Source organism: Actinoplanes sp. CA-142083, from assembly GCF_050942195.1.
Classification (GTDB): domain Bacteria; phylum Actinomycetota; class Actinomycetes; order Mycobacteriales; family Micromonosporaceae; genus Actinoplanes.
This window is the reverse complement of record NZ_CP192076.1, coordinates 506,018-563,218: the sequence shown is the minus strand read 5'-3', so window position 1 is coordinate 563,218 and position 57,201 is coordinate 506,018. Positions and strand designations below refer to the sequence as shown.

At 70.7% G+C, this 57,201-nt stretch carries 50 protein-coding genes, 1 pseudogene and 1 riboswitch (2 of these 52 only partly in view); of the genes and pseudogenes, 19 read left to right on the top strand and 32 right to left on the bottom strand.

The window, feature by feature from the left end; all coding sequences use genetic code 11:
- Positions 1-930 carry the 5' portion of a sugar ABC transporter substrate-binding protein gene (locus ACQPZX_RS02645; protein WP_433373818.1) on the bottom strand. 105 nt of this gene lie to the left of the window's left edge, so the window shows 930 of its 1,035 coding nt (coding positions 1-930); it begins with the start codon at positions 928-930; the stop codon falls past the left edge of the window.
- 167 nt (positions 931-1,097) lie between these two features.
- Here ACQPZX_RS02645 and ACQPZX_RS02640 point away from each other — a divergent pair, with 167 nt between their 5' ends.
- On the top strand, positions 1,098-2,054 hold the full coding sequence (locus ACQPZX_RS02640; protein ID WP_433373815.1) for a LacI family DNA-binding transcriptional regulator: 957 nt from the start codon (positions 1,098-1,100) through the stop codon (positions 2,052-2,054).
- Here ACQPZX_RS02640 and ACQPZX_RS02635 read toward each other — a convergent pair.
- From ACQPZX_RS02635 to ACQPZX_RS02615, 5 genes are all read right to left on the bottom strand, one after another.
- Positions 2,051-4,261, bottom strand: a complete 2,211-nt coding sequence (locus ACQPZX_RS02635; protein WP_433373812.1) for a galactose-binding domain-containing protein — start codon at positions 4,259-4,261, stop codon at positions 2,051-2,053. The two genes, ACQPZX_RS02640 and ACQPZX_RS02635, sit on opposite strands and share 4 nt — an antisense overlap.
- Positions 4,262-4,649: 388 nt before the next feature.
- A complete protein-coding gene (locus tag ACQPZX_RS02630; RefSeq protein WP_433373809.1) occupies positions 4,650-4,934 on the bottom strand; it encodes a hypothetical protein in 285 nt (94 codons plus the stop codon).
- Positions 4,935-5,429: 495 nt separating this feature from the next.
- Positions 5,430-6,500 carry an IS110 family transposase gene (locus ACQPZX_RS02625; RefSeq protein ID WP_433384968.1) on the bottom strand — a complete coding sequence of 357 codons (1,071 nt, stop codon included), beginning with the start codon at positions 6,498-6,500 and terminating at the stop codon, positions 5,430-5,432.
- Positions 6,501-6,988: 488 nt separating this feature from the next.
- The gene (locus ACQPZX_RS02620; protein ID WP_433373806.1) at positions 6,989-8,413 is read right to left on the bottom strand and encodes a glycine hydroxymethyltransferase; all 1,425 of its coding nucleotides are present in this window, start codon (positions 8,411-8,413) and stop codon (positions 6,989-6,991) included.
- A gap of 19 nt (positions 8,414-8,432) precedes the next feature.
- A riboswitch (ZMP/ZTP riboswitch) is annotated at positions 8,433-8,523 on the bottom strand.
- Between the two features lie 98 nt (positions 8,524-8,621).
- Positions 8,622-10,499, bottom strand: a complete 1,878-nt coding sequence (locus ACQPZX_RS02615) for a hypothetical protein (RefSeq protein ID WP_433373804.1) — start codon at positions 10,497-10,499, stop codon at positions 8,622-8,624.
- A 112-nt stretch (positions 10,500-10,611) separates the two neighbouring features.
- Here ACQPZX_RS02615 and ACQPZX_RS02610 point away from each other — a divergent pair, with 112 nt between their 5' ends.
- The 4 genes from ACQPZX_RS02610 to ACQPZX_RS02595 all read left to right on the top strand — a co-directional run bounded on the left by ACQPZX_RS02610 (position 10,612) and on the right by ACQPZX_RS02595 (position 14,927).
- A complete protein-coding gene (locus ACQPZX_RS02610) occupies positions 10,612-12,192 on the top strand; it encodes a cation:proton antiporter (RefSeq protein WP_433373801.1) in 1,581 nt (526 codons plus the stop codon).
- A gap of 100 nt (positions 12,193-12,292) precedes the next feature.
- Positions 12,293-13,114: a helix-turn-helix transcriptional regulator gene (locus ACQPZX_RS02605; RefSeq protein ID WP_433373798.1), complete on the top strand. Its 822-nt coding sequence runs from the start codon at positions 12,293-12,295 to the stop codon at positions 13,112-13,114.
- Positions 13,115-13,149: 35 nt separating this feature from the next.
- Positions 13,150-13,875, top strand: coding sequence for an SDR family NAD(P)-dependent oxidoreductase (locus ACQPZX_RS02600; protein ID WP_433373795.1), 726 nt, complete (start codon positions 13,150-13,152; stop codon positions 13,873-13,875).
- 77 nt (positions 13,876-13,952) lie between these two features.
- Complete coding sequence (locus ACQPZX_RS02595; RefSeq protein ID WP_433373792.1) at positions 13,953-14,927, top strand: NAD(P)H-binding protein; 975 nt, start codon at positions 13,953-13,955, stop codon at positions 14,925-14,927.
- A gap of 133 nt (positions 14,928-15,060) precedes the next feature.
- Here ACQPZX_RS02595 and ACQPZX_RS02590 read toward each other — a convergent pair whose 3' ends face one another.
- From ACQPZX_RS02590 to ACQPZX_RS02580, 3 genes are read right to left on the bottom strand one after another with little or no spacing between them, the layout of a single operon-like run.
- Positions 15,061-16,344 carry an SLC13 family permease gene (locus ACQPZX_RS02590; protein ID WP_433373790.1) on the bottom strand — a complete coding sequence of 428 codons (1,284 nt, stop codon included), beginning with the start codon at positions 16,342-16,344 and terminating at the stop codon, positions 15,061-15,063.
- Complete coding sequence (locus ACQPZX_RS02585; protein ID WP_433373787.1) at positions 16,345-16,656, bottom strand: STAS domain-containing protein; 312 nt, start codon at positions 16,654-16,656, stop codon at positions 16,345-16,347. It abuts the gene before it with no gap.
- 28 nt (positions 16,657-16,684) lie between these two features.
- Positions 16,685-17,095 carry an ATP-binding protein gene (locus ACQPZX_RS02580; RefSeq protein WP_433373784.1) on the bottom strand — a complete coding sequence of 137 codons (411 nt, stop codon included), beginning with the start codon at positions 17,093-17,095 and terminating at the stop codon, positions 16,685-16,687.
- A 282-nt stretch (positions 17,096-17,377) separates the two neighbouring features.
- On the opposite strand from ACQPZX_RS02580, the gene ACQPZX_RS02575 reads away from it, so the two are divergent.
- The gene (locus ACQPZX_RS02575; RefSeq protein ID WP_433373782.1) at positions 17,378-18,187 is read left to right on the top strand and encodes an RNA polymerase sigma factor SigF; all 810 of its coding nucleotides are present in this window, start codon (positions 17,378-17,380) and stop codon (positions 18,185-18,187) included.
- 59 nt (positions 18,188-18,246) lie between these two features.
- Here ACQPZX_RS02575 and ACQPZX_RS02570 read toward each other — a convergent pair whose 3' ends face one another.
- A complete protein-coding gene (locus ACQPZX_RS02570) occupies positions 18,247-19,839 on the bottom strand; it encodes a glycoside hydrolase domain-containing protein (protein ID WP_433373779.1) in 1,593 nt (530 codons plus the stop codon).
- A gap of 100 nt (positions 19,840-19,939) precedes the next feature.
- A complete protein-coding gene (locus ACQPZX_RS02565) occupies positions 19,940-21,124 on the bottom strand; it encodes an MFS transporter (RefSeq protein ID WP_433373776.1) in 1,185 nt (394 codons plus the stop codon).
- Positions 21,125-21,332: 208 nt separating this feature from the next.
- Between ACQPZX_RS02565 and ACQPZX_RS02560 the strand changes: the two genes are divergently transcribed.
- The 3 genes from ACQPZX_RS02560 to ACQPZX_RS02550 all read left to right on the top strand — a co-directional run bounded on the left by ACQPZX_RS02560 (position 21,333) and on the right by ACQPZX_RS02550 (position 23,504).
- Positions 21,333-21,998, top strand: coding sequence for a DedA family protein (locus ACQPZX_RS02560; RefSeq protein WP_433373773.1), 666 nt, complete (start codon positions 21,333-21,335; stop codon positions 21,996-21,998).
- A 45-nt stretch (positions 21,999-22,043) separates the two neighbouring features.
- Positions 22,044-22,787, top strand: a complete 744-nt coding sequence (locus ACQPZX_RS02555; RefSeq protein ID WP_433373770.1) for a hypothetical protein — start codon at positions 22,044-22,046, stop codon at positions 22,785-22,787.
- An 84-nt stretch (positions 22,788-22,871) separates the two neighbouring features.
- Positions 22,872-23,504 carry an HAD-IA family hydrolase gene (locus tag ACQPZX_RS02550; RefSeq protein WP_433373767.1) on the top strand — a complete coding sequence of 211 codons (633 nt, stop codon included), beginning with the start codon at positions 22,872-22,874 and terminating at the stop codon, positions 23,502-23,504.
- On the opposite strand, the gene ACQPZX_RS02545 is transcribed toward ACQPZX_RS02550, so the two are convergent.
- On the bottom strand, positions 23,470-24,414 hold the full coding sequence (locus tag ACQPZX_RS02545) for a Dyp-type peroxidase (RefSeq protein WP_433373763.1): 945 nt from the start codon (positions 24,412-24,414) through the stop codon (positions 23,470-23,472). The genes ACQPZX_RS02550 and ACQPZX_RS02545 overlap by 35 nt on opposite strands.
- A gap of 39 nt (positions 24,415-24,453) precedes the next feature.
- On the opposite strand from ACQPZX_RS02545, the gene ACQPZX_RS02540 reads away from it, so the two are divergent.
- Positions 24,454-25,890 (top strand): flavin-containing monooxygenase, encoded by a 1,437-nt coding sequence (locus tag ACQPZX_RS02540; protein ID WP_433373760.1) that lies wholly within the window; start codon positions 24,454-24,456, stop codon positions 25,888-25,890.
- Position 25,891: 1 nt separating this feature from the next.
- Positions 25,892-26,722 carry an SDR family NAD(P)-dependent oxidoreductase gene (locus ACQPZX_RS02535; RefSeq protein WP_433373758.1) on the top strand — a complete coding sequence of 277 codons (831 nt, stop codon included), beginning with the start codon at positions 25,892-25,894 and terminating at the stop codon, positions 26,720-26,722.
- Here the strand turns inward: ACQPZX_RS02535 and ACQPZX_RS02530 are convergent.
- Positions 26,719-27,846 (bottom strand): hypothetical protein, encoded by a 1,128-nt coding sequence (locus tag ACQPZX_RS02530; RefSeq protein WP_433373755.1) that lies wholly within the window; start codon positions 27,844-27,846, stop codon positions 26,719-26,721. The two genes, ACQPZX_RS02535 and ACQPZX_RS02530, sit on opposite strands and share 4 nt — an antisense overlap.
- Positions 27,847-27,852: 6 nt before the next feature.
- Entirely contained in the window at positions 27,853-29,862 is a 2,010-nt protein-coding gene (locus ACQPZX_RS02525; RefSeq protein WP_433373752.1) for an alkaline phosphatase family protein, read from the bottom strand.
- Between the two features lie 165 nt (positions 29,863-30,027).
- Here ACQPZX_RS02525 and ACQPZX_RS02520 point away from each other — a divergent pair.
- Positions 30,028-31,158: pseudogene (locus ACQPZX_RS02520) on the top strand (glycoside hydrolase family 18 protein); the annotation flags it as partial.
- A gap of 48 nt (positions 31,159-31,206) precedes the next feature.
- The gene (locus ACQPZX_RS02515; RefSeq protein ID WP_433373749.1) at positions 31,207-31,878 is read left to right on the top strand and encodes a type 1 glutamine amidotransferase domain-containing protein; all 672 of its coding nucleotides are present in this window, start codon (positions 31,207-31,209) and stop codon (positions 31,876-31,878) included.
- 485 nt (positions 31,879-32,363) lie between these two features.
- Here the strand turns inward: ACQPZX_RS02515 and ACQPZX_RS02510 are convergent, their stop codons facing one another.
- From ACQPZX_RS02510 to ACQPZX_RS02500, 3 genes are all read right to left on the bottom strand, one after another.
- Positions 32,364-33,065 carry a LamG-like jellyroll fold domain-containing protein gene (locus ACQPZX_RS02510; protein WP_433373747.1) on the bottom strand — a complete coding sequence of 234 codons (702 nt, stop codon included), beginning with the start codon at positions 33,063-33,065 and terminating at the stop codon, positions 32,364-32,366.
- An 80-nt stretch (positions 33,066-33,145) separates the two neighbouring features.
- Positions 33,146-34,558 carry an MFS transporter gene (locus ACQPZX_RS02505; RefSeq protein ID WP_433384980.1) on the bottom strand — a complete coding sequence of 471 codons (1,413 nt, stop codon included), beginning with the start codon at positions 34,556-34,558 and terminating at the stop codon, positions 33,146-33,148.
- A 379-nt stretch (positions 34,559-34,937) separates the two neighbouring features.
- Positions 34,938-36,242, bottom strand: a complete 1,305-nt coding sequence (locus ACQPZX_RS02500) for an NAD(P)/FAD-dependent oxidoreductase (protein WP_433373744.1) — start codon at positions 36,240-36,242, stop codon at positions 34,938-34,940.
- 261 nt (positions 36,243-36,503) lie between these two features.
- On the opposite strand from ACQPZX_RS02500, the gene ACQPZX_RS02495 reads away from it, so the two are divergent.
- Together ACQPZX_RS02495 and ACQPZX_RS02490 are read left to right on the top strand one after the other, a co-directional pair.
- Entirely contained in the window at positions 36,504-37,019 is a 516-nt protein-coding gene (locus tag ACQPZX_RS02495; protein ID WP_433384977.1) for a SigE family RNA polymerase sigma factor, read from the top strand.
- A 34-nt stretch (positions 37,020-37,053) separates the two neighbouring features.
- Complete coding sequence (locus ACQPZX_RS02490; RefSeq protein WP_433373741.1) at positions 37,054-38,238, top strand: TolB family protein; 1,185 nt, start codon at positions 37,054-37,056, stop codon at positions 38,236-38,238.
- Here ACQPZX_RS02490 and ACQPZX_RS02485 read toward each other — a convergent pair.
- From ACQPZX_RS02485 to ACQPZX_RS02460, 6 genes are all read right to left on the bottom strand, one after another.
- A complete protein-coding gene (locus ACQPZX_RS02485; protein WP_433373738.1) occupies positions 38,235-38,903 on the bottom strand; it encodes a tetratricopeptide repeat protein in 669 nt (222 codons plus the stop codon). The two genes, ACQPZX_RS02490 and ACQPZX_RS02485, sit on opposite strands and share 4 nt — an antisense overlap.
- Positions 38,904-38,962: 59 nt before the next feature.
- Entirely contained in the window at positions 38,963-40,222 is a 1,260-nt protein-coding gene (locus tag ACQPZX_RS02480; RefSeq protein ID WP_433373735.1) for a tetratricopeptide repeat protein, read from the bottom strand.
- Positions 40,219-41,235: a cyclase family protein gene (locus tag ACQPZX_RS02475; RefSeq protein ID WP_433373732.1), complete on the bottom strand. Its 1,017-nt coding sequence runs from the start codon at positions 41,233-41,235 to the stop codon at positions 40,219-40,221. The genes ACQPZX_RS02480 and ACQPZX_RS02475 overlap by 4 nt, the downstream gene beginning before the upstream one ends.
- A gap of 9 nt (positions 41,236-41,244) precedes the next feature.
- Positions 41,245-41,832 (bottom strand): TMEM165/GDT1 family protein, encoded by a 588-nt coding sequence (locus ACQPZX_RS02470; RefSeq protein ID WP_433373729.1) that lies wholly within the window; start codon positions 41,830-41,832, stop codon positions 41,245-41,247.
- 230 nt (positions 41,833-42,062) lie between these two features.
- Complete coding sequence (locus ACQPZX_RS02465; RefSeq protein ID WP_433373726.1) at positions 42,063-43,628, bottom strand: alpha/beta fold hydrolase; 1,566 nt, start codon at positions 43,626-43,628, stop codon at positions 42,063-42,065.
- Positions 43,629-43,728: 100 nt separating this feature from the next.
- The gene (locus ACQPZX_RS02460) at positions 43,729-44,943 is read right to left on the bottom strand and encodes an MFS transporter (protein WP_433373723.1); all 1,215 of its coding nucleotides are present in this window, start codon (positions 44,941-44,943) and stop codon (positions 43,729-43,731) included.
- Positions 44,944-45,028: 85 nt separating this feature from the next.
- Between ACQPZX_RS02460 and ACQPZX_RS02455 the strand changes: the two genes are divergently transcribed.
- On the top strand, positions 45,029-45,670 hold the full coding sequence (locus ACQPZX_RS02455) for a TetR/AcrR family transcriptional regulator (protein ID WP_433373721.1): 642 nt from the start codon (positions 45,029-45,031) through the stop codon (positions 45,668-45,670).
- A 12-nt stretch (positions 45,671-45,682) separates the two neighbouring features.
- On the opposite strand, the gene ACQPZX_RS02450 is transcribed toward ACQPZX_RS02455, so the two are convergent.
- Positions 45,683-47,458, bottom strand: coding sequence for an MFS transporter (locus ACQPZX_RS02450; RefSeq protein WP_433373719.1), 1,776 nt, complete (start codon positions 47,456-47,458; stop codon positions 45,683-45,685).
- A 13-nt stretch (positions 47,459-47,471) separates the two neighbouring features.
- Entirely contained in the window at positions 47,472-47,921 is a 450-nt protein-coding gene (locus tag ACQPZX_RS02445) for a MarR family winged helix-turn-helix transcriptional regulator (protein ID WP_433373716.1), read from the bottom strand.
- A 127-nt stretch (positions 47,922-48,048) separates the two neighbouring features.
- Here ACQPZX_RS02445 and ACQPZX_RS02440 point away from each other — a divergent pair, with 127 nt between their 5' ends.
- From ACQPZX_RS02440 to ACQPZX_RS02430, 3 genes are read left to right on the top strand one after another with little or no spacing between them, the layout of a single operon-like run.
- Positions 48,049-48,939, top strand: coding sequence for a DUF4240 domain-containing protein (locus ACQPZX_RS02440; protein WP_433373713.1), 891 nt, complete (start codon positions 48,049-48,051; stop codon positions 48,937-48,939).
- Positions 48,940-48,987: 48 nt separating this feature from the next.
- Entirely contained in the window at positions 48,988-50,139 is a 1,152-nt protein-coding gene (locus ACQPZX_RS02435; RefSeq protein WP_433373711.1) for an acyltransferase family protein, read from the top strand.
- Positions 50,140-50,147: 8 nt separating this feature from the next.
- Positions 50,148-51,179 (top strand): acyltransferase family protein, encoded by a 1,032-nt coding sequence (locus ACQPZX_RS02430; RefSeq protein WP_433373708.1) that lies wholly within the window; start codon positions 50,148-50,150, stop codon positions 51,177-51,179.
- Here ACQPZX_RS02430 and ACQPZX_RS02425 read toward each other — a convergent pair.
- The 7 genes from ACQPZX_RS02425 to ACQPZX_RS02395 form a co-directional block, all read right to left on the bottom strand.
- Positions 51,173-51,463 (bottom strand): hypothetical protein, encoded by a 291-nt coding sequence (locus tag ACQPZX_RS02425; RefSeq protein ID WP_433373705.1) that lies wholly within the window; start codon positions 51,461-51,463, stop codon positions 51,173-51,175. The two genes, ACQPZX_RS02430 and ACQPZX_RS02425, sit on opposite strands and share 7 nt — an antisense overlap.
- Positions 51,451-51,750, bottom strand: coding sequence for a hypothetical protein (locus ACQPZX_RS02420; RefSeq protein WP_433373702.1), 300 nt, complete (start codon positions 51,748-51,750; stop codon positions 51,451-51,453). Before ACQPZX_RS02420 ends, ACQPZX_RS02425 begins: the two co-directional genes overlap by 13 nt.
- 176 nt (positions 51,751-51,926) lie before the next feature.
- Complete coding sequence (locus ACQPZX_RS02415) at positions 51,927-53,387, bottom strand: APC family permease (protein ID WP_433373700.1); 1,461 nt, start codon at positions 53,385-53,387, stop codon at positions 51,927-51,929.
- A gap of 124 nt (positions 53,388-53,511) precedes the next feature.
- Positions 53,512-54,531 carry a zinc-dependent alcohol dehydrogenase family protein gene (locus ACQPZX_RS02410; RefSeq protein WP_433373697.1) on the bottom strand — a complete coding sequence of 340 codons (1,020 nt, stop codon included), beginning with the start codon at positions 54,529-54,531 and terminating at the stop codon, positions 53,512-53,514.
- Complete coding sequence (locus ACQPZX_RS02405; protein WP_433373695.1) at positions 54,528-55,343, bottom strand: carbohydrate ABC transporter permease; 816 nt, start codon at positions 55,341-55,343, stop codon at positions 54,528-54,530. The genes ACQPZX_RS02410 and ACQPZX_RS02405 overlap by 4 nt, the downstream gene beginning before the upstream one ends.
- A 13-nt stretch (positions 55,344-55,356) precedes the next feature.
- Entirely contained in the window at positions 55,357-56,280 is a 924-nt protein-coding gene (locus ACQPZX_RS02400; RefSeq protein WP_433373692.1) for a carbohydrate ABC transporter permease, read from the bottom strand.
- Positions 56,281-57,201, bottom strand: partial view of an ABC transporter substrate-binding protein gene (locus ACQPZX_RS02395; protein WP_433373690.1) — the 3' portion only. Its footprint extends 435 nt past the window's final position; the window shows 921 of its 1,356 coding nt (coding positions 436-1,356); the start codon falls outside the window, past its right edge; its stop codon occupies positions 56,281-56,283.

The following is a 57,201-nucleotide window of genomic DNA, read 5'->3' as shown; positions in this document are numbered from 1 at the left end:
CGGCGTCACCTGCGGTTTGGTGCCGTCCTTGGCGTACGCGGCGATGGCGTCGACACCCATCTGCGCCATCTTGAGCGGGAACTGCATCGAGGTGGCCCCGATGACGCCCTTGGACACGTTGTCCACGCCCGGGCAGCCGCCGTCGATCGAGACGATCACGACGTCCTTGTCCTTGCCGGCGTTCTTGAGGGCCTGGTACGCGCCGGCCGCGGCGGGCTCGTTGATCGTGTAGACCAGATTGATCGCCGGGTCCTTCTGGAGCAGGTTCTCCATCGCGGTCCGCCCGCCGTCCTCGGCGCCGTCGGTGACGTCGTGGCCGGCGATCCGCGGGTCGTTCTCGTCGCCGATCTTGTTGGGGTCGGCGACCTGGATCCCGAAGCCGTCGAGGAAGCCCTGGTCGCGCTTGACGTCGACGGAGACCCCGTTGGCGTTGAGATCGAGCATGGCGATCTTCGCCTGCTTGTTGTCCTTGGCGAACTTCGCCTTCGCCCACTGCCCGATGAGCTTGCCGGCCTGGTAGTTGTCGGTGGCGAAGGTGGCGTCCGCGGCGTCCGGCGGGTCGACCGGGGTGTCCAGGGCGATCACGAGCATGTCCTGCTCGTGCGCCTTGTCGATGGAGGGCACGATCGCCTTCGAGTCGTTCGGCGTGATCAGGAAGCCCTTGGCGCCGAACGACATCAGGTTCTCGATCGCCTGCACCTGGGCCTCGTTGTCGCCGTCCTGCTTGCCGGCGAAGGTCTGCAGCTCCAGGCTCTCGGCCTCGGCTTCCGCCTGGGCGCCCTTCTTCATCTGCACGAAGAAGGGGTTCGTGTCGGTCTTCGTGATCAGTCCGACAACGTCCTCGCCGGATCCTCTGTTGCACGCGGCGGCCGAGCCCAGCGCCAGCGCCATCACGCAGCCGGCAGCCACCAACCTTCCGCTCCTGGACATGATTGGATCCCGCATGTCTCCTCCGAATCGATTTAGCACACATCGAGAGACAACGTTGTCTCGCAGTAGACGCCCCGGTTCACTCCGTGTCAACAATGAGTTTCCGAAGTGTTGCGCTCAGTGATCAACATCGACGGGAGTCGATAGGGATGGCGCATCGACCGACCATGAACGACGTGGCGCGGACGGCCGGGGTGAGCCTCAAGACGGTGTCCCGGGTGGTCAACGGCGAGACCACCGTGGCGCCCGATCTGGCGGCCCGGGTGCGGGCGGCGGTGGAGTCGCTCGACTATCGGCCGCACCTGGGCGCGAGCCTGCTACGGCGACGGGACCGGCACACCGGGACGATCGGGGTGTTGCTCGAGGACGTGTCGAATCCGTTCTCGGCGGCCCTGCATCGGGCGGTCATCGACGAGGCCGGCGCGCGGGGGATGCAGGTGCTGGCCGGCAACCTGGCCGAGGGGCGGGAGCGGGAAGCGGTTCTGACCGTCGCCCAGACAGACGGACTGATCATCGCGCCCATGGCGGCAAATCAGGCATACCTTGCATCGCTGCGAGTGCCGGTGGTCTTCGTCGACCGGTTGCCGACCGGGGTCGAGGCCGACACGGTTCTGTCCACCAACGTCGCGGGAGCGGCGGGGGCGATCCGCCACCTCATCACCCAGGGGCACCGGCGGATCGCGTATCTCGGGGACATGCGCAGGCTGACGACGGCGAAGGACCGGCACCGGGGCTACCTGCGCGCCCTCGGCGGCCGCGCCGGCCCGGAGGTGCACGATCTGCGCGACGCCGCCGCCGCCGAACGGGCGGCCATTGCCGTGCTCCGCGGTCCCGACCCACCCACCGCCATCTTCGCGGGCCGGAGCCTGATCACCATCGGCGTGGTGCGGGCGCTGCGGCGGCTCGGCCTGGAAAGGGTGGTCGCGCTGGTCGGCTTCGACGACTTCCCGCTGGCGGACCTGCTCGACCCGCCGGTCACCGTCGTGGCTCAGGACCCCGCGCGGATGGGCCGGACCGCCGCGCTGACCCTCTTCGAGCGCATCGACGGCGACAAAAGCGCACCGCGCGAGATCAGGATCCCGACGACCCTGATCCCGCGCGGCAGCGGTGAGTTGGCGATCTAGGGGAAGTTCGTCACCGTTCGCGGAACGACCTGATCGGCCGTGGCGGCGGCGCCGATGTTGTTGACGACGTGGTCGATCGTGCCGGAGGCGAGCGAGATGGTGAAGATGTTGTGCAGCCTCACCCCGCCGTTCGCCGGCGCCTGGAACCCGTTCGCCGAGTGCACGGCCGGGTTCGCGTTGAAGTAGGCGTAGCTGCCCATGCCCCACGCCTCGTGGCTGGTCACGCTGTCGGCCACCTTGTACGCCGGGTACCCGGTGCCGTCACTGCGCCAGGCGGCGTTGGACGGCGGGTCGTACGGCTGCTCGTTCTGCAGGAAGTAGGTCCGCCCGCCGTTGCCGTTCCAGAGGACCTCGGTCTTCTGGTAGTGCTCGACGAACAGGCCGTACGCGGTGACGTTCTGCCCGTTCACGATCAGGCCGCTGTCCGCGGTGTTGACCGTCCAGCCGACGCCGGTGCCGTGGTCGGCCCGCCACGCCCAGATGTGGTCGATGATCGTGTTGTTGCTGTTGACGAGCAGGCTGTTGGTGGCCTTGCCGGCGCCCGCGCCGCCGATCCGGAAGAACACGTCCTGGACCGTGGTCGGGTTGCCGGCGTGGTTGGCATTGCTGCCGTTCGGCCCGATGACGAGCAGGTTCGCCGAGTTGGTGGCGCCCGCGTCGAAGAGCAGGCCGGCGATCTTCACACCGTCCACGTCGGCCACCTGCATCGGGGTGACCCCGTTGTCCGGGATGATCGTCGCGTAGCCGAGGCCCAGGACCACGGTGTTCGCCCGGGTCACGTTGATCGTCTGCTGCACGTGGTAAATCCCAGGAGTGAAGATCAGGTTGAGACCCTGCGCCAGCGCCTGGTTGATCGTGGCGGCGCTGTCACCCGGCTTGGCCACGTAGAACTGCGACAGCGGCAAGGACGTGCCCGGCGTGTTGCCGTTCGCCCAGGTCACACCGGAGGCGTTGGACTGCAGATTCGGTACGAACACCGCGTAGTTGCCGCCGGTCTGGTACAGGTACGGCTTCTCCCGGATCACCGGAGCGGAGCCGATCACCGTGTACGGCGGGGTCGGGTAGCTGGCCGCCGGCGCACCCTGCACGCCCACGAACATCTGGTTCCACACCGCGTTCGAGTTCGACCCGATCTGGCTGTTCCGGGTGAACCACTGCTGCTGCGAGTACTGACCCTCGACCCCGCTGATCCGCGAGTCGGCGATGTAGCCGCCCGAGGCCCAGCCGTAGCCGTTCGGCGCCAGGTTCACGCCGCCGTGGATGTCCATCCGGCGGAACGGCGCGGCCTGCGAGACGGCCCAGCGGTCGTCACCCGACACCGGGTACAGCGACAGGTTCTCGACCGAGCGCCAGAAGTTCTGGGTGGCGTTGCCGTTGAACCAGCCGGCGTCCACGGTGATGTCGCCGTTGATCCGGGTGTCCTGCGGGTTCTGGCCGAGACCAACCACCGAGGTGTAGAAGCCGACCTGGATGTTCAGGCCGTTGTAGGTGCCCGGCTTGAAGGCCAGCACGTACCGCTGGGTGCCGAACTGGTTCGACTCCTGCTGCCGGAAGATCGTGTCGGCCTGGCTCTGGATCGAGGCGCTCGACATGCCCGGGTCGAAGACGATCACGTTGCTGCCCAGCGAGCCGCCCGGGGGAACGGTCGGCCCGGTCGTGGGCGGCGTCGTGGTCGGTGGTGTCGTGGTGCCGCCGCCGTAGACCTTGAACTCCCAGAGTGAGTAGCCGTAACCGGTGGTGCGCTGGGTGCCGTACATCCGCACGTACCGGCCGGTGCCGTTGACCGTCAGCGACTGGTTGCCGCCGGTCGACGTGGTGGTCGAGTAGATCGAGGTCCAGCTCGACGCGTTGTCCGACACCTGGATCTGGAAAGCCTTGGCCGCGGCGGTCTCCCAGTTCAGCTCGACCCGGGTGATCGTCTGCGAGCTGCCGAGGTCGACCTGCAGCCACTGCGGGTCGGAGAACGCCGAGCCCCAGCGGGTGCCGAGGTTGCCGTCGACCGCCTCGGAGGCGAGGTACGCGCCGGCCACCTCGGTCGACGAGGCCGTGGCCGGCTTGCCCTGCGAGAGCAGGGTTTCCGCGGCGCTGGCGCCGACGGTGGTGAAGGCGGCGTACCCGGCGATCACGGCGGCCACCAGGCCACCGATCGCGCCGAGGCGCCAGGGGGAGCGTCTCCGCGGAGGTGCGGAGCTGACGGGGATGGTCATTGCTTCTCCTTGGGCGGGGAACTGCAAGGGGGACTGCTTGCACCCTCGGGGAGGCCGATCTCTCCACATGTACGGGGAGAGCGCTCCCCCGCCATCGAAGCTAGGTAGGGGTCTGCGACCCTGTCCAGAGTTGGCCGAGGTTCCGGAACCGATCGATAACAGTCGTGGACTTGCGGATGTCACAAGCGATAGTCATGGCCGTTTGCCCGTTCGGGCATCAGCGCAGGTCAATGGCGTGACGTAACTTCCCGTTCATGCTTCGCGAGGCCGCCGCGCACCGCCGATAACGCAGACCCCGGAACCGGTTCCGGCGCTGATCAGCAAAAGCGCCATCGCCCACCCGATCGGGCATTTCGCCCATGCAGGCGTGGGAGAGCGCTTCCTCGGCCTACCGCCAGCTCAGCAGCTGCTCGGCCAGTGTGGCCGCTTCGCGCGCATCGCCAGTGATCTCGACGGCCGTGCATCGCGGCGTCAGCCACGGCACTCCCCACCAGACGATGTAAACGTCGGGATCGGCGGCCACCCCGATCGACAGAGGCAGGGTGTCACCGGGCCCGGCCTCGAAGCACAGGAGAAACATGCTGATATAAGGCTCAAAACGGGAAAGGTCGGTAGCCCAGGCCGCCCGCACCAGCGGCGCCATCATCGCTTCGTCCGCAGAGTCGGCCAGCACGGCCCACGGCTGTCCCCTTCGCGGCATGCGACACCTCGGCTCATCCCCGTCATCCCCATCGTTCCACTGCCGCCGCTCCTCGGCGTCGCGCGGTCACCGGGGAATGCCGCGGCTCGCCATAACGCCGCCCGGGTGCCGCGCCGGCGGAGCGGGGCGCGCCGCGGCTGATGGGGTGGTCGCGCTCGGTCGCCATGGCCGGCGCGGGGTGGTCGCGCTCGGTCGCCATGGCCGGCGCGGGGTGATCGCGTCCAGTCGTCATTGCCCGGCGCGGGGGTGGTCGCGCTGAGTGCGGCCCGTTCCGCCGGGCGGCCCATGCGCTTGGCGCAGACCTTGACGAGTACGCGTTCGGAGCGCGCGCCAAATCATCAAGGCCGACAGTCGCAGCCGGCGCTCGCAGCCGCCGACGATCGGCCGCCCAGGCGGTGGGCAACGCGGGCTCGCGCGAGGCGTGATGAGTTGGTGTGCAAGGCGCGCCGCAAGACGCTCCTATAGATGTCAAGCGGCGGGTTCGTGGGTGTTGGTGGTGATGAGTTGGTAGAGCTCGCGGGCTATGTAGCGTTTGAGGCAGCGGATGATTTCTTTTTTGGACAGGCCGTCTTTGGTGCGGCGTTGCGCGTAGGCGCGGGTGTTGGGGTCGCTGCGGAGCCGGACGATGGCGACGCGGTGGAGGGCGGCGTTGGCTTGGCGGTCGCCGCCGCGGTTGAGCCGGTGCCGGCGGGTTTTGCCGGACGAGGCGGGGATCGGCGCGACGCCGCAGAGCATGGCGAACGCGGCTTCGCTGGTGAGTCGCTGGTGGTTCTGGCCGACGGTGACCAGTAGTTGACCGGCGATGTCGGTGCCGACGCCGTGGGCGGCGGTCAGGGCCGGGTTGATCGCGGCCACCAGGGGTTTGAGCAGGCTGTCCAGGTCGGTGATCTCGGCCGTCAGGTGCTGGTGGCGGCGGGCCAGCGAGCGCAGGGCGATTTTGGTGGCGGTGGCCGGGCTGGCGGCGTCGGCTCGGTCCGGCCGCAGGTTCGCGCAGGTGCCGATCAGTTCTTTGACGCTCAGCTCGCGGAGCCGGGCGCGCAGCTGGTCGTCGGCGGTGACGATCAGGGCTTTGATCTGGCGTTGGGTGTCGGCGCGCTGGTCGATGGCGCTGCGCCGGGCCAGCCGCAGGTGGCGCAGGGCCTCGACCTGGCCGTCGCGTTGTTTCGGCAGGCCGGTGCGTTCGCCGGCCAGGGCGGTCTTGGCCGCGGCGATGGCGTCGATCGGGTCGGACTTGCCCTGTGACCGGCGGGTCTTGCGGTCCGGGCGGTCGACCTCGATCACCTCAACGGCCGCGGCGCGCAGCCGGCGGGCCAGCCCGGCACCGTAGACGCCGGTGCCCTCGACGCCGACCCGCCACAGCCGGCCGTGCCCGCGCATCCAGGCCAGCAACGCCTGATAGCCGGCCGCCGTGGCCGGGAACTGCTCGGTGCCCAGGACCCGCCCGACCAGGTCGATGACCGCCGCGGTGTGAGTGTCCAGGTGGGTGTCGACGCCGCCGACGACATCGAAAAGGGCCGGGTCAGGTGTAATGGAGGGCATCGTCGTCCTGTCGTTCGTGACTGTGGGCAGGGCGGCACGCACCGGCCGGGCAACGATGGACAAGACAGAGATGGGGCCTCTGGCCAGGCTCCTATGAAGTCACAACGCCACGACCCGGCACGTGCACGAGCACCTCCCGACCGGAGCCGACAAGTCTTACGAAGGACCCGAAGTCAGTCATCAAGCGGGTCAGACCCCGGCGGGAGGTGCTCACCCACCATCATCTCTGTCATCAAGGTCGCATGGGCCCAAGCGGGTGAGGGCGAGCTCGATGAGCTGACGTGCGGGGCGCGCCGGAAGTCGTCAACGCGGAAGTGGGCGGCGGCGCGGCGGGGGCGGGCGCTATGCGGGGCCGGTGGGGAGGGTGGTTTTGGGTGACCACTTACGCAGAATGAAGGCCCAGGGCCAGCGAAGCTGGGCCCCGGGCCGGCCTCGGCGGGAGCGACGGTCCGTACCCACCGCTCACGCACGACATGAATTTAAAAGAATCAGCCCAAGTCGACCTGGGGGTAGAGGGGGAACGGCGCGAGCAGCTCGGTTGCCTGCTTGCTGATGCGGTCGGCGAGGGCCGGGTCGAGGGTGTACTTCGCCTTGGAGCCCTCGGCCGGGGTGGTGTTGGTCAGCACCGTGTGGATCAGGTCGGCGATCTGGTCCATCTCGGCGGTGCCGAGGCCGCGCGAGGTCAGGGCGGGCGTGCCGATGCGGATGCCGGAGGTGTACCAGGCGCCGTTCGGGTCCTGCGGGATGGCGTTGCGGTTGGTGACGACGCCGCTGGACAGCAGGGCCTGCTCGGCCTGGCGGCCGGTGAGGCCGAACGGGTGCACGTCGAGCAGGACCAGGTGGTTGTCGGTGCCGCCGCTGACGAGCTGGACGCCGCGCTTCAGCAGGCCCTCGGCGAGCGCCTGGCTGTTGGTGACGATCTGCTGGGCGTAGTTCTGGAACGACGGGTCGCGCGCCTCGGCGAAGGCGATCGCCTTGGCCGCCATGACGTGGCTGAGCGGGCCGCCGAGGACCATCGGGCAGCCGCGGTCGACCTGGTCCGCCAGCGAAGGCTGGGCCAGAACGGCGCCGCCGCGAGGGCCGCGCAGGCTCTTGTGGGTGGTGGTGGTGACGATGTGGGCGTGCTCGACCGGGTTGTAGTCGCCGGTGAAGACCTTGCCCGCGACCAGGCCGGCGAAGTGCGCCATGTCGACCATGAAGGTGGCGCCGACCTCGTCGGCGATCTCGCGCATGGTCGCGAAGTTCACCTTGCGGGGGTACGCCGAGTAGCCGCCCACGATGATCAGCGGCTTGAACTCGCGGGCGGTCTCGCGCAGCGCCGCGTAGTCGATCTGGCCGGTGGCCGGGTCGACGCCGTAGCTGCGCTGGTCGAACATCTTGCCGGAGATGTTGGGCCGGAAGCCGTGCGTGAGGTGGCCGCCGGCGTCCAGCGACATGCCGAGCATGCGCTGGTTGCCGAATGCCTGCCGCAGCTCCGCCCACTCGGCGTCGGTGAGGTCGTTGACCTGGCGCTTCTCGAACTTCTTGAGATAGGGGACCTCGACCCGGTCGGCGAGGATCGCCCAGTAGGCGACCAGGTTCGCGTCGATGCCGGAGTGCGGCTGCACATAGGCGTACGGCGCGTCGAACAGGGCCTTCGCGTGCTCGACGGCGATCGCCTCGACGGTGTCGACGTTCTGGCAGCCGGCGTAGAAGCGGCGGCCGATGGTGCCCTCCGCGTACTTGTCGGAGAGCCAGTTGCCCATCGCCAGCAGCACCGCCGGGGAGGCGTAATTTTCGCTGGCGATCAGCTTGAGGGACTCGCGCTGGTCGTGCAGCTCCTTGGCGATCGCGTCGGCGATGCGCGGCTCGACGGAGCGGACGACCTCGAGCGCGGAGCGGAAGGCGCTGGATTCGGCGTTGAGCTCAGGCATGGGACCTCCCTATCACGGTGGAAGAGGCCCAGGCGCACGGCAAGTCATCATCGCGATGGGGCCGCTCCCCGATGGTTCCCCATCTTCAAGCGCCAGTTACGGCCCGCGGGAAGCATACCCCCGTCAGCTCCGCCGAGGCGTCCGATAACCGGCCGGCCGGGCCCGATGATCGAGATCGTGACCACCGGGCTCCAGCCGTGACGAGGGGCTAGCCGGCCACCTCGAACCAGTACCAGTTCGGATAGTCGCTCACCGTGCCGTCGGCCCTGACGGCGTACACGGTGAGCTGGGTGAAGCCGCTGACCGTCGGCGTCCAGGTGATGGTGGCCAGCCCGTCGGGGCCGGCCGGCACCTCGGTCTGTTCGGCACCGAAGTCGTACCGGTAGGCCGCGACGTCGGTCCAGCCTGGCGGCGGGCTGAAGGTGAACGTGCCCTCGACCCCGACGCCGCCGGTCGGCACCTGACTGCGGTGGTCGTAGACGTCGGCGCTCACGCCGGGGCCCGGGTCGAACGGGAACCACCAGCGCGCCGGCGCCGACACGAAGCCGTTGTCACTGTGGCTGCGCACGAGGATGGTCGGCCCCTCGATCTCGTTGGCGCGGAAGCTGAAGTACGCCACGCCGTTCTCGTCGGCCTGCCGGGTCTCGACCTCGCCGGTGCTCTCGCGGGTGAACTCGTACTCGGTCACGCCGGTGATGCCCGCGGACGGCGTCACCTTGATCAGCACGTCCTGGTTCCACTGCGGCTCGGGACCCTCGACGGTGACCGCCGGCTCGGAGCCCGGCACGAGGAGCTCGTACCGGACGATGTCCGACACGTTGCCGGCGGTGTCGATCGACCGGACCGAGAGCCGCTGGGGACCGGAGGCGTCCGGGTTGATGGTCAGGGTCACCTTTCCGCCCGGCGTGCCGGCCCGCACGGTGCGCGGCTTGCTGAACGGCTCGGTGCAGACCAGCTGGCCGTACTCGCCGCCGTAGTCGCAGACGCCGAACACGCCCAGGTCGCCCCAGCCCCACTGGAACCCGGCGATGTCCTTGTCGCCGTGCCCGTCGAAGGTGAAGACCGGGTACTCGCCGCGCGGGCCCCACGTGCCGGGCGAGAAGTTCGCGGAGGTCACGACGGGAGCGGAGGGGCGGACGCCGTCGTACGTGAAGTAGCACTTCTTCGACCAGGCGGAAGTGTCCATGCCGTCGGTCACCCGGGCCTGCCAGGCGTACGACTTGCCCTGCACCAGCGTGCTGCTCGGCACAGTGACCCCGGCGACGCGGCCCTGCAGCGAGCGCTCGTCGGTGTAGACGGTGCTCGCGTCCGGCGAGCCCACCGGCCAGATCGCGAACTCGGTCTTGACCCCGTCGTTCTCGTCACCGTCGTGGCCGAGGGCCTCCAGCCGGGCGCCCGTGTACTTCGGGTACGGCTTGAGCTGAGTGCACGCGAAGCCGCTGGTGTACAGGTGGGCGCTGTCGACGGTGGGCAGCGAGTTGTAGTTGACGGTGAACCGCAGCCCGTACGACTCGGAGAGCCGCCGGCCGTACGCGGGATCGGCCTCGTGCTCGGCACCCACCCGCAGCTCGAAGGTGACCAGCCGCTGCTTGTGCTGCACCGCGTCGTTGACGGCCGCGCTCACGTCGAAGGTGAACAGCGCGCTCGGGCAGCGCTCCGGCGTCTGGATCTCGTCGAGCTTGGTGAGCTCGGCGGGCGGGTTCCGCCACTTCGGCGGGGTGGAGACGGCCTTCGTCCGCCAGACCTCGACGGACCGCTTCGTGCAGTCGGCGGCGCTCTCCTCCTCGACCCACATCGTGCCGCCGTACATCTTCTTGCCCTCGTAGGCGGACAGGTCGTAGGTGACGTACAGCCGGGAGGTGTGCGTGCCACCGGCCTCGTCGGACCAGGTGCCGAGCGGATAGTCGGTCGTGCCGTCCGGCAGGTGCGGGGTTGCCGGCGTCGCCGAGTCGGTCCAGCCGGTCTGCACCACCGGCGGGCTCTCGAAGTGCGATGCGGATGCCGCCTGTGCCGTACCGATGACGGTGAGCGCGCTCGCGATGAGCGTGAGCGCCAAGCCGGAGATGAGCCCACGACGTCTCTTCATTTGTTGCCTCCCCCGCGCTGCCGGGCACTCCGCCCGACGGGCAACAATGATTAAGCATCCGCATGTATCGACATAGCAAGAGGCTTACCGGAAGTCGTCTAACCTGATCTTCGTGGACGGCGTTCAGCTCCTGCTCATCATCGGTGCCGGCATCGCGATCTCGGCAATCGCCAGGAAGCGCGACCTCGAGCCCGGCATGATCATCGTGGTGCTGGCGGCGGCCGCCTCGTTCATACCCGGGGTGCCGCGACTCGAGCTGGAGAGCGAGTTCATCCTCGCCGTGGTCGTGCCACCACTGCTCTACTCGGCCACCCGCGGGGCGTCGTTCTCGGCGTTCGGCGCCAACCTCGGACCGGTCATCACCCTCGGCGTGGTGCTCGTGCTGCTCACCACCGGCGTGTTCGGGGTGGTCGCCTCCTGGATCCTGCCGTCGATGGGCGCGGCCACCTTCGTGCTCGGCGCCGTGCTCGCGCCGCCCGACACGATCACCACCGTCTCGCACGGCGACGAGATCGGGCTACCCAAGCGGGTCACCTCGATCCTGACCGGGGAGAGCCTGGTCAACGACGCGACCGCGCTGACCCTGTTCGCGATCGCGATCGGCGCGGTGAACGGCGAGCACGCCACCTGGGGGCACGGCGCGGTCGAGCTGCTGCGCAACGCGTTCGTCGGGATCGGCATCGGCCTGCTGTTCGCGGTGGCGGCGCTGTTCCTGCGCAAACGGCTCGGCAACGCGACGCTGGAGACCACGCTGGTGCTGTTGCTGCCGTTCACCGCGTTCCTGGTCGCCGAGGAGGTGCACGCCTCGGGCATCCTCGCGGTCGTCGTGGCCGCGTTCATGGTGAGCACGAACCTGACCCTCGATCCCAAGCACCAGTACCCGGGCGCCTACCGCACGCGGCTGCAGGAGGAGAACTTCTGGCCGGTGCTCGACTTCGTGCTGGAGACGTTCGTCTTCGCGTACATCGGCTTCCAGCTCAAGTTCGTGCTGGCCGACCTCGCCGACTCGGAGGAGCCGGGCCTGGCCCGCACGCTGGTCGCGGCGGGCGTGCTGCTCGCGGTGGCGATCCTGTTCCGGATCTTCGCGGTGTACGTGCTGTTCGGCCGCTACGCGATCAAGGACCGCATGATGAAGCGCCGGATCGAGCGCGACGAGCGCTACCGGGCCCGGCTCGAAGAGGTCCGCAAGCGGCGCCGCAGCCGCGGTGGCGAGCCGCTCGGCCCGCCCACCCAGAAGGAGACGCTGCTGGTCGGCTGGATCGGCATGCGCGGCATCCTGACGCTGGCCGCGGCCGGCTCGATCCCCGAGAGCGTGCCGGGCCGGGACGCGATCCTGGCGATCGCGCTGTTCGTCACGCTGGGGACGCTGCTGATCCAGGGCACGACGATCGGCTGGCTGACCCGGCGGCTCAAGTTCGACCTGACCGCCGAGCGCGCGGAGGACGAGCAGATGCGCGAGCGCGGCCGGCGGATCGTGGCCGACGCCGCCGCCCAGCCGAACGCCGACGTGGACGCGTCGTTCGAGGCGCAGCGGCTCGCGCTGGGCACCGCGGTCATGAAGCGCGAGCTGACCGAGGAGGTCGCGCGCTCGATGATCGAGGACATCGACCTGCGCCAGGCGGCGGTGCACACCGCGCCGCAGGCCATGCTCCGGCGCCGCCCGTGGCCGGGGCGGCCGACCCCACCGGAGTGACCCGCGCAGCCAGGGACAACTTGTCCCCGGTTGAATCCGGCCTTCCTCAAGTTTCCCGATCGGGCCAGTCTTGAGTTGTTCGACACGGGAGGCTGATCAGATGGACCGGGCGCAACTCGCCGACTTTCTCCGGACCCGCCGCGAGGCGCTCCAGCCGGAGGATGTCGGGCTGCCGCGCGGGCAGCGCCGCCGCACCGGCGGCCTGCGCCGCGAGGAGGTGGCCGCGCTGGCGGGCATGTCCGCCGATTACTACGGCCGCATCGAGCAGCAGCGCGGACCGGTTCCCTCCGAGCAGATGCTCGCCGCGCTCGCCCGGGCACTGCACCTCTCGCTCGACGAGCGCGACCACCTGTTCCGCCTCGGCGGGCACCCGGCGCCGCAGCGGATGCTGCGCGAGGACCACATCGGCCCCGGCATGATGCGGATCTTCGACCGGCTCGCCGACACGCCGGCCATGGTGATCTCGCGCTTCGGCGAGACGCTGGCGCAGACCCGCCCGGCGGCCGCGCTGGTCGGCGACGAGACCGGGCGCACCGGCCTCGACCGCTACACGGTCTACCGCTGGTTCACCGACCCCGACTCCCGCAAGATCTACCCGGTCGAGGACCATCCGACCCACGCCCGGGTCTTCACGTCCCAGCTGCGCGAGGTCTACGCGGCGGCGCCCGGCGGCCGGGCCGGCGAGATCGTGGATGCCCTGCTCGAGGTCAGCCCCGAGTTCGCCGAGATCTGGGCCACGCACGAGGTCGGCGTCGCCCACCTCGACCGCAAGCGCTTCGTCCACCCCGCGCTGGGCGAGCTCGAGCTCTACTGCCAGACCCTGCTCGACCCCGGTCAATCGCAGGTGCTGCTGGTCTTCACCGCCGTGCCCGGCTCGCCGAGCCACGAGAAGCTCCAGCTCCTCGCCGCCGTCGGTTCTTAGAAAACACCCCATCCCGTACGCAGAAAGGCACCACCATGCCCAAAATCGCCCTGATCACCGGTGGCAACCGCGGACTCGGACGGGCCACCGCCGAGGCCCTCATCGCGGACGGCGTCGAGGTCATCTACACCTACCGCGACAACCCGGGCGAGAAGATCGACGCGGTCGCCCTGAAACTCACGGTCGGCGACCTCGACTCGTACCCCGCCTTCGTCGACTCGCTGCGGGAGGTGCTGCGCGACCGCTTCGGCCGCGAGGACTTCGACTTCCTCGTCAACAACGCCGGCACCGGGCGCGGCGGCAAGATCGCCGACTTCCCGGTCGAGGCCTTCGACGAGCTGATGAACGTGCACTTCCGCGGCATGTTCTTCCTCACCCAGGCCCTGCTCCCGCTGATCGCCGACGGCGGCCGGATCCTCAACGTGTCCACCGGGCTGGCCCGCTTCACCGGCGAGGGCATCTACGCCGTGTACGGCTCCATCAAGAGCGCCGTCGAGACGTACACCCGGTATCTCGCGAAGGAATTGGGACCCCGCCACATCAGCGTGAACGTGGTAGCCCCCGGCGCCACCGCGACCGACTTCGCCGGCGGCCTGCTCCGCGACACCCCGAACCTTCGCGATCACGTGAGCGGCCAGATCGCCTTCGGCCGCCTGGGCGAGCCCGAGGACATCGCCGGCGTGATGGCCGCCATGCTCGCCGACAACACCAAGTGGATCACCGGCCAGCGCATCGAGGCCTCCGGCGGCATGCTCCTCTGACTTGTGGACAACCGCGCAGTCAGACCCACCTGCTTCACTGCTGCCCACCCAGTGCCGGGGTGGGGCAGGATCGGGCCGTGACGACTGTCGTGTTCGGAGCGCGCGGAAACGTCGGCTCCCACGTGGTATCGGCGCTGCTGGCGCAGGGCGAGCGGGTGCGGGCGACAAGCCGCGACCCGGCCCGGCACGGCTTCCCGGCGGCCGCCCTCAAAGCGGCCGCCGAGCAAGCGGGCGGGGAGCAAGCGGGCGGGGAGCAAGCGGGCGGGGAGCAAGCGGGCGGGGAGCAAGCGGCAGCCGGACAAGCGGCCCGGCGGTGGGACGGCGTCGAGGTCGCGGCGGCGGATCTGGCGGAACCGGCGACGTTGCCGGCGGTGCTGGACGGGGCTGAGCGAGCGTTCCTCTACGCGCACCCCGAGGGCATCGACGGGTTCGTCACGGCGGCGCGGGCGGCGGGCCTGCGGCGGGTCGTGTTGCTCTCCACGGCGGCGCTTGCCCGGCCGGAGGCGGCGGCGAGTCCGATCGCGCGGCGGCACCGCGCGGTCGAGGAGGCGCTCGAAGGCTCGGGTCTGGAGTGGACGTTCGTGCGGGCCGGCATGTTCGCCACCAACACGCTGGCCTGGGCGCCCTCGATCGCCGCCGACGGCCGGGTCGGCCTGCCCTACCCCGAGGCGCAGACGGCGCCGTTGCACGAGGCCGACATAGCGGCAGTAGCGGCAACGGCGCTGATGTCGGACGGGCACCACGGACGGGCGTACACCCTCTGGGGACCGGAGTCACTCACGTTGCGCGAGCAGGTCGCGGCGATCGCGGCGGCCCTCGGCCGCCCGATCGCGGTGGAGACCATCACCCACGAGCGGGCGCGCGCCGAGATGACCCGGACGATGCCGGAGTTCGCGGTCGACGCCGTCCTGCGTGTGTGGCGTGCCGGCCAGGGACATCCCGCCGCGGTTTCGACGCTGGTGCCCGAGGTCACGGGGCGGCCGGCGCGCACCTACGCCGTTTGGGCCCGGGATCATGCGCAGGACTTCCTTGTGCCGAAAGCGGTTCCGTAACTCAGATTGCTTGCATGTTACGAATCGCATCGATAAGACTGACTGCGTTGGACGCACCCCCGCCACCGATCCCCCGCCGGATCACCTCGGTTATTCCCCGGACCGATCCCGGCGCGGTGGCGGAGGTGCGTTCCTATATCCCCGCGAGTGACACGCTCAGCCACAGCGCGAGCACCCCGGCGGTCAGCGCGGCCGGCACGCTGACCGCCCCCAGCTTGAGGAAGTCGCGGCCGTCGGGCGGGGCGTCGCGGGCGTGCAGGATCTGCCGCCACAGCAGTGTCGCGAGCGAGCCGACGTAGGTGAGGTTCGGCCCGACGTTCACCCCGATCAGCACCGCCAGCAGCAGCGCCGGGCGCGTCTGCACGGCGGGGACCAGGATCAGCGTGGCAGGCAGGTTGTTCACCAGGTTGGCGAGCAGCGCAGCCAGCCCGGCCACCGCGAACAGCTGCCACCAACCGGCCCCGGCCGGCACGAGGGCGTCAACGACGTGGTCGAGGCCGTGCCGGCGGACGGCGAGCACGACCACGCCGAGCGCCAGCACGAAGGCGCAGAACGGCAGGTTGGCCTCGCGCAGCAGAACGCCGGGACGAACCGGAACGCCGGGCGGCACCCGAACACCGGCACGCGGCAGAAGGCCGGGACGCGCCAAGCGGGCAACGGCCAGCGCGAGGGCGCCGGCGGCGGCGACCCAGCCGGGATGCACGCCGAAAGGCTGAGCGGCCGCGAAACCGGCCAGCGTCAGGGCCAGGACGATCAGGGCATAGCGCGGCGCGGCCGGATTGTCGCCGCCGGTCGGGCGCGACGCGGGCGCGTGCAGGTCGTCGCGGAAGAACCAGCGGAAGGCCAGGTACTCGGCCAGGATCACGGCCAGCCAGGGCAGCGCCATCACGGCGGCGAAGCCCAGAAAGGTGAGGCCGCTCGCCGCAAACGCCAGCAAGTTGGTCAAATTGGACACCGGCAGCAGCAGCGACGCGGAGTTGGCCAGGTGGGCCGACGCGTAGGCGGCGGGTCGCGGCCGGGCGCCGGTGCGCGCGGCGGTCGCGAGGACGACCGGGGTGAGCAGCACGACGGTGGCGTCCAGGCTCAGCGCGGCGGTGGTCACCGAGGCGGCGACGAAGACCGCGGCGAGCAGGCGGGACGGGGAACCGCCGCTGACGCGGGCGGTCAAAGCTCCGGCGTAGGCGAAAACGCCGTGCTCTCCCGCGAGAAACGCGAGGAGCAGGACCGCCGCGAGGAAGCCCACGGTCGGCCCGAGCTCGCGCACCTCGGCCAGCGCGTCCCGCCACGGCAGCAGACCGGTCGCGACGGCCAGGACCGCCGCGGGCACGGCGACGACGGCCTCGGGAAGACCGCGCGGGCGCACCACGGCGAACACGAGCACGCCGGCGAGCAGCACCGACGCCAGGAGCAGAGCCATCTAGGCGCCGAACAACTCCAGCGCGCCGGACACCTTGAGCACCCGGGCGACCAGGCCGTTCGCGTTGACGACGCGGAAACCGGCGGGCTTCGCGCGGGCCTCGTTGTAGCCCTCGATCAGCGCGCCCAGGGCCTCGGAGTCGATGAACGTCACGGCATCGAGATCGATCACGACGTCGCCGCCGGCCAGGGCCGCGAGGATCGCCGTACGCAGGTCGTCGCGGGCGGTGATGTCCAGTTCACCGCCGAGGTGCAGGAGCGTCGCGGACCCGTCGGCCGCCCGCTCCTGACCGATCTTGTAGGAGTCCGCCACGGGGACTTTCTACCAGCAGTCGCCGGATTCAGCTCGGGAAGCTGGCCCAGACGTGCTTGGTGGCATCCGTCGAGTACCAGCCGACGTCGATCGCGAAGGTCTTGGTGAGCTGGAGGCCGAGGCCGCCGGCGCCGAGCGGGCGGTCCTCGGCGACCCGCGGCTCGGCGTCGCGGTCGTGGTCGGCCACGTCGATGATCAGGCGATCGTCCTGGCGGAGCAGCCGCACGACGGTCGGCGGCCGGCCGTGCCGCAGCGCGTTGGTGGCGAGCTCGTTGGCCACCACGGTCATCCGATCGGTGACATCGCCGGTGCCGGCCGACCCCGCCAGCGCGTCGCGCAGGTCGGCCCGCAGGCCGCGCAGGTCGCCGAAGCTCGCCAGCGTCCACCGGCATAGCTCCGCGGCCAACGGGTACGGGACCGAGGCGGGCAGCGAAGTCATGGCGTCCATCTTGCCTGGACCGGGCGATGTGGAGGATGGGCCGATACGGTGATGACCGTCTGTTGATCGCTCCGTATTAGTTGTCATCACGCAAAGTCACTCATACTTTCGGCTAGTCTTTTCTCAACCTCTCAGTTAGGGTCTTGGTATCCGAACGGCCTAATGTGCTCGGTCGGAGGCGATCGAATCGACCGCCATCGACCGCTATAGGGACACCCGACCGACCGGGTCCCGCGAACAAACGGGACCGGCTCTCCGGAGAGGTGCCAGGGAGGACCAGATATGACCGTCACCGAGAGGTCGCAGATCTCGCCGGCCACCACGGCCGGCGCCGAGGCGCCGGCGGACAGCGCCGCCGAGCTCCTCAACGCGATGGCCGCGATGCCGGCCGGCCACCCGTCGCGCCCGCACCTGCGGGACGCCGCGATCGAGGCCTGGCTGCCGCTGGCCCGCCACCTCGCCAACCGCTACTCCGGCCGCGGGGAACCCACCGACGACCTGATCCAGACCGCCACCGTCGGCCTCATCAAAGCCGTCGACAAATTCGACCCCGACCGCGGCGTCGACTTCGCCGGCTACGCCATCCCCACCATCATCGGCGAGATCAAGCGCCACTTCCGCGACCGCACCTGGTCCGTGCGCGTCCCCCGCCGCCTGCAGGAACTACGCCTGGCCATCACCGAGGCCAACAGCACCCTGACCCACTCACTGGGCCGCTCCCCGACAGTCACCGACATCGCCGCGCACCTGTCGATCACCGAGGAAGACGTCCTGGAAGGCCTCGAAGGCGCCCGGGCCTACAACGCCACCTCGCTGAGCACCCCGATCTCCGCCGACGGCACCACCGAGCTCGGCGACACCCTCGGCGGCGAAGACCACGAATACGAGCTCGCCGAGACCCGCGTCGCCCTCGGCCCCGCGCTGGCCACCCTCGACGAGCGCGAACAGAAGATCCTCACCCTGCGCTTCTACGGCAACCTGACCCAGTCGCAGATCGCCGACCAGATCGGCATCTCCCAGATGCACGTCAGCCGCCTGCTCACCAAGGCGCTCACCAAGCTGCGCGGCCAGCTGGCCGGCGACGAGATCTGAGCGACCACACCCCAGGGACAGCGTGCGGCCGGCCCGGTTCGGGCCGGCCGTATGCTTTTTCAGGACAGCTGCGAGAAGCCGCTGAAACCGATCAGGAACTTGCTGGCCTGCACCTTCGTGCCGCCGCCGCGGAAGATGATCAGGCCCGAGTCCGACCGGCGGACCGCCATGATGTCGTTGTACCCGTCGCGGTCGAAGTCGCCGACGCCGACCACCTCGCGTACCGCGTTCGCGAAGTTGCCGAGCGCCCAGCGCGTGCCGACTTTGCCGCCGCTGGCGCCGGCGTACAGCCAGAGGATGCCGTTCGCGTTCTCCCGCACCACGAAATCGGTGTAGCCGTCGCGGTTGAAGTCGCCGACCCCGGCCATCTCGCTGCGGCCGCCCCACACGGTCGCGCCGATCAGCTTGCGAGCGCCCAATGCCGTACCCGATTTGCCGGGGTAAAGGTAGAGACTCGTGCCCTGGATGGCGGTGAGGTCAGGGTAGCCGTCCTTGTTGAAGTCCCCGACCGCGGTGATCTCCCGCACCGCGCCCCAGTTCGTCCCGATCTTCTTGCGGGCGCCGAAGCCGCTGGTCGTGCCCGGGTAGAACCACAGGTCCCCGGCGGTGCTGCGGGCCACCACGTCCTCGCGGCCGTCCCGGTTGAGGTCGCCGACGCGGACGATCGCGTTCATCCCGCCCCAGCCGCTGCTCATCGCCCGGCGCTGCCCCCACTGCGGGACGCTACCGTTGCCCGGCAGCAGGTAGATCCAGCCGTTGGTGTAGCGGGCGACCAGGTCGGACCAGCCGTTGCCGGTGAAGTCGGCCATCCGGGCGGCCGACAGCGGGGCGAAGTCGACGTAGTTGTTGTCGATGTTGATCGTGACGCCGCCGTACGTCTCCTGGTGGCCGCCGCGGTACTGCTTCATCCGCCGCTTGCCGGGCCACGCCGTCGCCGGGATCACCGGGTCGCCGACGGTGACCTTGAGGTCCCAGCGGGCGAAGTCCACGTAGTCCGGCGGCACGTAACCGGTGGCGCTGTAGTTCGCCACCTGGTCGGCCACGCCCGAGCTCGCGCTGGAGTAGAAGCCGGAGAAGTAGCTGAGGTCGTGCAGCCGCGACGTCCAGCCGTTCATGAACGTGAGCACGCCCTTGCGGCAGGCCGCGTCGGTCGTCGGGTACGCCTCGAGGTCGTAGATGACGATGCTCTGCTTGGCCAGGCCCAGCGCGCCGGCCTGGGCCACGGCGTCCGAGGCGGCGGCCCGGCCCTGCGCGTCGGCGGTCGCGTTGTTGATCAGGTTTTTCTTGCCCGAGCAGGAGGCCTGCAGGCCGACGTAGATCGGCAGCAGCTTCCAGCCGGCGGTGACCTGCTCCTTGACCCACGCGGCGGTGAGGTTGGCCTGGGTGCAGCCGCGGCTGACGCCGCCGATGTAGATGCCGATCGCCTTGTACGGGGACGCGGCCTTCCACGCCTTCATCGACGCGCTGGACGGCGCGGTGCACGCGTCGAACGCGTACCCGGTGAAGCTGCCCGGCTGCACCGTGCTGTACGCCGCCGCGGCGGTGGCGTTGGTCCGGGCCAGCACGAACAGCGAGGCCACGAGGACCGCGACGAGAAACGAAGCTTTGATGGCGAGGCTGCGGCGCGGCTCGATGAGCGCGTGGGCTCCCATGATGGCCTTTCTCGGCGACAGACGACGCCCGAGCCAACCAAACGATCATGGGAGCCGCCTCCGCCGAACGGCTCGATCCGGACAACCCGCTCGGGCCTATCTATAGATCGACGCCTATCCTCGTGACCGCCTGGCGACGGGCGGTGACGATCAAGGCGACCGCGAGCCCGAGCGCGCCGGCCTCCATGACCGCGCCCACCAGCGGCGTCGCGTCGTAGCCCCAGCCGGCGGTGATGGCCAGGCCGCCGAAGTACGCGCCGGCCGCGTTCCCGAGGTTGAAGGCGGAGACCGCGGCCGAGGAGGCCAGCAGGTTCTGCGCGTCGTCGCCGGCCGCCGTGATCACCCGGGTGGTCAGGCCCGGCACGGTCGCGTACGCCGCCACCCCGAGCGCGAAGAGGGTGACCGTCGCCGGCGCCTTGGCGTGCGAGGTCCACGCGAACGCGACCAGCACCACGAGCATCGCCACCGACGCGGTGACGATCGTCCCCATGAGACGTCGGTCCGCGCCGCGGGCTCCGATCACGTTGCCCAGCACCAGCCCGAGACCGAAGAGCGCGAGCAGCCACGGCAGCGCGCCGTCGGCGAAGCCGGCCACGTCGGTCATCAGCGGCGCGATGTAGGTGAACGGGGCGTAGACCGCGCCGAACGCCAGGGCCGTCATGCCGAGCGCCAGCCAGACGGCCGGGTTCCGGAAGGCGGCCAGCTGCGTGCGGGCCTCGCCGGTGGTGGCCATGTCCGGCACGAACGCCGCCGTAGCCGCCGCGGCGACCAGTCCGAGCAGGGCCATCGCCCAGAACGTCGAGCGCCAGCCGAGCTGCTGGCCCAGCAGGGTGCCGAGAGGGACGCCCGCGACGTTGGCGACGGTGAGCCCGCTGAGCATCGCGGCGATCGCGCTGCTCCGCCGCGACGGCGGGACCAGGTCACCGGCGACGATGGTGGCGAAGCCGATGAAGGCGCCATGGCCGAGCGCGGCGACGATCCGACCGCAAAGCATGATCCCGTACGACGGCGCGAGCGCACACAGAACATTGCCGGCGACGAAGAACGCGAGCAGCCAGATCAGCACCGGTTTGCGGCGGCGGTGCGCCACGAAGTAGGTCAGCAGCGGCCCGCCGAACAGCACGCTGAGGGCGTACCCGGAGACGAGCAGGCCCGCCGTCGGGATCGAGACCCGCAGGTCGGACGCGATGTCGGGCAGCAGGCCCGTGATCACGAACTCGGTCATGCCGATCGCGAACGTGCCGACCGCGAGGGCGGCGAGAGCCAATCCGGAACGCTTGATCACTCCAGCGACTCTCACAGACCCGCCACAGTTCCGCCACACCGTAAAGTAAGTCCGGACGTAGATCGGATCACCGTCGCCGACAACGCGGCACCATCCCGACACCGCCGTTGAAAACAGGTGGTTTCACACGATCGGGGAGATCGGAGCTTCAGCCACAGAAGTGACTCCACAGGTTTGGCGGCGTCCGCTCCGGCTACCGTGTTAGCCGATGCCACCTTCTGCCGAGCTACCCGGATTCCTGCACGGAGTCGCCCCGCTACTCGACCGCTGGGGCTACACCGCCGTCGCGGCGCTGATCGGCGTCGAGAGCTTCGGGGTGCCGGCGCCGGGTCAGACGATCATGGTGGCCGCGGCCATCTACGCCGGCGCCGGCCGGCTGAACATCTTCGGCGTGGCCGCGATCGCCTTCGTGGCCGCCGTTCTCGGCGACAACGTCGGGTACTGGATCGGGGTCCGCGGCGGCCGCAAAGCGGTGCACCGTTGGGGCAAATACGTGTTCCTTACGCCGGAGCGTTTGGCCCGAGCGGAGGGTTTCTTCGCGCGACGCGGAGGTCGTATCGTTGTCATCGCTCGTTTCATTGATGGACTCCGGCAGTTCAACGGGGTGATCGCGGGAATCACCGCGATGCCCTGGCGCACCTTTCTGATCTACAACACGATCGGTGCGGCACTGTGGGTCGGTTGGTGGACGGGCATCGCGTATGCGCTCGGTACCCATCTCGTCGAGATCATCGAGCATGCACACCGATACAAATGGTGGGCGATCGCCATCATCACCCTCGCGGTGGTCGCCTACATCACACTGCACCTCCGGCACATCAGACGCCGGCGCGCCCGCAGCGCTGCGGCAGTCGTCGAGGAGCCACAACCCTGACGTCGCGCGCCGGGATGCCCGGGGGTGCAAACGGAAGGAGAGTTCGTGACCACCCCTCAGCTTGATCGTCGTCGTGCGCAGTCGGCGGCCGCCGCCGGCGCCGCCGAGAAGGCCCGGCTGGCCGTGACGGAGCTGGACAACCGGATCCGCAGCAACGCGGAGCTCACCCAGCAGCAGACCCAGGCGTTGCGTAACGCCGAGGCCGAGGCCAAGCGGCTCAAGCGGGCGCTCAAGACGCAGGAGCGCGACCGGGTGCGCCTGGCGAAGGCGCACAAGAAGGCCGTCAGCAAGGCCTCGAAAACCAAGAGCCGCGCCAGCGACATGGACGCCAAGTACGACAAGGCCGTCCTGGCCGAGCTGGTCCGCCGCGAGAAGGAGCGCGACCAGACCGCGCAGCTCGCCACCGTGACCGCGATCGCCCCGCGCCCGGCGGCCGCGCCCAGCGCCGCCGAGCCCGCTCCGGCCGCTTCCGCGCCGGCATCCGCACCCGCACCCGTCGCCGGGACGCCGGCGACCCCGCCGGCCCGGCGGACCACCCGCGCCGCGTCACCGGCGAAAAGCACGCCCGCGAAAAGCACCGCGGTGAAAAGCACGGCCGCGAAGGCCACGGCCGCCCCGGCCAAGACCGCCGCGACCGCGACCGCCGCGCGCACGACCGCCACCAAGGCGGCGAGCGCGGCCAGCAGCACCACCGGCCGCACCTCCACCGCCGGCCGCGCCACGACGGCCCGCAAGGCCACCGAGCCGGCCGCTTCCCGTCGCCGGGGCACCACCGCCACCGGTCGCTGAAGCGACAAGCAGCGGCGCTGATAGCAGCACCACACTCAGGCCGCGCCCGGGCAACCGGGCGCGGCCTTGTGCAACGCTCGATCGGTGAACGACATCCGGGCGATCCTCTTCGACATGGACGGCACGCTGGTCGACTCCGATCGCGCCGTCGAACGCTCCTGGCTGTCCTGGGCGACCGAGTACGGCGCGGACGGCCCCGCGGCGTACGAGATGGCCCATGGCAGCCCGAGCGAGACCACCGTGCGCAAGCTGCTGAGTCATCTCGGTGAAGAGGAGATCCGGCGCGCCTCGGCCCGCCAGCTGGAGCTGCAGTACGACGACCTGTCGGACGTGGTGGCCACGCCGGGCGCGCTCGACCTGATCGCCCTGCTCGACCGCGAGGGCGTGCCGTGGGCGGTGGTGACCAGCGCCGACGACCGCCTGGCCAAGGCCCGGCTGACCGCGGCCGGCATCACCCCGCGGGTGCTGGTGACCACCGACGACGTGGCGGCCGGCAAGCCCGACCCGGCGGGCTACCTGCTCGCCGCCCAGCTGCTCGGCGTTCCGGCGGAGAACTGCCTGGTGGTCGAGGACGCCGAGGTCGGCCTGGAGGCGGCCCGGGCGGCCGGCGCGCACACCGCCGCGCTGCGCGGCCTGCACGGCGACCTCGAGATACGCACTTTGGCCGACCTCACGACGACCGTCACGCCGGCAGGTCGTCCAGGAACTCGGCCGTAGGGACGAAGAACAGCGAACCGGTCACGGCCGTCGAGAAGTCGAGGATCCGGTCGTACGTGCCGTACGGCTCGCCGAGGAACATCCGGCGCAGCATCAGCTCGGGCACGTCCGGCGTGGACGCGTACGCGATGTAGTACGTCCCGAACTCGCCGTCCTTGATCGAGCCGAACGGCATGTTGTCCCGCAGGATCTTGAGCTCGTTGCCGTCCGGGTCGTCGACCGTGTTGAGCTCGACGTGCGAGTTGGGCGCCTTGTCCTTGATCTCGACGTTGTCGAGCTTGGTGCGCCCGATCGCCGCTTCCTGCTGCTCGACCGTCAGCGCGTTCCACGCCTGCAGGTCGTGCAGGTACTTCTGCACCAGGACGTAGCTGCCCCCGGCGTACGCCTCGTCCTCGTCGCCGATCAGCACGTGCGGCCGGGCCTCCTCGGCGCTCGGGTTCTCGGTGCCGTCGACGAAGCCGAGCAGGTCGCGCTCGTCGAAGTACTTGAAGCCGTGCGTCTCGTCGACGATGTCGGCCACGTCCCGCAGCCGGTCGGCGATCTTGCTGGCCAGCTCGAAGCAGACGTCCATCTGCCCCGCCCGGATGTGGAACAGCAGGTCGCCAGGGGTCGACGGCGCGCTGTGCTTCGCGCCCTTCCACGCGCGGAACCGGTGCAGCCCGGCCGGCCGCGGCGCGGTGAACAGCCGGTCCCACAGGTCGGCGCCGATCCCGGTGACGCAGGACAGCTTCGCAGCCGGCAGCCGGAACCCGACCGTGCGCTGCAGCGCGCTCATGTCCTCGAGCAACTCCCGGACGGTGGCCTCGCCGCCCTCCCGGACGGTCGCGACCAGGAACATGGCGGCGTCGGTGAGCGGGGCCAGCACCGCCTGCGAGGTGACGAGCGGGCCGAGCGAGCGAGGCGCGGTCATGATCCGCAGCTTACGGCCCGGCGGCCGGATAATGGGCCGATGAGTGATCGGGTTGACGTTCTCGTCGTGGGCGCGGGACTGTCCGGCATCGGTGCGGCCTACCGGCTGCAGACCGAGTGCCCGGACAGGAGCTACCTGATCCTGGAGGGCCGCGACGTCTCCGGCGGGACCTGGGATCTCTTCCGCTATCCGGGCGTCCGCTCCGACTCCGACATGTTCACCCTGGGCTATCCGTTCCGCCCCTGGCGGCAGCCCAAGGCGATCGCGTCCGGCGGGACCATCCTGCGGTACGTGCGGGACACCGCCGACCGCTTCGGCATCACCGGGAAGATCCGCTTCGGCCGCCGGGTCGTGAGCGCGCACTGGTCCACCGAGGACGCCGCCTGGACCGTCCGCACGGCCAACGGCGAGGAGTACTCCTGCCGGTTCCTGTACCTGTGCACGGGCTACTACCGCTACTCGGGCGGCTACGACGTCGACTTCCCCGGCCGGGCGGATTTCGCCGGGCCGATCGTGCATCCGCAGCAGTGGCCGGCCGACCTCGACTACGCGGGCAAGCGGGTCGTGGTGATCGGCAGCGGCGCCACCGCGGTGACCCTGGTGCCGGCCATGGCCGAGACCGCGGGACACGTCACGATGGTCCAGCGCTCCCCGTCGTACATGATCAATCTGCCCGGCGGCGACGGCGCCGGCAGCCGGGAGATGAGCCCGGCCGCCGCCCGCCTGATCCGCTCACGGAACGTCGTGGCCACCGCGCTGCTCTATCAGGCCTCCCGCCGGTGGCCCGACAAGGTGGGCGGCTACCTGCGCAGACAGGTCGCCGAGCAGCTGCCGCCGGAGGTGCCGGCCGATCCGCACTTCACGCCCCGCTACCACCCGTGGGACCAGCGGCTCTGCGTGGTGCCGGACGGTGATCTCTTCACGGCCCTGAGGGCCGGAAGGGCGTCGGTGGTCACGGAGGTGATCGACACCTTCATCCCCAAGGGGGTACGCCTGACCGACGGCACCGAGATCGAGGCCGACATCATCGTCACCGCGACCGGGCTCTCGATGGTGACCCTCGGCGAGATCGCGGTGCACGTCGACGGGCGGCCGATCGAGACCGGCAAGCTCAACGTCTACAAGGGAATGATGTTCTCCGGCGTGCCCAACCTCGCCTGGTGCGTGGGATACATCAACGCTTCCTGGACGCTGCGCGCCGACCTCACCTCGCGCTACGTCTGCCGGTTGCTCAACTACATGGGCAGGCACCGCATCGAGATGACCACGCCGACCCCGCCGGCGGACATGCCGCCGGGCGGCGAGCCGTTGATGGCGCTCAGTTCGGGGTATGTCCAACGCGCGGCCGCGATCCTCCCCCGTCAGGGCGCGCGGCGGCCATGGCGGGCACGTAACAACTACCTGACCGACATGCCGGCCATGCGATTCGGCCGCATCGACGACGGCAACGTGACGTTTGCCCGGCGAAAGGTCTGATATGCAGCGCTTCGCGTTCGCCGGACGCACCTGCCTGATCACCGGCGCGGCCAGCGGGATAGGCGCCGCCCTCGCCCTCGACCTGGCCAAACGGCGGGCGGTGCTGGCGCTGCTCGACCGGGACGCCGAAGGGCTCGAACGGGTGGCGGAGCTCGCGCGTGAGGTCGGGGCCGGCTCGGTCACGACGTACGTCGTCGATCTGAGCGATGGCGGCGACCGGCTGGACCTGGCCGCCGAGATCGCGTCCCGCCACGGCGGCGTCGATCTTTTGATCAACAACGCGGGCGTGTCGCTGACCGGCACGTTCGAGCAGAACCGGATGGCCGACTTCGACTGGCTGCTCGAGATCAACCTGCACGCGGTGATCCGGATGACCAAGGCGTTCCTGCCGCAGCTGCTGGCCCGGCCCGGCACCCACCTGGTGAACATCTCCAGCCTCTTCGGGCTGATCGGGCCGCCCGGCCAGGTCGCCTACGCCACCAGCAAGTTCGGCGTGCGCGGGTTCACCGAGGCGCTGCGCCACGAGCTCGAGCCGCAGGGCGTCGGCGTGACCGTGGTGCACCCGGGCGGCATCAAGACCAACATCGCGGCCAGTGCCCGGATCAGCGGCGCCGACCCCGACGGCGAGCAGGCCGCGCAGGCCCGCAAGTTCGCCGAGAAGGCGCTCACCATGCCGCCCGAGGAGGCGGCCCGGCAGATCGTGGCGGCCATCCAGTCGCGCAAGCCTCGCCTGGTGATCACCCGGGAGGCCAAGGCGGCCGACTGGCTGGTGCGGATCACCCCGACCCGGTGGTGGCAGCTGACCCAGAGCCTCGCGAAGCGCATTTCCTAGAACACGGCGAACCGCCGGCGGTCCTGCCCGTCGATCGTCGTGAAGTCGCCGCCGGCCTCGAGGGTTCCGGTCGACCGGTTCACGCTCAGCACGCGTACGCCGATGACGCCGTTGCCCTGCGGCGCCCACGGCGCCAGCGTGCCGGTCGCGGTGACCGCGGCCAGTTTGTAACGCGGCTCCGAACCGTCCACGCACGCGCCATGCACGCCGTTCTTGCTGGTGAGGCAGGCGCTGTCGAAGTGGCCGCCGACGTAGGTCACGCCCTTGTCGACGGCGATCGCGGCCGCGTCGCCGTCGAAGACCCGCTGCCATCGCAGGGCGCCGGTGAACGCGTACGCGATGGCCCGCCCGCCCACGCCCGCGGTCGCGACGTAGACACCTGCCGGATCCAGCGCGATCGCCCTCACCTCGGCCGGCACCTTCGCTCGGAAGCCGGGATCGACGTCCCCGGTCGTGCCGTGCACGGCCGCCAGCCGCAGCGTGCCCTTCTCGTCGTCGACGAAGTGGAAGCCGCCACCCACGTAAACGCGGTTACCGAGGGCCGCGAGCGCGTGCACGGCATCGTCGGCCGACGGGCGCCACGCGGCGTCGAGCTTGCCGGTGTCCAGCACGAAGGCGGCCAGGTTGGACCGTTGCTTACCGTCCACGTCGGTGAAGCTGCCGCCGAGATAGAGCCGGCCGTTGCCGGTGGTCAGGGCGTAGGCGGTGCCGGTGACCGTGTGCCGGAACGGCAGGACGGCACTGGCCACCGGGCTGAGCCGGGCCAGCGAGTCACGGGTGTGCCCGCCCACCTCGTGGAAGTCGCCGGCGGCGTAGATGCTGTCGCCCGCGGCGGCCAGGGCGCGCACGGTGCCGTCGGCCTCGGGCGCCCAGCTCAGCAGCGCGCCGCTGCGGGCGTCGAAGGCGGCCAGGCGCATCCTCGGATAGGTGCGGCCGCCGTAGGTGGCGCTGGTGAACGCGCCACCCAGATAGACGACCGGGCCGACGTGGGCGATGGCGTAGACCCCGCCGTTGAACGTGGGGCCGGTGGCCAGTGCCCGGCCGCCGATCGCCGTCGCCTGGGCCGGCAGGCCGAACAGGAGGGTGGCGACGGCGACGACGCAGGCGGTCAGGAATTTGGGCACAAATCCTTAACCGTCACGCACGCGGGAAAGTCTCGGCTCGGCCTCGATCGCGGCCGCCTCTTCGTCCGCGCCCAGGGCCGAGGTGCGCAGGCCCAGCATGTCCAGCCATTCGAGGAGCTGGAAATGCACCGCGTCGGCGCCGTCGAGCTCGGGGCGCGCGATCGGCCACCGCGCGGGATGCACCAGCACGGCGTCGGTCTGCCAGCCGCCGAGGCCGCCGTGCGAGCCGACCAGCTCCTCGAAGGCCGCCACCTCCTCGGTCACCGGGTCGACGCAGCTGATCAGCACGATGTCGCCGATGTGCGCCGACTCCTGGTGGCGCAGCAGGTCGGCGCGCGCGTGCGGGCCGTACGGAATCAGCGGGTCCAGGCCCTCGACGGTGTTGTCGCGCAGCCGGTGCAGGCCGGAGGTGCCGTAGGCGACCGGCCCGTGCTCCTCGCGGACCACCACCAGGCCGACCCCCGGGTGGGCGGCCAGCCCCGGGATGAGCTGCGGATACACCTCATCGATCTCGGCCCGGCCGAGCCGCTGCGCGAACTGGGTGAGATACAGCAGCGAGAGGTTGCCCGACGAGACCACCAGCGGAGGCGATTCGCCGGACAGTCGCTCCACCAGCTCGTCGAGCGTCTCGCCGTAGCGCTGCCGGAACGTCGCGCCCTGGCTCTGCCCGTGATCCGAGAGCACGACGATGTGGTAGCGCCGGGCCGCCTCGGGCGCGAGCCGCTCCAGCACCCCCAGCATCCGGTCGAGGCTCTCCAACTGCCGCATCGACTCCGGCCGGGCCGGGCCGGCGTGATGCGCCACCTCGTCGTAGTCCACCAGGTCGCAGTAGATCGAGGGCGCGCCCCGGGCCATCTGCTCGGCGATCAGCGAGATGTTCACGTCGCGCAGCAGCATCGAGGCCGGCCGCAGGGCCAGGAAGGCGCCCGACCGGCTGACCCGGGGCAGCAGGTTGCGCCGCCGCTGGAGGCGGGCCTGGTGCAGCTCGGTGATGACGTCGCCGACGCCGAGCACGAGGGCGCGGGTGAACCCGTACGGCGAGGCCATGAACGCCGCCCACCCGCGGGCCGACCGGCCCGGCAGCGCCGCGTGGCTGACCGTCAGCAGGCTGACCGCCGCGTCCCCGCTGAACGCGTTGCCGATGCTCACGCCGCCGTCGCGCAGCAGGCCCCGGCCGTCGCTGAGCCGAGCCTCGATCGAAGCCGCGTCCCGGGGCCGGTTGGAGACCATCAGCTTGCCGGTGTCCTTCTCGTACCAGCGGAAGCCCGGGACCTGCCGGGTCGCGCCGTGCAGGATGCCGGCCTGCGAGGCGGGCGTGGTCGACGGAAGCCCGGTGTGCCAGCCGCGCATGGTGTGGCTGCCGGAGCGCAGCCAGTGCCCGAGCGTGGGCAGGTTCCCGGCCCGCACCGCCCAGCGCAGCACCGGCTCGGACAGCCCGTCGAGCTGGATCATCAGCAGGCCCGGCTCGCTGCCCGGGCGGGGACGGCGGAGCGTGAGGAACGGTCCGCCGGCGCGCCGCGCGGTGCGCCGGCGCACCCCACGCATCAGGCGCTTGGCCTCCTTGACGAACGTGTCGTCGGTGCCGCTGTCCAGCATCCAGTCGATGATCGCGGCGAAGACCACGGCCAGGATCGCGGCCAGCACCAGCGACGGCAGCCCGCTGATCCGGTCGGCCGGGTCGATCTCGAGGGCCACCACGATCACCGCGATCTGGGCGACGACGCCGAACAGCATGGCGCCCCAGCCGCCGAGCGCGACGATGCCGACCAGCAGCAGCGGCCGCAGCACCGCGCCCACTCCCGCGACGACCAGCACCAGGCCGAGCGTCTCGACGATGTCGGCGCTCGCGACGCCGGGCATCAGCCACAGCGTCGCGGTGAGCACCACGAAGGTGACCAGCGCGCTGCGCAGCACAGCCCGCAGCCGATTGAGGATCCGTCGCCAGCTCAGCAGCGCACGCAGCTCGGCGCCGCGGGTGGTCGGCGCGGGCGGGGGCTCATGCGGGCTTACGGCCACCGGGCAACAATCGCACAGCTTGCCGGTGCGATGGCCCGGCGTGCCGGGAATCACCCCGGCACTCGTTCGGGGGAATGACCGGGTCACGGGGCCTTCCGTGCGGATACCTTCGGCCCGGTGCGCCGCCTCCCGATCGTCTTGTTGAGCGTGTTCCTGTTCGCGTGCTCACCCCCGCCGGTGGCGAAGGTGAGCCCGAGGATCGTCGGCTACTTCACCGATTGGGGCGTCTACGGCCGCGACTTCCAGGTGAAGGATCTCGACACCGACGGGGCAACCCCCAAGCTGACCCATATCGTGTACGCCTTCGGCAAAGTCACCGGCGGCCGCTGCTCCCCCGCCGACACGTGGGCCGACTACGAGAAGCCGATCCCGGCCGCGGACAGTGTGGACGGGGTCCCCGACGACCCCACGGCGCCGCTGCGCGGCAACTTCGGCCAGCTGCGCAAGCTCAAGGCCGAGCACCCCGGGCTCAAGGTGATCTGGTCGTTCGGCGGCTGGACCGGCTCCGACGGCTTCACCGCCGCGACCCGCGACCCCTCGACGTTCGCGGCCTCCTGCCGGGCGCTGGTCGACGACGCCCGCTGGGCCGGCGTCTTCGACGGCATCGACGTCGACTGGGAGTACCCGAACGCGTGCGGCCTGACCTGCGACACCAGCGGCCCCGACGCGCTGACCCGGATGCTGGCCGCGCTGCGCTCCGCCTTCGGCCCACGTGCGCTGGTCACCGCCGCCGTCCCCGCCGACCTGGGCAAGCTCGACAAGGCCGACTACCTGGGCGCGTCCCGCCAGGCCGACTGGCTGAGCGCGATGACCTACGACTACTTCGGCACCGACGGCCGGCTCACCACCGATCCGCACTCGCCGCTGACCACCTATCCCGGCATTCCGCGCGACACGGCGACCACCTCGGCGACGATCGACAAGCTGCTCGCGCTGGGCATCCCACCGGCGAAGGTCCTGCTGGGCATCGGTTTCTACGGCCGCGGCTGGGCCGGCGTCTCCGGGACGGGCCCCGGCAGCACCGCCTCCGGTCCGGCGGCCGGCCGCTTCGAGAAGGGCCTCGAGGACTACGAGCTGCTCGTGAAGCGCTGCCCACCGACCGGCGTCACCGGCGGCACCGCGTTCGCCCACTGCGGCGATCAGTGGTGGTCCTACGACACCCCCGAGACGATCAAGACCAAGATGACGTACGCCCGCAGCAAGGCACTAGGCGGCGCGTTCGCCTGGGAGCTGTCCGGCGACACCACCCACTCCGACCTGCTCGGCGCGATCGCTACCGGCCTCGCTGTTCAATAGCTCGTCCGGTGGGAACCATGGTTGGGGAAACCGCTACGGGAGGAAGTCATGGCCACCAAGAAGATCGCCATCGTGCTGACCAGCCACGAGAAGCTCGGCGACACCGGGCGCACGACCGGCTACTACGTCGGCGAGGCCGCGCACCCGTGGGCCGAGTTCGTCGACGCCGGCTACGCGGTCGACCTGCTGTCGATCGACGGCGGCAACCCGCCGCGCGACGGCGAGGACAAGGACGACGCCGTGCAGCGCCGCTTCCTGGCCGAGGCCGGCGACGAGCTCGCCAAGACCCGCCCGGTGCGCGACGCCGACCCGGCCGCCTACGACGCGGTCGTCCTGGCCGGCGGCCACGGCACCATGTGGGACTTCCCCGGCTCGGGCGAGCTGGCCACCCTGCTCCGCGAGGTCTACGAGTCCGGCGGCGTGGTCGGCGCGGTCTGCCACGGCCCGGCCGGCCTGGTGAACGTCAAGCTCTCGGACGGCACGCCGCTGGTGGCCGGCCGCCGGGTGTCGGCGTTCACCAACGCCGAGGAGGACGCGGTCGGCCTCACCTCGGTGGTGCCGTTCGCCCTGCAGACCCGCCTCGAGGAGCTGGGCGCCCACCACGAGTCCGGCCCGAACTGGAAGCCCAAGGTCATCCGCGACGGCCGCCTGGTCACCGGCCAGAACCCGGCCAGCGCCGCCGGCGTCGGCCAGGAGGTTCTGACGGCGCTCCGCGGTTAGCAGTCGTTATCCACAGGCGGGAGTTATCCACAGCCCACAGGCCCGCCCAGCACGATCAAGCCCCCTTTCCCACGACAATGACCTGCGGGGGTGCCCCCTGGGAGGGCGGGGTCCCCGGCGGCGGCGATCTTGGTTCGGGCTGGGTCCACGGGTCCAGCCGTGCCTGGTCGGGATGCTGATCGTGTCCCGCTGACGGCTGGGCTGGGCTGCCACGGCCCGGGGCCTGCATGGTCTCGGTGGGTGAAGCCCCGTCCCGCCGGCCGACCCCGTACGCGGGAGATCTTGAAGGTTTGCCGTTCCGGGCGAGCAGCAAATCATCATCCTGGCGCGCGCTCGCTCAACTCCTGCCGGATTTAAAACCATATTTCCGGCAAGTGCGCCCCGGTCGTCCCGCATGATGGACCCAACGAGTGGAACGGTCCGCCGGCATGCGAGACCCGCTCCCGCTATCCGGTAGCCACCGCCACATCGCGAGCACCGGAGACTCAGCCGATCTCGACCCAGACGTTGTCGAGGGCGCCGTTGAACTGGTCGTTGTCGGCGAAGGCGCCCTTGCCCCCGATGCTCAGCGGCCGCTCGTTGCTGACCGACAGCTTGGCGGGAACGGCGGTGCTGCCCCGCGCCACCCCGTCCACCAGCACGGTCAGCAGCGTGCCGGCGCGGCGACAGGCCAGCGCGTGCCACCGCCCGTCCGCGACGCTGACCGCGCTGGTGATCATGCGGATGGCCGGCTTCTTGTCGTCGACCAGCACGCAACTGGGCCGGCCGGCCGCGCCGTCGATCTGCAGCTTCCACTGGCTGCTCGTGGTCGAGTAGCCCTTCTGCACGATGTTCTGCCCCTTGCTGGTCTGCCCCGGCAGGAGCAGCACGTCCGCGCCGTACGCGATGTCGCGGGTCCCGGGGTTGAGGTCGGCCGAGGTCGGGGTTTGGAGCGCGACATGCGGGCAGACCGGGGTGGCGCAGCGGGCCGGGAAGGCGAGGGCCATGCCCTGGCCGTGCACGACGGAGCGGACTTCTCCGCCGTGCCCCGAGATCACACTCAGCGTGTGGCCGCGGCCCGACGCGTCGACGATGGCTCGCCCGTTGAACGTGTAGCGGGCCATCATGACGCCGGGACTCGGGCCGGACGCCGCGGCCGGAACCCCGGCCACGACGGCGAGCAGCATGGCGAACCAACTAGATCGCATGCCCGAATTATTACTTGTGTTACTTATGTGGGGGCGGACAACCGCCCCGCGAACCGGCCGATCATGCCTGCCTGAACGACCTAACCCACGTGCGCGACCGCGCCCTCGACCGGCAGGTCCTCCTTGCGTGCCTTGATGAAGACCGCGGACACCACGGCGGCGGCCAGAACCATCACGGCCGCCCAGGTGAACGCGGCCGAGTAGCCGTCCACCTGCGCCAGCAGCCCGACCTTCTGCCCCTCCTCCGGGCTCGTCACCGACGGCAGGTGCGAGGTCGCGTACGCCGTGATCGCGCTCGTCGCGATGGTGTTCAGCAACGCCGTGCCGAGCGAGCCGCCGACCTGCTGCGTCGCGTTCAGCGCCGCGCTCGCCGCGCCCGCGTCGTGCTCCGGCACCCCGACCAGCGCGAGGCTGGACAGCGGCACGAACGTGAAGCCGAGGCCCAGACCCAGCACGACCTGCGCCGGGGCCAGGTGCGCCCAGAACGACGTGTCCAGGTCGATGAAGGTCAGCGAGAACATCGCGCCGGCGCCGAGGATCGGGCCGAGGATCATCAGCGGCTTGGCGCCGACCCGCGGCAGCAGGTTGCTGGCGACGACCGCCGAGATCAGCACGCCGACCGTCACCGGCAGCGAGGCGAAGCCGGCCTTCAGCGGCGTGTAGCCCAGCACGTTCTGCAGGTACAGGGTCAGGAACAGGAACGCACCGAACAGGCCCGCGCCCACCAGGGCCGAGGTGATGTACGCGCCGCCGCGGTTGCGGTCGGCCACGATGCGCAGCGGCAGCAACGGGTTGCGCACCCGGGCCTGCAGGACCACGAAGACGAGCAGCAGCACCACGCCGGCGCCGATGAACGACAGCGTCGTCGCCGAGTCCCAGCCCTCGTCCGGCTTGGCCGCCTCGGTGAAGCCGTACACCAGCGACGCGAGGCCGAGGGTGACCACGATCGCGCCCGGGATGTCGTACGTGGTGTCGCCGTGCGCCCGGCTCTCCGGCACCAGCGGGATGGCCAGCGCCAGCGCGACCAGCGCCACCGGGATGTTCACCAGCAGGCACCAGCGCCAGTCGGCGTACTCGGTGAGCACGCCGCCGAGCAGCAGGCCAACCGCGGAGCCACCGCCGGCGATCGCGCCGTAGACGGCGAACGCCTTGGCCCGCTCCTTCGCCTCGGTGAACAGCACCGTGAGCAGGGCCAGCGAGGCCGGGGCGAGCAGCGCGCCGAACGCGCCCTGCAGGGCCCGCGCCGCGAACAGCATCTCGCCGCTGTTGGCCAGGCCGCCGAGCGCGGAGGCCGCCGCGAAGCCGACCGCGCCGACCATGAAGGTGCGCTTGCGTCCCCAGTAGTCGGAGATCCGGCCGCCGAGCAGCAGCAGGCCGCCGAAGGCCAGCGTGTACGCCGTCACTACCCACTGCCGGTCCGCGTCCGAGATGTCCAGCGCCTTCTGCGCGCTCGGCAACGCGATGTTCACGATCGTCGCGTCCAGCACCACCATCAGCTGGGCGATCGCGATGACGCCCAGCGCCACCCATCGACGCGGATGTGGCGCATTTGTTTCGACCGGGTGTTCTGCATTTGACTTTTCCGCGGCAGCGGTCATCCCATTGCCCTTTCCCGGAGATCCCCTTAAAGGGCGATCTTATGTATCCGGAAATCGAAAACTGCCGCTTGAGCAGGGAAATGAGACGCTACTAACGTTCTCAGTGCGTTCACAGGAAAATTGTGTTCCAGGGCACGTCCGGCCGATAACGCGGGAGCGAGGCGAGGTCCAGGTGGTGGCTGACGTCGGCCGCGAAGCGGTCGCATACCGGGTTTGTATGTGGCCGTTTCGCGGACGCCGTCAGGCGCCGCCTGGGCCACGCCGCAGCCCCTCGTTATCGGCCGGACGTGCCCTGTCCCTCAGGGGAATCGGCGTCGAGCGGGACTGCCTTGCCGCGGACGAGTCCTAGCTGGACGCCGTGACGGCCGAGAACGGAATCGAGAAGCCAGTCGCCGGCCACCCGCACCCGGTTGCCCGGCATCGACAGCAGGTGGTAGCCGCGGGTGACCACCTTCGCCGGGAACCCCTTGATCGCGACACCGAGCGGGTTGGCCGCCGAGTCGAGGCCCCCGAGATCCACCACAAAGCCGAGATCATGATGCTTGTACGGGCGACGCCGGCCGCGCCCGTACGAGGCGGCGATGTTCAGCGCCGCGGTGTGGCCGTGCCGGACGGCGTGCTGCGCGGTCATCCCGGTGATCTCGCCCGGCATGGTGAGATCGGGAACCGCCGCGGCGTCGCCGATCGCGTAGACGTCCGGATAGCCGGGCACGTTGAGGTACTCGTCGACGCACAGCCGGCCCTCGCGGGTGGGCAGGCCGACGCCGTCGACCAGCGGGTCGGGCCGCACCCCGACGCACCAGATCAGCGACTTCGTCGGCACGTACTCCCCGGTGGACAGACGGACGCCGTCCGCCATCGCCTCCTGCACGCTGGTCTTGGTGAGGATCTCGACGCCGCGCTCGCGCAGCACCTCGTCGGAGGCGTCGGCGAGCCGCCGGTCGAGCGACGGGAGCACCCGGTCGGCGGTGTCGATCAGCAGCCAACGCGGCAGCCCCTGCAGATCGGGCCGGGTCTTGACCAGGTCCCGCGTGTAGAGCACGCCCTGCGCCGCCACCTCGGTGCCGGTGTAACCCGCGCCGACCACCACGAACGTGCAGCGGGCCCGCCGCTCGGTCTCGTCGGTCGCGTTGGCGGCCATCTCGATCTGCCGGGTGATGTGGTCGCGCAGGTACAGCGCCTCGGAGATGCCGCGGAAGCCGTGCGCGTGCTGGGCGACGCCCGGCACCGGCAGCAGCTTGTTCACGCTGCCGACCGAGATCACCAGCCGGTGGTAGCCGAGCTTGCCGGTGCCGCCCTCGGGGTCGGTGTAGCTGATCATGCGGCCGTCGAGGTCGAAGCCGTCGACCTCACCCAGCACGACGCGTACGCCCGGAAGCGCCTCCGCCAGCGACACGGTGACCCGGCGCGGCTCGAGCAGGCCGGTGGCCACCTCGGGCAGCAGCGGCAGGTAGAGGAAGTAGTCGGTGGGGTTCACGATGACGATCTCGGCGCTGCCGTGGGACAGCTTGGCGAGCTTGCGGGCCGCCGTGAAGCCGGCGAACCCGGCACCGACGATCACGATCCGGGGACGTGCCATGGCCGTTCCTCCCGTGCGAGACGCGCGTAGTTCGAAGCTAGCCCACAATCCGGGGCTGACCGTTCGACCTACCCAGGAAATCGGCCGAACGGCCGTCGACCGGATGTCACGAAATTCACGTCTGGATAGGTGCCGGCCGGTGCCCACACGGGGAGGCATCGAACGGCGGGGGCGAAGGGGGGAGGCGTGAACGGGACAGCGGTGTTGGAGCCGCATGGGTACGCTCACGTCTTCCACCACCCCCCGATCGGACACCTGGAATTGGACGCCCGAGAGGCCGACTATGCCGATTTCGTCCGCACCCGGACGCATGCATTGTTGCGCTCGGCGTACCTTTTGACCGGAGATCAGCACCTCGCCGAGGACCTCGTCCAGGAGGCGCTCGCGCGCACGCATCGGGCTTGGCTACGCCTCGAGAAGCCGGAGAACGCCGAGGCGTACGCCCGGAAGGTGATGTATCACGCCCAGGTCTCCCTCTGGCGGCGGCCGAAGGTCGCCGAGGTCCTTCCCGGCGAGCTCGAGGAGCAGCCGACCGGCGACGACCCGGCCGAGGCGGCGGTCCAGCGGCTCGCCCTGCGCCGGGCCCTGCTCACGCTCAGCGCCAAGCAGCGGGCCGTGATCGTGCTGCGCTTCTTCGAGGACCACACCGAGGCCGAGGCGGCCCAGCTGCTCGGCGTCTCGGTGAGCACGGTCAAGACGCAGACCGCCCGCGCCCTCGACCGGCTCCGCACGCTCCTGCCCGACCTGCGCATGCTCACCTCGGAGCAGCAGCGATGACCGGGTTATGGGCCCGCACTCCGGGGCGGCGGCGATGACCGACCGCCTTCGCGACTCGCTGCGCGACCTGGCCGACATCGCCGAGCCGGCCGACCTGTACGACGGCGCCGTCCGCCGCTCGCGCCGGATCGCCCGCCGGGAGGCCACCGTCGGCACCGCCGCCGCCCTCGCCGCGCTCGCGCTGCTGGCCAGCGGCCTGTGGCGGCTGCCGGCCCGGGAGGCCAAGGAGCCGCCGCTCGCGCTGCGCTCCTCGGCGCCGGCCTCGCTCGTGCCGCTGCCCCGGCCCACCGTCACCGTGCCCCGCCACTCGCCCGCGCCGACCCACCACGCCACCAAGCCGCCCACCGTCGCGATGCGGCACAAGAACCAGCCGCAGGTCGCCGAGTACACCGCCACCCCGGCGTCCCGCACGCTCGCCGACCTGCCCGGCCACGTCTTCTACCAGCAGACCGGCGCCGATCCCGACGTCGTACGCATGTCGCCGGGCGACGGCGCGGTCGACACCGTCCTGCCCAAGGCGCCCTCCGCCGTCGGCGTCTCCCCCGACGGCAACAAGATCGCGTACGCCATCGGCGACACCCTGCTCATCGAGCCCACCGGCGGCACGCCCGAACAGGTCGCCAACGGCGTGAGCACGGCCGGTCAGCCGCCCGCCTGGTCGCCCGACGGTGACCGCCTGCTGGTCGCCGCGGGCACGCCCGCCATCCTCCAGGTCGGCTCGGGCACGCTCACCCCGCTCGGCGAGCAGCTCGCCGGCGGGCAGCATTTCCGCTGGTCCGGTGACGGCACGACGCTTGTGTACGCGACCTCGTACTGCTCGCTGAAGGTGGTGGCCGGCGACTCGGACACCGCCGTCCCGGTGATCGGCGACCGGCAGACGGCCGACAACCCGGACGGCTTGGCCGCGTGCAAGCCGACCAGCGTCGACGCCACCGGCCAGCGGGTGACCGTGCCGCTGCAGACCACCGGCGAGACCGGCGCCGACAGCCCCGACACGGCCGACGCGGTGGTCGACACGGTCACCGGCGACGTGGTGCCGCTGCCGGTCACGGGGAGCGTGGTCGGCGCGTACTTCAACCCGGACGGCAATCTGCTGGTCCGCTCCCGCAAGGGCACGAGAACGACGCTGTGGCTGTTCGCCCCCGACGGAACGCTGCTCGTCCAGGCCAAGGAGCCGGCCGAGCTGCACAACCTGAATCTGCTGGCTTACACCCGTTAGCTTTTCTTGCGGCCGAAAAGCTTGAAGCCGCGCTTCTTGGGGGTGGGCTCGCGGGTGGCCTCGCCGTTGAGGACGGCCAGGCGGTGCTGGGCGACCGGGTTCTCCGGCTCCATCCGCAGCGACGTGAGCATCGCCTGCCGGGCCTGGTCGGTGTGGCCGAGCGCCTCCAGCGCGACGCCGTGCGTGAAGTAGTAGTGCGGCTCGTTCGGGTCCAGGCCGATCGCGGTGCGCGCGGCCTGCTCCGCGTCGGCGAACTGCCGGTCGGCGGCGAGCAGCGCCCAGGCCACCCGGTCGTGCCAGAGCGCGTTCCGGGGGTCGGCTATCACCGCGCGGTACGCCGTGGTGACCGCGTCCTCGTGCTTGCCGAGCAGGGTGAGCGCGCGGCTCGCGGTGGCCAGCGCGCTCGGGTTGTCCGGGGCCAGCGCGATCGCCTTGTTCGCCGCCTCGAGCGCGCCCTGGTTGTCGTCGAGCGCGAGCCGCAGCCGGGCCATCAGGTTCCAGCCGGCCACCGAGGCGGGATCGGCGGCGAGCACCGGCTCCAGCGTCCGCGCGGCTTCGGCCGGGTCCATCCGCTCGAACAGCGCCGTGGCCCGGGCGATGCCGACGTCGGTAGGGCCGGCGCCGGCCCCGAGCGACACAGCGGGCTGGGCGAAGTCGGAGGACACGTGTCCATCTTCGGCGATTTGCCGCATTTCAGAGGCGGATTTCGCGGACCGGAACGCGGTCAGGAGCGAATTCCCCTGAGGTTTCCCCGCCGGGCCCGGCGACGCCGGACCAGCACCACCAGGCACACCACCGCCGCCAGCACCAGCAGCACGGCCGCCACCGACAGCCACCAGGCCGTGTCGGTCGCGCCGATCTCGAGCAGGATCGCCGCGACCACGCAGCCGATCACCACCCACCAGAGCACGACGCTCACCCGGTCCGGCGCTACGTTCACGCCGGCCGCGCGGACGTGCGCGTTCGAGGCCGAGACGGTCAGCAGGCGCACCGCGAAGCCGCCCACCGCCGCGACGCCGAGCTGCCACGGGAGCCATCCGGCCGGCGCGACGGTCGCGCTCAGCAACAGGAGCAGGCAGAGCGTCGCACCGATCGCCGCGATCCGCTGACGGCCCTGGGTGAGCACGCTCATCAGGTACGCCCGGAGCGAGCGGTCCAGCCGAGCCACGAAGTACGCGGCGAACGCGATCGGTGCCAGCGCCGCCAGCCCGGCCAGCACCCGGGCCCCGCCCACCGAGAACTCGGTCATCCGCCAGCCGACGTACGCGAGGATCGCCAGCAGCACCGCCGTGTAGACCAGGAACCGGCGCAGCGCCACGTCGAGCATGAACCGGCTGGCCTGCTGCCGCGGGTCGGCCCGCAGCGCGCCCGCGAGCCCGCTGGCGCCCCGGGCCAGCCGCCCCAGCGCGAACGGGTTGCGGTGCACGACGTCCAGCGTGGCCAACTCGTGCTGGGCGACCGCGTTGTCCGGCTCGAGCGCGAGCGCGTCCCGCAGCGCCTGCCGGGCCCGGTCGGTGTAGTGCAACTGCTTCATGACCATGGCGTACGTGATGCGGAAGTCGGCCTCGTTCGGATCGAGCTGGACCGCGAGGCGGGCCGCGTGCTCGGCCTCGACCCCGCGCCGGCCGTCGCCGAGCAGCGCCCAGGCCACCCGGTTGTGCCGGTACCCGTTCTCCGGCTCGAGCTGCGCGGCCCGCTGCGCCACCTGGACCGCCTCGTCGTGCCGGTCGAGCCCGGTGTACGCCCGGCTGAGCGCCCCGAGCGCCTCGGCCGACTCGGGCGCGACCAGCACCGCCTGGTGGGCGGCCCGGTAGGCCGGCTCCGGCTTCTTGAGGGCGAGCTGCGCGTGCGTCATGAGCACCAGCGCGCGCACGTTGTCGGGCTCCGCCGCCAGCACCGGGCCGAGCAGCTCGGCCGCCGCCGACGCGTCGCCGCGCTGAAACTGCACGGCCGCCATCGCGACGGCGGTGCCCGACTCGGTCATTGCCCGGCCGCGGTGGACGGCCGCTCAGCCGTGGCGTCAGGTCCGTCGGTCGCGGCTGAGGGCTGGGCCGCCGTGGTGGGGAGCCAGCCGGCCGAACGGGTGTGGTCGTGGGGCTCGTACCAGGGCATTGACGCGAAAGCGCGGACCGGGAACGTGCCGAAGCCCTCGATCCGGGGCGGCGCGGCGGTGAAGCGGGCGCCGGTCGGCGGCAGCTGCTCGAGGCCGGTGAGGTGCTCGACGATCGGGATGCCGGCGGCCAGCAGGATGCTGTGCGCCGGCCGCTCCCCCGCGCTCTCCGCCGACATGTCGTCGAGGTTGACCGCGTCGATGCCGACCAGCGCCGCGCCCCGCTCGGCCAGCAGCTTCGCCGCCTCGGCGGTCAGATAGGGGTTGTCCTGCGCGTACGCCGGCGTGCCCCAGTGCCGGTCGCCGCCGGTGTGCAGCAGCACCGCGTGCCCGGCCAGCGTGAGCTGCTCGAGGTCGGCCACCTCGACCGCCCGCCGCTCGGAACCGGCCGTGCGGACCACCGTGGCCGGCAGGTCCGCGAGCCGCCCGAGCGGCAGGCCGGCCAGGTCGGTCCCGCCCTCGTAGCGGTGCCGCGGGCTGTCCAGGTAGGTGCCGGTCTGCCCGACCATGTCGATCCGGTCCATGCTGAACTCGGTGCCCTCGGCGTACCGCGGGCGGGAGTCGGCCCAGGTCAGATGAGGGCTGATGACCGGGCCCGGCATGCCGGGGTACGTCGTCATGCCGTTCGCGATGACGTGGCTGAGCTCGACCAGCTCGAGCCGGATCGCCGACCGGCCGGCCGGCTCGGCCTTCTCGCCGAAGACCCGGCACGCGGCCAGGTCGACCCGCTCGACGTGGCGCAGGCCGAGCGCGGCCACCAGGAACGCGGAGATCTCGGCCTGGGTGACGTCGGCGTGCGGCACGTCGATCGTCAGGCCCTGCGCCCGCACGCTGCCACCGCTGGTGAGGATCACGGCGGCGTCGAGCTCCGCCCGGTACTGCAGCACGGCTGTCCCCTATCGCAGTTCGATGATCGCTTCGACGATCAGCCAGATGCCGAAGATAGCGAAGAGCGCGGCCGCGCCGTACTTGATGGCCCGCTCGGGCAGGTGCCGGCCGAGCATCCGGCCGACCAGGATCGCCAGCGCGTCGGCGGCGACCATGCCGACGGTCGAGCCCAGCCAGGTGCCGAACCAGCCGTGCTGAGTGGCCAGCGTGATGGTCGCGAGCATCGTCTTGTCGCCGAGCTCGGCCAGGAAGAAGGCGCCTCCCACTGCCAGAATCGCCGATTTCGTCGTACGGGATGCCTTGTCTTTTTCTTCGTCGGTGAGTTTGTCGCCGCGCAGGGTCCACGCGCCGAAGACGAGGAACGCGATGCCGGCGACCAGCGAGATCCAGCCGGTGGGCAGCGTGGCGCCGAGGCCGTAGCCGATGCCGACCGAGACCGCGTGCACCACCGCGGTGGCCACGGTGATGCCGATCAGGACCGGCATGGGCTTGAAGCGGGTGGCGAAGGTCAACGCCATGAGCTGCGATTTGTCGCCGAGCTCGGCCACGAAGATGACCACGAAGCTGATCGCCAGCGCGGCGAGGAAGCCATCCACGAAAAAACTCCCGGTAGTCGGGACCGGGAGGAAGGCGCAGGGCGACCTCGACCCGGCCGTCAATGAACAACAGCCAAGTCGAAGGTCTCGCTCGCCTCTTGCGAGGCCGCACGGCCGGACCCCGGAGGGCCAGTATGTCGACCGCGACGTTAGGAGCTACTCCCCTTCGCGTTTTGAAGCTTACCCGGCGCCACCCCCTGTTTAACCAGGAGGTGGCGCTACTCACGGGCTTAGTGGGTGATCAGCAGCTCGGGCGCACGCTTGGGTTTGGGGGCGCCGTTGGCGGGGTCGGGCTGGGGGATCGGGTCGCAGCGCTTGTCGGAGCGCTCGCCCGGCCGGCGCTTCGGGAGCACGCCGGCGGCCAGGTAGTCGGCGACCGCGTTGTCGACACACTCGTCGCCGAAGAGCGAGCCCGCGTGGGTGGTGCCGCCGACGCCCTCGACCAGGGCCGAGCGCGGGAACCGCTTGCGCACCTCGAGGCTGCCGGAGAACGGCGTGGCCGCGTCCAGCGTCTCGCTGATCAGCAGGATCGGCGCCACGGTCTCGCCGGAGACGTTGGTCGGGATGCCGGGCTTGCCCGCCCAGGTGCGGCAGGGCGCGTTGTACCAGGCGTTCGCCCAGGTCTCGAACGGCGCCCGGCGGTGCACCTCCCAGTTGTCCGAGGTCCATTTCGTCCAGCTGGTCGGCCAGGCGGCGTCGGTGCATTGGACGGCCAGGTAGATCGCGTACCCGTTGTCGGCGCCCTTCTCCTGCGGGTTGTTCTTGAGGTAGAGCTTCTCGAGCGCGCCGGGGTCGCGCTTGCGGACCCAGTCGCTGAACGCCTGCGCGATGTCCTCCCAGCCGAAGACGTAGTAGCCGGCCTGCAGGAAGACGTCGGTGAACTCGGAGGAGCCGATCTTGCCGCCGGCCGGCTTGACGGACAGGCGGGCCCGCTCGGCGTAGTAGAGCCGCTCGACGGCCCGCGCGGTGCGCCCGAGGTGGTAGATCTTGTCGTACTTCGCCAGCCACCCGAAGTAGATCTTCATGTTCTTGTCGAACGCGAGGTCCTGGTCGAGGTTCGAGTCGTACCAGACGCGGGCCGGGTTCACGACGCCGTCGAGCACCATCCGGCGTACCCGCGACGGGTAGAAGGTCGCGTAGACCTGGCCCAGGTACGTGCCGTACGAGAAGCCGTAGAAATTGATCTGGGTGGCGCCGAGCGCGAGCCGGATGTTCTCCATGTCCCGCACGGAGTCCTGGGTCTTGAGGTGGTCGAGCAGCGAGCCGCCGGCCTTCTTGCAGTCCCGGGCGTACCGCTCGGCCCGCCGCAGCCAGGTCGTCTCGATCGCGGTGGTGGTCGGCAGGTACTCCGGCCGCCGGAAGCCCGCGTAGTCGCTGTCGCAGGTCAGCGTCGGCTTGCTGGCCCCGACGCCGCGCGGGTCGAAGCCGATCCAGTCGTACGCGCTGCCGGCGTCCTCGGGCACCAGCGAGCCGAGCACCGCCAGGCTCTGCCCCTTCGCGCCCGGCCCGCCCGGGTTGACGAGCATGATGCCCTGGTACTTCGCGTCGGGGACGGTGTGCTTGACGCGGGAGACCGCGAGGTCGAGGGTCGGGCCGTCGGGCTGCTTGTAGTCGATCGGGACGGCCAGGACGCCGCACTCGGCCTTGCGCGACACCAGCGACGGATCGGTGCACGTCCCCCACTTGATCTGCGGGTCGTAGCCGCGGTGGCGCGTCTGATCCGCCCGGGCTCCGGTCGCCGCGGCGCCGACGGCCGCCAAGGCGATCGTCATGGCCGCCGCCAGAATTCTTCTCATCCCCAGCCCTCTCGTGTCCGATTCGCCCCAATATGCTGCGGCGTGGGCGGTCTCATCGGGACCGTCCACGCCGGGGCGTTACGAAAGAGAGCTGTTCGGACTAACGCGTACGAAGGCGCTGGGCGCCCAGCGCGATCGCGCCGAGAGCGGCCACGACGATGCCGTAGACCAGGGCGGTCGGGTGCAGGCCGAACGACGTCGTCGCGAATCCGGCGACCACCGCCGGCAGGCTGAAGGCCGTGTACGCGATCACCAGCGCGACCGCGAACAGCTCGCCCCGCTCGTGCGGCGCCGCCAGGACCGCCAGCGTGCCGAACGAGGCGAGGGCCGAGGCGCCGAACCCGATTCCGGAGATCACCGTGCCGGCCGCGGCCGCCGCGACGCTGTTCCACTCCAGGCCGCCCACGCTGATCACCGAGCCGAGCGTGAGGAAGGCGCCGGCCAGGGTGAGCACGCGCGGGGTCGGGAGCTTCCGCATCGCGTACGAGGTGAGCGCGCCGGTGCCGCAGAGCAGGGTCACCACGAACCCGCCGACCAGGTGGTTGGTGAGCCCAAAGACGCCGGCCGCCACGGACGGGCCGAGCGACAGGTAGAGCCCGCCGATCGCCCAGCTGGCCACGATGATCGGGGCGAGGGCGAGCAGGTCGGCGCGCAGCCGGGACGGCACCCCGAGCTTGGGCGAGAGCGAGGCGACCGCGCCGGGCCGGCGGGCCGAGGTCTCGGGGATCCGGGCCACCACGATGCCGGCCAGCACCATGCCGGCCAGCAGCAGTGCCCAGACCAGGTGGGTGGGCTCGGGGGCGAACTGGACGAGAGCGCCGCAGCCGAGCGCGCCGACGGCCAGCCCGGCGACCGGGGCGATGCCGTTGATCAGGCCGGCCCGGCCGGGTGCGTGCGGCGGGTTGAGGTCGACCAGGGCCGCGCCGAGCGTGGTGAGCGCGGCGCCGGTGGCGATGCCCTGCAGCAGGCGGGCCACGAGCAGCACGGTCACGTCGCCGGCGGTCAGGAAGAGAGCCAGCGAGGTGACCTCAAGCGCGATCGCGGCGGCCAGCACCGGGCGCCGGCCGACGTGGTCGGAGAGGGCGCCGAGGGTGAGCAGCGCCCCGATCAGCCCGACCACGTACACCGCGAAGATCACCGTGAGGGTCGTGGCGGAGAAGCCCCACAGGTGCTGGTAGACGACGTACAGCGGGGAGGGGGCGGCGGACGCGGCCGCGAAGGTCACGAAGATCGCGGCGATCGCCGCGAACGCGACCGGGCGCGAGAGCCGCCGGCTGTCGCGGACGGCCGGTCTCGCTTCGGCAACGGTGGTCATGAGGCGGATCCCTCCAAAAGCTTCGAACAGACAGGTCTGTCTGCCTGCACGAGGGTAGACAGACCTGTCTGGTATCGTCAAACGCATGTCCGCCGCGTCACTCACCAAGAAGGCGTCACCCGCCGAGAAGGCGTCACCCGCCAAGAAGGCGTCACCCGCCAAGAAGGCGTCCGCCCGCGAGCGTCTGCTCGCCGCGGCCGACGAGCTCTTCTACGCCGAGGGCGTGCACACCGTCGGCATCGACCGCATCATCGAGCGGGCCGGGGTCGCCAAGGCGTCTCTGTACAGCGCCTTCGGCAGCAAGGAAGAGCTGGTCCGGGCGTACCTCGAGGGCCGGCACGAGATCCGCCGCACCCGGCTGAAGGCCGGCCTCGAGCGGTTCGGCAACCCGCGCGACCGGCTGCTCGGCGTCTTCGACGTGCTCGCCGACCTGACCGGCACTCCCGGCTTCCGGGGCTGCGCCTTCTACAACGCCAGCGCCGAGTCGGTGGCCGAGGGCGGCGCGGTCGAGCAGGTCTCGAACGCCAACCGCGCCTGGACCCGCGGCCTGTTCACCGAGCTGGCCCGGGACGCGGGGGCGGTCGACCCGCCCGCCCTGGCCGACCAGCTGATGATCCTCTACGACGGCGCCTCGGTCGGCGCGCGGATGGACAAGCGGGTCGGCGCGGCCGCGCTCGCCCGCGGCATCGCGGCCGGGCTGCTGGACGCCGCCACGGCCGCGAAATAAGAGCCGGCCGATCTACTTCGTGTCGATCGGCTCCGCCACGCCCGTGGCCGGCGACAGCGGCTGTGCATCGGAGACCTCGGCCTTCACCTCGGCCTCGTGGGCGACGAAGGCATCAGGGCCGGCGACGGCCGGCGCCACCTTCCTGCCGCGCACCAGCGAGGCGACCGCGCCGACCACGAGGAGCCCGATCGCCATCCAGAAGACGATCACCAGGCCGTCGTGGAACGGCTCGGCGATCAGCCGCGGGAAGAACTCCAGGCCGGTGAGGTTGGCCGCGTTCGCCGCCGGCAGTGCCCCCAGCACCTGCGGGCCGAGCAGCTCGCCGATCGGGTTGTAGCCGAGGAACGCCGCGAACAGCGTGCCGACCGGGGGCAGCTGGGCGATCGCGTCGGCGGTCTGGGCCGGCACCCCCTGGGCGGCGAGGCCGCCGGAGAGGCTGTGCGGCAGCGAGTCGGCGAGACCGGCCACCATCAGCGAGAAGAAGATGCCGATCGAGAGCACCTGACCGGCGTTCTGGAAGGTGGCCCGCATGCCGGAGGCGGCGCCGCGCATGTTGGCCGGCACGCTCGACATGATCAGCGATGTGTTCGGCGCCGCGAACAGGCCGCCGCCCAGGCCGTTGATGAAGATCAGCAGCGCGAAGACCATGTAGTTGAAGTCGCCCGGCAGCGCCAGCAGGCCGAGGAACGAAGCGGCCATCACCAGCAGGCCACCCGCCGCGAACGGGCGCGGGCCGAACTTGTCGGAGAGGTAGCCGGAGAGCGGGCCGGCCACCAGGAAGCCGATCGTCATGGGCACCAGGTAGATGCCGGCCCACAGCGGGGTGGACTCGTAGTCGTACCCGTGCAGCGGCAGCCAGATCCCCTGCAGCCAGATGATCAGCATGAACTGCAGGCCGCCACGCGCGACGCTGGCCAGCAGGTTCGCCGCGTTGCCGGTGGTGAAGCCGAGGTTCTTGAACAGCCCGAGCGGGAACATCGGCTCGGCGACCTTGGTCTCGATGACGCCGAACGCGATCAGCACCGCGGCGCCGCCGATCAGCCCGAGCAGCACCCACGGGTTGGTCCAGCCCTGCGTGTGACCGCCGTACGGCTGGATGCCGTACGTGATGGCGGCGAGCACGGACGTGAGGCCGACCGCGAAGGTCGCGTTGCCCCACCAGTCGATCTTTGCTTTCCGGCGGACGCCGGTGTCGTGCAGCGACCGGTACGCCCAGACGGTGCCGAGCACGCCCAGCGGGATGTTGACCCAGAAGATCGAGCGCCAGTCCCACTCGGCCAGCACGCCGCCGAGGACCAGGCCGATGAACGAGCCGGCCAGCGCCGAGACGATGTTGACGCCGAGCGCCATGCCGCGCTGCTCGGCCGAGAAGGCGTCGGTGATGATCGCGGCCGAGTTGGCCATCAGCATCGCGCCGCCGACCGCCTGGAGCACCCGCCAGCCGATCAGCCAGATCGCGCCGCCGCCCCCGTCGAACGGGTCGAGCGACAGGATGATCGAGGTGATCGTGAAGATCGCGAAGCCCGCGTTGTAGATCTTGACGCGACCGTACATGTCTCCGAGCCGGCCCAGGGTCACCACCAGCACCGCGGTGACCAGCATGTAGCCCATCAGCATCCAGAGCAGGTAGCTGACGTTGCCGGCCTCGAGCGGGTTCAGGTGGATGCCCTTGAAGATCGCCGGGAGCGAGATCAGGACGATCGACGAGTTGATCGTGGCGAGCAGGTTGCCGAGCGTGGTGTTCGACAGCGCGACCCATTTGTAGCGAGGGTGATCAACAGCGAGCACGCGAGTTGTCCTCTTAGTTCGGGTTTTCGGCCAGGAGATCGCCGAGTTTCTCCAGCGCGGGGAGCGCGGCCATGATCGCGGCGTGGTCCTCGGCGGGAAGCTGCTCGAGCAGGGCGGAGAGCGCACGGGTGCGCCCCTCGCGGCGGCGGGCCACCGCCTCCCGGCCGGAATCGGTGATGGTGACGACGACGGCGCGCCCGTCGGCGGGGTCGGAGCCCCGGCGGGCGAGGCCCTCCTTCTCGAGGCGGGTGACCAGCTGCGTCATCGCGGGCTGGCTGACGCCCTCAGGAGCGTGCAGCTCACAGAGCCGGTGCGGCCCGCTGCGCTCGAGCCGGCGCAGGGTGGAGGCCGCCGTGAGGCTCAGCTCCGATCGGGGGGTGAGCCGGCGGAGCAGCTCGTAGAAGCGCTCGAAGCCGGTCGCGATCGCCTGGTCCTCGGCCGAGATGGTGGTTGTCTGCCGCACCCGATTTTTATATCACTGGCTTATACAAGTTTCATAACCAAGTGATGTATTGCTCAGTTCGCAATTCGCCCATACGTGCCGCGCGCCCTTGCCGATCCCGGCGCGCTCATGATGACAGCATGCGGGCATGGACGAGCAGACCTTCTGGGACCTGGTCGACCGGTACGGCCCCGATCCCGCCGACGCCGACCGCCTGGCCGATGAGCTCTCCGACCACGGCGCCGCGGACATCCGGGACTTCGCCGACCACCTGGCGCGCGCCCTGCACGCGCTGGACACCCCCGCGCACTTCCGCGCCGTCGCCACCTCCGGCGAGTCGTTCCTGGGCGTACGCTGCGCGGCCGTCGCCGCCGGAGCCAGCGCGTACCGGCAGGTCCTGAGCGCGCCCGCCGCGCTCGCCACCTTCGCCGACCGCCCCGGCACGCAGCTGCTCCCGGTCGCCGAGCGGGCCTTCCGCACCTCCACCCGCGGCGACTGGAAGCACCAGACCGAGGTCGGCATGACCACCGGCTCCAACATCGCCGCCTGGAGCGGCGCCTGGCTGCACCCGCACATGGGCACGACCACCGGCGAAGGCAGCGCCCCGCAGGACTACATGATCGCCCTGCGGCACGTGGCGCTCACCATCGACGCCGACCCGGCCTGGCGCACGTGGTGGCGCCGGTCCGGCCTGATCGCGTGCGAGCTGGGCATAGTCGCCGAGGGCAAGCTCGATCACCTGCGGCCCAGCGCCGACATCCGCCGCTGCGGCGAGCGGCTGCGGGCCAACTTCACCTGCGCGCTGCCGGGCGACGGCGCCGACCTGCCGACCCGGGCCGCGGCCGAGGTGCGGGCCATGTTCGAGGTGATCCGCCAGGCCATGTCGATGCCCGGCTTGCCGCCCACCCCGCCGGTGCCGACCCTGCCGCCCGACGTGCCCGAGGTGCCGGTGACCACCAAGCCGTTGCCGGAGCTGCCGGCCGAGCTGGAGCCGCAGGGATACCTCACCCTCGCCCAGATCCAGGAGTTCTTCGGCTGACCGCGGCTGTTCCGTGGGGGCGCGACGAGCGTTTACTATCTCTGCGCCATGACAACGCCGCGGGGGGAGACCGCCGACCGGATCGTGGCCCTCGACGGCCTCCGGCTGGTTGCCGCCCTCATGGTGGCGTTCTTCCACTACGCGGGCCGGGCCGGCGGCTTCGAGACCGTCTGGGGCGGCACCCCCGCCGAGATCTTCCCGGTCCTGCACCACCCCGCCCAGTACGGCTGGCTCGGCGTCGAGCTGTTCTTCCTGATCAGCGGCTTCGTGATCTGCATGAGCGCGTGGGACCGCGAGACCGTGCCGTTCCTGCGGTCACGCGCGATCCGGCTCTTCCCCGCCTACTGGGCCGCGGTGCTGATCACCGCCACGGTCGTCCACTTCTGGCCGGTCGTCGTCCAGCCCGCCAACCTGAGCGACGTGCTGCTCAACCTCACGATGCTCCAGTTCCCGCTCGGCGTCCCCCAGGTCGACGGCGTCTACTGGACACTGTGGAACGAGGCCCGGTTCTACCTGCTCTTCGCCCTGTTGGTGTGGCGCGGCCTCACCCTGCAGCGGGCACTTTGGTTCGGCTACGGCTGGCTGACCCTCGGCGCCATCGCCGTGGCCGGCGGCGAGAAGTGGATGCTTGACGTCCTGCAACCCGCGTACTCCCCGCTCTTCGTGGCCGGGATGGCGTTCTTCCTGATCCACCGCTTCGGGTCGAGCCTCGCCCGGTGGGGCCTGGTCGCGGCGGCGTTCCTGCTGGCGCAGCACAACATGCTCGCGCGGGTGGCGCTCGAGGAGGGGATGGACATCCACGCCCCGCTCTCCGAGAAGGCCGCGATCCTCACCCTGGCCGTGTTCTTCGGCGTGCTGGCCGTGGTCGCCCTGGGCTGGACCTCCGGCGTCCGCTGGCGGTGGCTGACCGTCGCGGGCCTGCTGACGTACCCGTTCTATCTGATCCACGAGGCCATCGGCTGGATCATCATCCACTACACCCACGGCCTGGCCCCGCACTGGCTGATCCTGACGGCGGTCCTGCTCCTGATGCTCGCGGCCGCGTGGCTCCTGCACCGGCTCCTGGAACGGCCGATCGCGGGCTACCTGCGCCGCAACCTGGCCCTGCGCAAGCCCGCGTCCCGGGAAGTTCTGCGGCTGGTGGCCGCGCGGAAGCCGGAGCCCAGCCCCGAGCCGTCGACCACCGCCCACGTGAGCTAGGCGGCGGCGTGGACGCGAGGCGGATCGGGGCGCTGGACGGCCTGCGAGTGCTGGCCGCCCTCATGGTCGCGCTCTACACCTACGTCAGCCGCCCGCAGGACATCGTCGCCGTCTGGGGTGTGCCCTCGGCGACCGTCTTTCCGGAGCTGCACGAGGTCACGAAGTACGGCTGGCTGGGGATCGATCTGTTCTTCCTGGTCAGCGGCTTCGTCATCGGTTTGCGCTCGGCCGACAAGGAGCCGGCCGCGTTCTTCCGTTCGCGGGTGATCCGGCTCTTCCCGGCGTTCTGGCCGTGTGTGCTGATCACGGCGATCGTGCTGCATCTCTGGCCGGTGGTGGTGCCGCAGGTGCGGGCGAGCGACATGCTCACCAACCTGACGATGCTCAACCAGCCGGTGGGTGCGGCGTCGGTCGACGGCGTCTACTGGGCATTGTGGGCGGAGATCCGGTTCTACCTGCTTTTCGCCGTGTTGCTCTGGCGCGGTTTCAGCCAGCAGAAGGCCACGATCTTCGGGTACGCCTGGCTGGTGGCCGCCGCCATCGCCGTGTCGTCGGGCGAGCGGTGGCTGCTGGTGGTGCTCCAACCGTCGTACGCGCCGCTGTTCGTGGCCGGCATCGCGTTCGCGCTCATCCATCGCTACGGGCCGAGCCTGCCGCTGTGGGGGCTGGTCGCGGCCTCGTTCCTGCTGGCCCAGCACAACCTGGCGCAGCGCGCCGACGTGACCGGCGCGAGCAGCCCGGTCACGATCGCCGTCGAGGCGGCCTTCTTCGCCGCGGTCGCGGTGGTGGCGCTCCGGTCACGGGGCAACGAGCACCGCTGGCTCACCGCCGCGGGCCTGGTGACCTATCCGTTCTTCCTGCTGCACACCGTGCTGGGCTGGACGGTCATCCACTTCCTGCACGACCACCTGCCGCCCTACGCGGTGTTGTGCCTCGTGCTGGCGCTGATCGCCCTGGTCGCCGGGCTGGTGCACTACCTGATCGAGCGCCCGGTAGCCGCCGCCCTGCGTGGCCGACTGCCGGCGCCCGAGCGTCAGTAGGTCAGCGACACCAACTCCCGCAGCTGGTCGACCGCGGACGGCGGCAGCTCGTGCGCCGCGGCCGCCACCACCCCGCCCCGCAGCAGCGCATAGATCTCCTCCTGCGCCTCGGACGGCAGGTCGGGGATCCACAGGTTGCCGAGGTTCTCGTCGACGATCGTCCGCAGCCAGTCGGCGGTCTTCTCGTCGGACAGGCGGGGAATCAGGTATTCGAGGGTCCAGTCGAAGAGCCCGCCCGACGGCTGCCAGTCACGCTCGGGGCGGACCATGATCAGCGCGGCCATGCGTGCCCCAGGGTGAAGACGCGGGGCGAGAGCAGGCGCTCCGCGATGAACAGCTCGACGGTGTCGACCTGCGGCCGGGTGAACTGCGAGACGTCGACCGGCACGATCTCGGCCTTGCGCAGGTGCAGCAGGATCTGCTGGGAGAAGCGCCGCCACTGCTGGTCGAACCGGCCGGCCGCGAACGGGCCGACCGCGTCGTAGGAGACGTCGTGCTGGTCGAACCAGTCGGCCCGCGACCATTTGGGGGCGCGGGTCAGGCGTACGCCCAAGGCGCGCTCGATGAGCACGGCGGTCTCCATCTCGTTCGGGCGGAATCGCCCGGTCGCCGAATCCAGTCCGAGCGCCCAGATCCGATCACGCTCCGCCAAGCGAGCGGCGCGCAGGAGAGCAGAGCGCCGGAGGCCGATCGTTGCGAACGGCCTTGCCAGGGTAAAGGTCGACAAATCCGGTCACCTCCCGTCAGTCAGCGATTCACCCGTTCCGGTCGATGCGCCCCCGGATCGCGGGGATGCGGCACTTGCGGTGTGACGACGACGGCGTTCCCGCCCTGCCCGATGCCGGCGTAGACGGTCGGCCGGGCGCCGCGCAGCAGGACCCCGTGCACCAGCCCGGCCCCGGCGACCGCGGTCAGCGCGGCCGGCACGAACCAGACCAGCGCCGACTCGGGTGGCACGCCGAGCAGCGACGGGATGTTCCAGAACGCCAGGTAGCACAGCGTCCCGAGGGCCACTGTGGACAGGATCGGTGCGAGGAAGCGGCCCCACGTGCCCTCGCCGTTGGGCACGCGGTTGAGATGCAGCAGCGCGGCGAGCGCGGTGGCCAGCAGCAGCACGAGCACGCCGAGGCCGCCGGCGACGCTGAGCCGGTGGGCGAGCACCGAGGGCGCGCGGACCCCGGCGAGATAGGCCGCCGCGAGGGCGACTGCGGCGATGGCCGACTGGGTGAGCGAGGCGGTGCGCGGCGCCGACGTGCGGCGGGCGACGCGGCCGAGGGGCGCGGGCAGCAGGTGTTCGCGGGCCAGGGCGTACAGGTAGCGCGCGATCGCGTTGTGCAGGGCGAGCGCCGCGCCGATCAGGGCGGTGAGCAGCACGACGCGGCCGGCGGTGACGGCCCACGGCGCGAGGCGGGCGCCGGCGAGGTCGAACACGAGCTCCGGGCCGCGCGCGCGGGCGAGCGCGGCGACCTGCCCGGGTTCGGCGCCGGCGCTCACCGACCACGAGGCAAAGGCAAGGACAAGGGCGAAGACCACGATCGACGCGTACGTGGCATAGCCCGCTTCCCGCCGCGGGCGCATGGTCTCCTCCGCGTACGTCCCGGTGGTCTCGAAGCCGATGAAGGCGAGCGCGCCGACCGCGAGGAGCAGGCCGAGCGCGGGCCGGTCGATGGCGGACGGGTGGGCGGGCAGGATCGAGCCGGGGGCGAAGCGGTCGCCGGCCGGGGCGATGACGCTGGCCGTGCCGAAGCCGACGGCGACCGCGATCTCGGCCAGCACGAGCAGCGCGAGCAGGCCGCTGAGGATCTCGACGCGGACCGTGCCGCAGAGCGCGACGATCAGCCAGCAGGCGGCGGCGACCATCCACCACTGCGCCTCGACGCCGAACCAGCTGTGCAGCAGCGGCGCGGCCGCGACCCCGGCGACGCCGTAGATGCCCAGCTGCAGAGCGAGGTAGGAGGCGAGCGCGAGCCACGCGGCGGCGACGCCGGCCGGCCGGCCGAGCCCGCGGGAGATGTATGCGTAAAGGGCGCCCGCGAAGGGCGCCCGGTGGACCATGGCCGCGTAGCTCGCCGCGAAGAACAGCAGGACGATCGCGACGGCGACGAATGTCAGGGGTATCAGCGGCCCGCCGCCACGGGCGTAGGCGGCGGGCACGACGGTGATCAGAACGGCGAGGGGCGCGGTGGCGGCGATCGCGAAGAACGTCACCGCGGCAACGCCCACACGACCGGGAGCGAGGCTTGGGGGCGGATCCTCGCGTGTATCCACGGATCCATTGAGCCCTACGGGGTAGGCATCTGACAACTACCCGTATCGACTCACTCACTTTCGGTCAGAGGGTTGGCACAAAGTGGCCCTGACCTCGGGGTTCGATGAGGATTTTCCGACCCTCGCCCCGGCGGAACTGCTCCAGAGCGGTCGCGTACGAGGTCAGCGGGAACCTGTGAGAGACGAAGATCGATGGATCGAGAACTCCCGCGGCGAGCATCTGGCCGGCGCGGTCGAAGCTGTGCAGCACGGCCATCGAGCCGGTGATGGTGATCTCGCGGCGATAGATCTCGTACGGCTCGATCGCCACCCGGGCGTCGTAGTTCGCCACCCCGAATTGCAGGAACGTCCCGCCCCGCCCGACTCGTTGCAGACCGTCCTTTATGGCCGCTTCCGCACCCGTACAGTCGATGACGACATCGAACCCTCGTGGCGCGACCAAATCGTCAGCCGAAGCGACGGCTGCGGAGCAGCCGAGCCGTGTCGCCGTGGCCAGCCGGGCCGGATTCAGGTCCACGACGGACACCGACTCGGCGCCCGACCGCTTGGCGAGCTCGAGCATCATCAGGCCCATCGTCCCCGAGCCGTAGATCAGGTACGAAGAGGCCAGATGCCGGGGCAGCAAGTCGAAGCCGTGCATGGCGCAGGAGAGCGGCTCGATCAGGGCCGCGTCCCGTGCCGCCAGCGACGACGGCAGCTTGAACAGGTTGGCCATCGGCGCCGCGACGTACTCCGCGGCGCCGCCACTCACCGTGACGCCGATGGCCGCCCAGTTCTCGCACTGGTTGCCGCGGGCCCGCTTGCAGTAGTAGCAGTGCCCGCAGTACAGCGACGGGTCGACGGCCACCTGGTCGCCGACCGCGTAGCCGGTGACCGCCGACCCGGCCGCCACGATCTCCCCGGCCATCTCGTGCCCGGGCACGATCGGGAAGGCCGGGGCGAACTCACCGTCCATGATGTGCAGGTCGGTGCCGCAGATGCCGACCGCCGCCGGCCGGACCACGACCTCGGTGGGGCCCGGAGTCGGGTCCGGGACCTCCTCGATCGCGATCTTTCCCGGGGTGACGACGACGGCTGCTTTCACTTGACGGCTCCCATCGACAGGCCGCGGACCAGCTTGTTCTGCGCCACCCAGCCGGCGATCAGCACCGGCAGGGAGACCAGGGTCGCCGCGGCGCACAGCCGGGCGAGGAAGAGCCCCTCGGACGAGATGAACCCGACCAGGAAGATCGGCGCGGTGCCGGCGTTGGTCGCGGTCAGGTTCACCGCCAGGAAGAACTCGTTCCAGGCGAAGATGAAGCAGATCAGCGCCGTGGCGGCGAGGCCGGGCGACACGATCGGCATGATGATCTTGCGGATCGAGGTGAGCAGCGACGCGCCGTCCACCTCGCCGGCTTCCAGGACCTCGCGCGGCACCTCGAGCAGGAAGCTGCGCATCATCCAGACCGCGAGCGGCAGGTTCATCGACGTGTAGAGGATGACCATGGTCCAGATGTTGTCCAGCATCCCTAGATGCTTCGCCAGAAGGTAGATCGGTAGCAATGCCGCGACGGCCGGCATCATCTTGGTGCTGATGAAGAAGAACAGCGAGTCGGTCCATTTCGCGACCGGCTTCAGCGAGAGCGCGTACGCGGCCGGCGTCGCCAGCGCCACCACCAGCAGGGTGGAGAAGATGCTGGCCATCAGCGAGTTGAGCAGGAACGGCGTGATGTTGCGGTCGAAGACCTGCTCGTACTGGTGCAGCGTCGGGGTGAAGACCCAGCTCGGCGGGTTGCTGGCGGCGTCCTGCTCCTGCTTGAAGCTGGTCAGCACCATCCAGATCACCGGGAAGACGAAGACGATCCCGGCGATCCACGCGACCGTGCCCCAGATCGTGTTGCTGAGCCTCTTGTTCACCGGCTGAGCCCCCTCACGATTTGGCCTCCATCCGGAACAGGCTGGAGATGACCCGCAGCGCGAAGGTCGCCACGATGATCGTCAGAAGCACCACGATCACGCCGGCCGCCGACGCCTCGCCGTACTCGAACTTGCGGAACGTGGTCAGGTAGATCTCGTACGGCAGGTTGGTCGTCGCCGTGCCGGGACCGCCCTGGGTGATGCTGAAGACCGCGTCGAACGTGTTGACCAGGTAGATCGAGCCGAGCAGGCCGCCCAGTTCCAGGTACTGACGCAGGTGCGGCAGGGTCATCCGGCGGAAGATCTGCCAGGCGTTGGCGCCGTCGACCCGGGCCGCCTCCAGCACCTCGGACGACTGCGACTGCAGGCCGGCCAGCAGGATCAGCATCATGAACGGCGTCCACTGCCAGACCAGCGTGGTGATCACGGCGGCCTTCGGGTACGACGAGATCCAGTCGGTCGAGCCGCCGAAGAGCCCGTTGATCAGGCCGTACGCCGGGTTGAAGATCGCGTGTTTCCACAGCAGCGCGGCCGCGATCGGCATCACCAGGAACGGCGTGATCAGCAGGGTCCGGACGATCGGCCGCCCCACGAACTTGCGGTCGAGCAGCAGGGCCAGCACGAGCCCGAGGATCATCGAGAAGATCACCGCGCCGGCGGTGAGGATCACCGTGTTGACCAGCGCCGCCCGCAGCCTTTCATCGGTCAGGACGGTGGCGTAGTTCTCCAAGCCGATGAACTCGCGCTTGCCCGGCTTGAGCGCGTTCCAGCTCAGCGTCGAGAGATAAAGGGTGTAGAGGAATGGGATCTGGGTGATGACGATCGCGAAGATCAGGGCGGGCAGCAGCGGCGCCCGGCGTATCCAGCGCTCTTTGCTCTGGCCGGGCCGGACGGGCGGCTGGATCCGCACGTCCGGCCGGGTAGCCGTGGTGGTCATCTACTTGTAGTTCTTGGCCACGTCTTCGGCCTGTTTCTGGCCGTCGGCCAGGGCCTTGTCGACCGTCGTGCTGCCGGCGATGGCGGCGCTCACCTCCTGCGACACCTTGGTGCCCAGGTCGGAGAACTCGGGGATGCCGACGTACTGCACGCCGAGCGCCGGCCGTGGCTGCAGGCCGGGGTTCTGCGGGTTGGCGTGCTCGATCGAGCCCAGAGTGACGTCGGCGAACGCCTTGGCCGAGTCCTTGTACTCCGGGATCGAGTACGTCGAGGTGCGCTTGCCGGACGGCACCCGCGACCAGCCGAGGTTCTTGCCGACCAGCTGCTCGTAGTCCTTGCTGGTCGCCCACGAGATGAACTTCCAGGCCGCGTCCGCCTTCTTGGTGGTCTTGGGCATCGCCCACGCCCAGGTCCACAGCCAGCCGGAGTACTCGGTCTTGTTGACCGGCGCGTAGACGTAGCCGACCTTGCCGGACACCTTGCTGGCCTTCGGGTCCTCGAGCGTGCCGGCGGCCGAGGTGGCGTCGTACCACATGGCGGCCTTGCCCTGCCCGAACGTGTTCAGGCACTCGGTGAAGCCGGCCTGCGGGGCGCCGGACTCGCCGTATTTCTTCACGAGGTCGACGTAGAACTGGGTGGCCTGGGTGAACTCGGGCGCGTTGACCTTGGGCGTCCAATCCTTTTCGAACCAGGTTCCGCCGTACGTGTTGACGACGGTCGTCAGCGGCGCGAACAGCTCACCCCAGCCGGGCAGGCCGCGCAGGCAGATCCCGGCGACGCCCTTGCCCTTGTCGTTGAGCTTGGCGGCGAAGTCGGCGACCTGGGCCCAGGTCGGGTGCTCGGGCATGGTCAGGCCCTTGGCCGCGAACAGCTCCTTGTTGTACATGAGGAACGAGGACTCGCCGTAGAACGGGGCCGCGTA

Coding starts and splice junctions, on each gene's coding strand:
- ACQPZX_RS02640 (WP_433373815.1), top strand. CDS start 1,098: ATGAACGACGTGGCGCGGACGGCCGGGGTGAGCCTCAAGACGGTGTCC.
- ACQPZX_RS02635 (WP_433373812.1), bottom strand. CDS start 4,261: ATGACCATCCCCGTCAGCTCCGCACCTCCGCGGAGACGCTCCCCCTGG.
- ACQPZX_RS02625 (WP_433384968.1), bottom strand. CDS start 6,500: ATGCCCTCCATTACACCTGACCCGGCCCTTTTCGATGTCGTCGGCGGC.
- ACQPZX_RS02620 (WP_433373806.1), bottom strand. CDS start 8,413: ATGCCTGAGCTCAACGCCGAATCCAGCGCCTTCCGCTCCGCGCTCGAG.
- ACQPZX_RS02615 (WP_433373804.1), bottom strand. CDS start 10,499: ATGAAGAGACGTCGTGGGCTCATCTCCGGCTTGGCGCTCACGCTCATC.
- ACQPZX_RS02605 (WP_433373798.1), top strand. CDS start 12,293: ATGGACCGGGCGCAACTCGCCGACTTTCTCCGGACCCGCCGCGAGGCG.
- ACQPZX_RS02600 (WP_433373795.1), top strand. CDS start 13,150: ATGCCCAAAATCGCCCTGATCACCGGTGGCAACCGCGGACTCGGACGG.
- ACQPZX_RS02590 (WP_433373790.1), bottom strand. CDS start 16,344: ATGGCTCTGCTCCTGGCGTCGGTGCTGCTCGCCGGCGTGCTCGTGTTC.
- ACQPZX_RS02580 (WP_433373784.1), bottom strand. CDS start 17,095: ATGACTTCGCTGCCCGCCTCGGTCCCGTACCCGTTGGCCGCGGAGCTA.
- ACQPZX_RS02575 (WP_433373782.1), top strand. CDS start 17,378: ATGACCGTCACCGAGAGGTCGCAGATCTCGCCGGCCACCACGGCCGGC.
- ACQPZX_RS02570 (WP_433373779.1), bottom strand. CDS start 19,839: ATGGGAGCCCACGCGCTCATCGAGCCGCGCCGCAGCCTCGCCATCAAA.
- ACQPZX_RS02560 (WP_433373773.1), top strand. CDS start 21,333: ATGCCACCTTCTGCCGAGCTACCCGGATTCCTGCACGGAGTCGCCCCG.
- ACQPZX_RS02545 (WP_433373763.1), bottom strand. CDS start 24,414: ATGACCGCGCCTCGCTCGCTCGGCCCGCTCGTCACCTCGCAGGCGGTG.
- ACQPZX_RS02540 (WP_433373760.1), top strand. CDS start 24,454: ATGAGTGATCGGGTTGACGTTCTCGTCGTGGGCGCGGGACTGTCCGGC.
- ACQPZX_RS02535 (WP_433373758.1), top strand. CDS start 25,892: ATGCAGCGCTTCGCGTTCGCCGGACGCACCTGCCTGATCACCGGCGCG.
- ACQPZX_RS02515 (WP_433373749.1), top strand. CDS start 31,207: ATGGCCACCAAGAAGATCGCCATCGTGCTGACCAGCCACGAGAAGCTC.
- ACQPZX_RS02510 (WP_433373747.1), bottom strand. CDS start 33,065: ATGCGATCTAGTTGGTTCGCCATGCTGCTCGCCGTCGTGGCCGGGGTT.
- ACQPZX_RS02505 (WP_433384980.1), bottom strand. CDS start 34,558: ATGGTGGTGCTGGACGCGACGATCGTGAACATCGCGTTGCCGAGCGCG.
- ACQPZX_RS02500 (WP_433373744.1), bottom strand. CDS start 36,242: ATGGCACGTCCCCGGATCGTGATCGTCGGTGCCGGGTTCGCCGGCTTC.
- ACQPZX_RS02490 (WP_433373741.1), top strand. CDS start 37,054: ATGACCGACCGCCTTCGCGACTCGCTGCGCGACCTGGCCGACATCGCC.
- ACQPZX_RS02480 (WP_433373735.1), bottom strand. CDS start 40,222: ATGACCGAGTCGGGCACCGCCGTCGCGATGGCGGCCGTGCAGTTTCAG.
- ACQPZX_RS02465 (WP_433373726.1), bottom strand. CDS start 43,628: ATGAGAAGAATTCTGGCGGCGGCCATGACGATCGCCTTGGCGGCCGTC.
- ACQPZX_RS02460 (WP_433373723.1), bottom strand. CDS start 44,943: ATGACCACCGTTGCCGAAGCGAGACCGGCCGTCCGCGACAGCCGGCGG.
- ACQPZX_RS02455 (WP_433373721.1), top strand. CDS start 45,029: ATGTCCGCCGCGTCACTCACCAAGAAGGCGTCACCCGCCGAGAAGGCG.
- ACQPZX_RS02440 (WP_433373713.1), top strand. CDS start 48,049: ATGGACGAGCAGACCTTCTGGGACCTGGTCGACCGGTACGGCCCCGAT.
- ACQPZX_RS02435 (WP_433373711.1), top strand. CDS start 48,988: ATGACAACGCCGCGGGGGGAGACCGCCGACCGGATCGTGGCCCTCGAC.
- ACQPZX_RS02425 (WP_433373705.1), bottom strand. CDS start 51,463: ATGGCCGCGCTGATCATGGTCCGCCCCGAGCGTGACTGGCAGCCGTCG.
- ACQPZX_RS02400 (WP_433373692.1), bottom strand. CDS start 56,280: ATGACCACCACGGCTACCCGGCCGGACGTGCGGATCCAGCCGCCCGTC.